Annotated in this window: 54 protein-coding genes, 1 riboswitch and 1 other annotated feature (2 of these 56 only partly in view); of the genes, 11 read left to right on the plus strand and 43 right to left on the minus strand. The window is 46.7% G+C overall.

From position 1 onward, the window contains the following. The 3 genes from J2Z65_RS07525 to J2Z65_RS07535 form a co-directional block, all read right to left on the minus strand. Nucleotides 1-74, minus strand: the beginning of a protein-coding gene (locus tag J2Z65_RS07525; protein ID WP_167061765.1) for an ABC transporter substrate-binding protein. The gene continues 1,246 nt to the left of window position 1, outside the view; only the first 74 of its 1,320 coding nucleotides appear in the window; it begins with the start codon at nucleotides 72-74; its stop codon lies beyond the left edge, outside the window. A 172-nt stretch (nucleotides 75-246) separates the two neighbouring features. Then, entirely contained in the window at nucleotides 247-1,083 is an 837-nt protein-coding gene (locus tag J2Z65_RS07530; protein ID WP_167061768.1) for a carbohydrate ABC transporter permease, read from the minus strand. Then, on the minus strand, nucleotides 1,083-1,967 hold the full coding sequence (locus J2Z65_RS07535; protein ID WP_167061771.1) for a carbohydrate ABC transporter permease: 885 nt from the start codon (nucleotides 1,965-1,967) through the stop codon (nucleotides 1,083-1,085). Before J2Z65_RS07535 ends, J2Z65_RS07530 begins: the two co-directional genes overlap by 1 nt. Nucleotides 1,968-2,125: 158 nt before the next feature. Between J2Z65_RS07535 and J2Z65_RS07540 the strand changes: the two genes are divergently transcribed. From J2Z65_RS07540 to J2Z65_RS07555, 4 genes are read left to right on the plus strand one after another with little or no spacing between them, the layout of a single operon-like run. Further along, nucleotides 2,126-3,949, plus strand: coding sequence for a cache domain-containing sensor histidine kinase (locus J2Z65_RS07540; RefSeq protein WP_167061774.1), 1,824 nt, complete (start codon nucleotides 2,126-2,128; stop codon nucleotides 3,947-3,949). Continuing rightward, the gene (locus J2Z65_RS07545) at nucleotides 3,949-5,577 is read left to right on the plus strand and encodes a response regulator (protein WP_167061777.1); all 1,629 of its coding nucleotides are present in this window, start codon (nucleotides 3,949-3,951) and stop codon (nucleotides 5,575-5,577) included. Before J2Z65_RS07540 ends, J2Z65_RS07545 begins: the two co-directional genes overlap by 1 nt. A gap of 58 nt (nucleotides 5,578-5,635) precedes the next feature. Beyond that, complete coding sequence (locus J2Z65_RS07550) at nucleotides 5,636-6,061, plus strand: hypothetical protein (protein ID WP_167062729.1); 426 nt, start codon at nucleotides 5,636-5,638, stop codon at nucleotides 6,059-6,061. Further along, on the plus strand, nucleotides 6,061-7,128 hold the full coding sequence (locus tag J2Z65_RS07555; protein WP_167061780.1) for a phosphodiester glycosidase family protein: 1,068 nt from the start codon (nucleotides 6,061-6,063) through the stop codon (nucleotides 7,126-7,128). The genes J2Z65_RS07550 and J2Z65_RS07555 overlap by 1 nt, the downstream gene beginning before the upstream one ends. A 403-nt stretch (nucleotides 7,129-7,531) precedes the next feature. Here the strand turns inward: J2Z65_RS07555 and J2Z65_RS07560 are convergent, their stop codons facing one another. From J2Z65_RS07560 to trmL, 3 genes are all read right to left on the minus strand, one after another. Then, nucleotides 7,532-7,762 (minus strand): hypothetical protein, encoded by a 231-nt coding sequence (locus J2Z65_RS07560; protein ID WP_209855813.1) that lies wholly within the window; start codon nucleotides 7,760-7,762, stop codon nucleotides 7,532-7,534. A gap of 361 nt (nucleotides 7,763-8,123) precedes the next feature. Next, nucleotides 8,124-8,378: an AbrB/MazE/SpoVT family DNA-binding domain-containing protein gene (locus J2Z65_RS07565; protein ID WP_167062744.1), complete on the minus strand. Its 255-nt coding sequence runs from the start codon at nucleotides 8,376-8,378 to the stop codon at nucleotides 8,124-8,126. A gap of 181 nt (nucleotides 8,379-8,559) precedes the next feature. Beyond that, complete coding sequence (trmL, locus tag J2Z65_RS07570; RefSeq protein WP_167061783.1) at nucleotides 8,560-9,024, minus strand: tRNA (uridine(34)/cytosine(34)/5-carboxymethylaminomethyluridine(34)-2'-O)-methyltransferase TrmL; 465 nt, start codon at nucleotides 9,022-9,024, stop codon at nucleotides 8,560-8,562. A gap of 143 nt (nucleotides 9,025-9,167) precedes the next feature. Here trmL and J2Z65_RS07575 point away from each other — a divergent pair, with 143 nt between their 5' ends. Beyond that, entirely contained in the window at nucleotides 9,168-9,884 is a 717-nt protein-coding gene (locus J2Z65_RS07575) for a response regulator transcription factor (RefSeq protein ID WP_275691047.1), read from the plus strand. A gap of 210 nt (nucleotides 9,885-10,094) precedes the next feature. On the opposite strand, the gene nrdF is transcribed toward J2Z65_RS07575, so the two are convergent. From nrdF to serC, 4 genes are all read right to left on the minus strand, one after another. Next, nucleotides 10,095-11,081, minus strand: coding sequence for a class 1b ribonucleoside-diphosphate reductase subunit beta (nrdF, locus tag J2Z65_RS07580; RefSeq protein ID WP_167061786.1), 987 nt, complete (start codon nucleotides 11,079-11,081; stop codon nucleotides 10,095-10,097). A gap of 22 nt (nucleotides 11,082-11,103) precedes the next feature. Further along, complete coding sequence (gene nrdE / locus J2Z65_RS07585; RefSeq protein WP_167061789.1) at nucleotides 11,104-13,188, minus strand: class 1b ribonucleoside-diphosphate reductase subunit alpha; 2,085 nt, start codon at nucleotides 13,186-13,188, stop codon at nucleotides 11,104-11,106. Then, nucleotides 13,175-13,534 carry a class Ib ribonucleoside-diphosphate reductase assembly flavoprotein NrdI gene (gene nrdI / locus J2Z65_RS07590; RefSeq protein WP_167061792.1) on the minus strand — a complete coding sequence of 120 codons (360 nt, stop codon included), beginning with the start codon at nucleotides 13,532-13,534 and terminating at the stop codon, nucleotides 13,175-13,177. Before nrdI ends, nrdE begins: the two co-directional genes overlap by 14 nt. A gap of 628 nt (nucleotides 13,535-14,162) precedes the next feature. Beyond that, nucleotides 14,163-15,251 (minus strand): 3-phosphoserine/phosphohydroxythreonine transaminase, encoded by a 1,089-nt coding sequence (serC, locus tag J2Z65_RS07595; protein ID WP_167061795.1) that lies wholly within the window; start codon nucleotides 15,249-15,251, stop codon nucleotides 14,163-14,165. 150 nt (nucleotides 15,252-15,401) lie between these two features. On the opposite strand from serC, the gene thpR reads away from it, so the two are divergent. Then, nucleotides 15,402-16,019 carry an RNA 2',3'-cyclic phosphodiesterase gene (gene thpR, locus J2Z65_RS07600; protein WP_167061798.1) on the plus strand — a complete coding sequence of 206 codons (618 nt, stop codon included), beginning with the start codon at nucleotides 15,402-15,404 and terminating at the stop codon, nucleotides 16,017-16,019. Nucleotides 16,020-16,617: 598 nt separating this feature from the next. Next, on the plus strand, nucleotides 16,618-17,478 hold the full coding sequence (locus tag J2Z65_RS07605) for a YetF domain-containing protein (RefSeq protein ID WP_167061800.1): 861 nt from the start codon (nucleotides 16,618-16,620) through the stop codon (nucleotides 17,476-17,478). A 52-nt stretch (nucleotides 17,479-17,530) separates the two neighbouring features. Here the strand turns inward: J2Z65_RS07605 and J2Z65_RS07610 are convergent, their stop codons facing one another. From J2Z65_RS07610 to liaF, 22 genes are all read right to left on the minus strand, one after another. Continuing rightward, the gene (locus J2Z65_RS07610) at nucleotides 17,531-18,154 is read right to left on the minus strand and encodes an NUDIX hydrolase (protein WP_167061803.1); all 624 of its coding nucleotides are present in this window, start codon (nucleotides 18,152-18,154) and stop codon (nucleotides 17,531-17,533) included. Continuing rightward, nucleotides 18,151-18,672, minus strand: a complete 522-nt coding sequence (gene mug, locus J2Z65_RS07615) for a G/U mismatch-specific DNA glycosylase (RefSeq protein ID WP_167062750.1) — start codon at nucleotides 18,670-18,672, stop codon at nucleotides 18,151-18,153. The genes J2Z65_RS07610 and mug overlap by 4 nt, the downstream gene beginning before the upstream one ends. A gap of 169 nt (nucleotides 18,673-18,841) precedes the next feature. Then, nucleotides 18,842-20,077 (minus strand): DUF1501 domain-containing protein, encoded by a 1,236-nt coding sequence (locus J2Z65_RS07620; protein ID WP_167061806.1) that lies wholly within the window; start codon nucleotides 20,075-20,077, stop codon nucleotides 18,842-18,844. Between the two features lie 15 nt (nucleotides 20,078-20,092). Continuing rightward, nucleotides 20,093-21,409, minus strand: coding sequence for a DUF1800 domain-containing protein (locus J2Z65_RS07625; protein WP_167061809.1), 1,317 nt, complete (start codon nucleotides 21,407-21,409; stop codon nucleotides 20,093-20,095). A gap of 82 nt (nucleotides 21,410-21,491) precedes the next feature. After that, nucleotides 21,492-22,355 (minus strand): malonyl-ACP O-methyltransferase BioC, encoded by an 864-nt coding sequence (gene bioC, locus J2Z65_RS07630; protein ID WP_167061811.1) that lies wholly within the window; start codon nucleotides 22,353-22,355, stop codon nucleotides 21,492-21,494. After that, the gene (locus J2Z65_RS07635) at nucleotides 22,333-23,082 is read right to left on the minus strand and encodes an alpha/beta hydrolase (RefSeq protein ID WP_167061814.1); all 750 of its coding nucleotides are present in this window, start codon (nucleotides 23,080-23,082) and stop codon (nucleotides 22,333-22,335) included. The genes bioC and J2Z65_RS07635 overlap by 23 nt, the downstream gene beginning before the upstream one ends. After that, a complete protein-coding gene (gene bioF, locus J2Z65_RS07640) occupies nucleotides 23,079-24,272 on the minus strand; it encodes an 8-amino-7-oxononanoate synthase (RefSeq protein ID WP_420850846.1) in 1,194 nt (397 codons plus the stop codon). The genes J2Z65_RS07635 and bioF overlap by 4 nt, the downstream gene beginning before the upstream one ends. A 21-nt stretch (nucleotides 24,273-24,293) precedes the next feature. Then, nucleotides 24,294-25,292, minus strand: a complete 999-nt coding sequence (gene bioB / locus J2Z65_RS07645) for a biotin synthase BioB (RefSeq protein ID WP_167061817.1) — start codon at nucleotides 25,290-25,292, stop codon at nucleotides 24,294-24,296. Further along, the gene (gene bioD, locus J2Z65_RS07650; protein WP_275691048.1) at nucleotides 25,270-26,016 is read right to left on the minus strand and encodes a dethiobiotin synthase; all 747 of its coding nucleotides are present in this window, start codon (nucleotides 26,014-26,016) and stop codon (nucleotides 25,270-25,272) included. Before bioD ends, bioB begins: the two co-directional genes overlap by 23 nt. A 29-nt stretch (nucleotides 26,017-26,045) precedes the next feature. Beyond that, nucleotides 26,046-27,413: an adenosylmethionine--8-amino-7-oxononanoate transaminase gene (bioA, locus tag J2Z65_RS07655; RefSeq protein ID WP_420850847.1), complete on the minus strand. Its 1,368-nt coding sequence runs from the start codon at nucleotides 27,411-27,413 to the stop codon at nucleotides 26,046-26,048. A 195-nt stretch (nucleotides 27,414-27,608) separates the two neighbouring features. Further along, entirely contained in the window at nucleotides 27,609-28,175 is a 567-nt protein-coding gene (locus tag J2Z65_RS07660; RefSeq protein ID WP_167061823.1) for an NADPH-dependent FMN reductase, read from the minus strand. A gap of 206 nt (nucleotides 28,176-28,381) precedes the next feature. Continuing rightward, entirely contained in the window at nucleotides 28,382-29,806 is a 1,425-nt protein-coding gene (glnA, locus tag J2Z65_RS07665) for a type I glutamate--ammonia ligase (RefSeq protein ID WP_167061826.1), read from the minus strand. A 234-nt stretch (nucleotides 29,807-30,040) separates the two neighbouring features. Beyond that, nucleotides 30,041-31,084: a 3-deoxy-7-phosphoheptulonate synthase gene (gene aroF / locus J2Z65_RS07670; protein WP_167061863.1), complete on the minus strand. Its 1,044-nt coding sequence runs from the start codon at nucleotides 31,082-31,084 to the stop codon at nucleotides 30,041-30,043. Between the two features lie 130 nt (nucleotides 31,085-31,214). Beyond that, a complete protein-coding gene (locus tag J2Z65_RS07675; RefSeq protein WP_240159829.1) occupies nucleotides 31,215-31,730 on the minus strand; it encodes a DUF2062 domain-containing protein in 516 nt (171 codons plus the stop codon). A 60-nt stretch (nucleotides 31,731-31,790) separates the two neighbouring features. Continuing rightward, complete coding sequence (locus tag J2Z65_RS07680) at nucleotides 31,791-32,747, minus strand: 4-hydroxy-3-methylbut-2-enyl diphosphate reductase (RefSeq protein WP_167061865.1); 957 nt, start codon at nucleotides 32,745-32,747, stop codon at nucleotides 31,791-31,793. A gap of 46 nt (nucleotides 32,748-32,793) precedes the next feature. Further along, nucleotides 32,794-34,263 carry an ATP-binding protein gene (locus tag J2Z65_RS07685; RefSeq protein ID WP_167061868.1) on the minus strand — a complete coding sequence of 490 codons (1,470 nt, stop codon included), beginning with the start codon at nucleotides 34,261-34,263 and terminating at the stop codon, nucleotides 32,794-32,796. 1 nt (nucleotide 34,264) lies between these two features. Further along, nucleotides 34,265-34,954, minus strand: coding sequence for a response regulator transcription factor (locus J2Z65_RS07690; protein WP_167061870.1), 690 nt, complete (start codon nucleotides 34,952-34,954; stop codon nucleotides 34,265-34,267). Between the two features lie 136 nt (nucleotides 34,955-35,090). Continuing rightward, nucleotides 35,091-36,683 (minus strand): S1C family serine protease, encoded by a 1,593-nt coding sequence (locus J2Z65_RS07695; RefSeq protein ID WP_167061872.1) that lies wholly within the window; start codon nucleotides 36,681-36,683, stop codon nucleotides 35,091-35,093. Between the two features lie 144 nt (nucleotides 36,684-36,827). After that, nucleotides 36,828-37,241: a YugN family protein gene (locus J2Z65_RS07700; RefSeq protein ID WP_167061874.1), complete on the minus strand. Its 414-nt coding sequence runs from the start codon at nucleotides 37,239-37,241 to the stop codon at nucleotides 36,828-36,830. Nucleotides 37,242-37,336: 95 nt separating this feature from the next. Next, entirely contained in the window at nucleotides 37,337-37,984 is a 648-nt protein-coding gene (locus tag J2Z65_RS07705) for a response regulator (RefSeq protein ID WP_167061876.1), read from the minus strand. Beyond that, nucleotides 37,977-39,041, minus strand: coding sequence for a sensor histidine kinase (locus J2Z65_RS07710; RefSeq protein ID WP_167061879.1), 1,065 nt, complete (start codon nucleotides 39,039-39,041; stop codon nucleotides 37,977-37,979). Before J2Z65_RS07710 ends, J2Z65_RS07705 begins: the two co-directional genes overlap by 8 nt. Before the next feature lie 9 nt (nucleotides 39,042-39,050). Continuing rightward, complete coding sequence (gene liaF, locus J2Z65_RS07715) at nucleotides 39,051-40,178, minus strand: cell wall-active antibiotics response protein LiaF (RefSeq protein WP_240159830.1); 1,128 nt, start codon at nucleotides 40,176-40,178, stop codon at nucleotides 39,051-39,053. A 270-nt stretch (nucleotides 40,179-40,448) separates the two neighbouring features. On the opposite strand from liaF, the gene J2Z65_RS07720 reads away from it, so the two are divergent. Next, entirely contained in the window at nucleotides 40,449-41,735 is a 1,287-nt protein-coding gene (locus tag J2Z65_RS07720; RefSeq protein ID WP_167061881.1) for an ammonium transporter, read from the plus strand. Nucleotides 41,736-41,783: 48 nt separating this feature from the next. Here J2Z65_RS07720 and J2Z65_RS07725 read toward each other — a convergent pair whose 3' ends face one another. The 6 genes from J2Z65_RS07725 to J2Z65_RS07745 form a co-directional block, all read right to left on the minus strand. Beyond that, complete coding sequence (locus J2Z65_RS07725) at nucleotides 41,784-42,164, minus strand: hypothetical protein (protein ID WP_240159869.1); 381 nt, start codon at nucleotides 42,162-42,164, stop codon at nucleotides 41,784-41,786. 78 nt (nucleotides 42,165-42,242) lie between these two features. Continuing rightward, nucleotides 42,243-43,766, minus strand: coding sequence for a methyl-accepting chemotaxis protein (locus J2Z65_RS07730; RefSeq protein WP_167061884.1), 1,524 nt, complete (start codon nucleotides 43,764-43,766; stop codon nucleotides 42,243-42,245). Nucleotides 43,767-43,906: 140 nt separating this feature from the next. Next, entirely contained in the window at nucleotides 43,907-44,035 is a 129-nt protein-coding gene (locus J2Z65_RS35670; RefSeq protein ID WP_275691049.1) for a hypothetical protein, read from the minus strand. A 76-nt stretch (nucleotides 44,036-44,111) separates the two neighbouring features. Further along, nucleotides 44,112-44,747 carry a 3D domain-containing protein gene (locus tag J2Z65_RS07735; protein ID WP_275691050.1) on the minus strand — a complete coding sequence of 212 codons (636 nt, stop codon included), beginning with the start codon at nucleotides 44,745-44,747 and terminating at the stop codon, nucleotides 44,112-44,114. Between the two features lie 179 nt (nucleotides 44,748-44,926). Continuing rightward, nucleotides 44,927-46,861 carry a threonine--tRNA ligase gene (gene thrS / locus J2Z65_RS07740; RefSeq protein ID WP_167061886.1) on the minus strand — a complete coding sequence of 645 codons (1,935 nt, stop codon included), beginning with the start codon at nucleotides 46,859-46,861 and terminating at the stop codon, nucleotides 44,927-44,929. Nucleotides 46,862-47,207: 346 nt separating this feature from the next. Continuing rightward, a complete protein-coding gene (locus tag J2Z65_RS07745) occupies nucleotides 47,208-48,149 on the minus strand; it encodes a putative sporulation protein YtxC (protein WP_167061888.1) in 942 nt (313 codons plus the stop codon). A gap of 195 nt (nucleotides 48,150-48,344) precedes the next feature. Here J2Z65_RS07745 and J2Z65_RS07750 point away from each other — a divergent pair, with 195 nt between their 5' ends. After that, nucleotides 48,345-49,433: a GGDEF domain-containing protein gene (locus tag J2Z65_RS07750; RefSeq protein ID WP_167061890.1), complete on the plus strand. Its 1,089-nt coding sequence runs from the start codon at nucleotides 48,345-48,347 to the stop codon at nucleotides 49,431-49,433. Nucleotides 49,434-49,502: 69 nt separating this feature from the next. Here the strand turns inward: J2Z65_RS07750 and mqnC are convergent, their stop codons facing one another. The 4 genes from mqnC to metA all read right to left on the minus strand — a co-directional run bounded on the left by mqnC (nucleotide 49,503) and on the right by metA (nucleotide 54,098). Next, nucleotides 49,503-50,639, minus strand: a complete 1,137-nt coding sequence (gene mqnC / locus J2Z65_RS07755) for a cyclic dehypoxanthinyl futalosine synthase (protein ID WP_167061892.1) — start codon at nucleotides 50,637-50,639, stop codon at nucleotides 49,503-49,505. Between the two features lie 136 nt (nucleotides 50,640-50,775). After that, nucleotides 50,776-51,948 carry a trans-sulfuration enzyme family protein gene (locus J2Z65_RS07760; protein WP_167061894.1) on the minus strand — a complete coding sequence of 391 codons (1,173 nt, stop codon included), beginning with the start codon at nucleotides 51,946-51,948 and terminating at the stop codon, nucleotides 50,776-50,778. Next, nucleotides 51,948-53,114, minus strand: a complete 1,167-nt coding sequence (locus J2Z65_RS07765) for an aminotransferase class I/II-fold pyridoxal phosphate-dependent enzyme (protein ID WP_167062771.1) — start codon at nucleotides 53,112-53,114, stop codon at nucleotides 51,948-51,950. The genes J2Z65_RS07760 and J2Z65_RS07765 overlap by 1 nt, the downstream gene beginning before the upstream one ends. Before the next feature lie 39 nt (nucleotides 53,115-53,153). Continuing rightward, a complete protein-coding gene (gene metA, locus J2Z65_RS07770; protein ID WP_167061896.1) occupies nucleotides 53,154-54,098 on the minus strand; it encodes a homoserine O-acetyltransferase MetA in 945 nt (314 codons plus the stop codon). Nucleotides 54,099-54,209: 111 nt separating this feature from the next. Beyond that, a riboswitch (SAM riboswitch) is annotated at nucleotides 54,210-54,338 on the minus strand. A 220-nt stretch (nucleotides 54,339-54,558) separates the two neighbouring features. Between metA and J2Z65_RS07775 the strand changes: the two genes are divergently transcribed. Then, nucleotides 54,559-54,786: a hypothetical protein gene (locus tag J2Z65_RS07775; RefSeq protein ID WP_167061899.1), complete on the plus strand. Its 228-nt coding sequence runs from the start codon at nucleotides 54,559-54,561 to the stop codon at nucleotides 54,784-54,786. A gap of 301 nt (nucleotides 54,787-55,087) precedes the next feature. Next, nucleotides 55,088-56,023 carry a magnesium/cobalt transporter CorA gene (corA, locus tag J2Z65_RS07780; RefSeq protein WP_167061902.1) on the plus strand — a complete coding sequence of 312 codons (936 nt, stop codon included), beginning with the start codon at nucleotides 55,088-55,090 and terminating at the stop codon, nucleotides 56,021-56,023. 82 nt (nucleotides 56,024-56,105) lie between these two features. On the opposite strand, the gene tyrS is transcribed toward corA, so the two are convergent. Beyond that, nucleotides 56,106-57,362, minus strand: coding sequence for a tyrosine--tRNA ligase (gene tyrS, locus J2Z65_RS07785; RefSeq protein ID WP_167061904.1), 1,257 nt, complete (start codon nucleotides 57,360-57,362; stop codon nucleotides 56,106-56,108). A gap of 51 nt (nucleotides 57,363-57,413) precedes the next feature. After that, nucleotides 57,414-57,671: a binding site (T-box leader), on the minus strand; it runs 16 nt beyond the window's last position.

Consider the following 57,671-nt stretch of genomic DNA (forward strand, 5'->3'; position numbering starts at 1 on the left):
TTCTTACCGCAGCCGGCTGCGACCACAGATAGTGTGAGCAAAGCCGCCATACTGATCATCGTTAATTTTTTCATAAAGGTAAAGCCTCCCTTTTTTTGTTTACTCAGCTTACCCTGATAACCATCAGAGGATTCATTCGCTCGTTGTCATCAGTTCACATGGTTTATTGTAAACACTTTCTTAAACCCTTAACACAGAGAATATTGAACATAAAGGTGGAAGATTTTGAACATCTTAACAAATCTGTTACCCTTTAACCGAACCTGCTGTAATTCCTTCAACAATATGTTTCTGCATGGCGAGGAAGAAAATAACGATCGGTAAAACGCCAAGTGTCAGACCGGCCAACGCCAAATCCCATTGCTTCGTATATTGTCCAAAGAAAGAGAACGTCGCTAAAGGTATTGTTCGCAGATCAGGACTGTTTAACACTAGCGAAGGCAGCAAGTAATCGTTCCATATCCATAAGCTGTTCAAAATAATGACCGTTGTGGACATCGGCTTAAGCAGGGGGAAAACAATGCGCCAGAACACACCGTATGGTGAACAGCCATCCACTGTAGCGGACTCTTCAATTTCCAAAGGAATCGATTTAATAAAGCCGTGGAACAAGAAAACGTTTAGAGAAACACCGAATCCAAAATAACAAACAATCAAGCCCCATTTGCTGTCCATCAGTCCAACTTGACTTGCAACGCGAACCAGCGGAATCATGATGGATTGAAATGGAATAACCATCGCCGCTACGAAAGCCAGGAAGACAAGATTGTTGAATTTGCTTGGCTTGCGCACCATCCGATACGCCGCCATGGAACTGATGACGACAAGCCCTACATTACTGAAAACCGTAATGATCAAAGAGTTCATGAAGGCGCTTGGGAATTTCATGATCGTCCATACTTTTTTGTAGTTATCTAAATATAAGCTTTGCGGAAGCTTCGCTGTACTTGCGGCAAGCTCCGGGAATGTTTTGAGTGAGTTGACAATGACGAAATAGAACGGAACTAGAAACAAGAGAGCGATCAAGATGCCCAGCACTTCCAGTGTGAACAACCGTCCTGAATATTTTTTGACTGTTTCCATTACACTTCAACCTCCTTGCGTTTCGTATACATGACTTGGATGGTCGAAATAATGGCCACTACAATGAAGAACACTAATGCTTTCGCTGTTCCTAAGCCATAGTTGTTATTTCGGAACGCTTCTTGATAAATATTGATGGAAACGGATTCTGTCGAGTTGAACGGTCCGCCTTTGGTCAAGGAGAAGTTCAGGTCAAACATTTTGAAATTCCACGAGATCGTCAGGAACAAACATACCGTAACCGCCGGCATAATGAGCGGAACTATGATACTTTTGAGCACCTGAAAACGAGTAGCACCGTCAATATATGCAGCTTCAATCATATCTTTGGGCACATTCGAAAGCGCCGCAATATAAATGATCATTAAATACCCGGATCCCTGCCAAATACTAACGATCGCAATCGCCCAGAAAGCGGTAGGCGCATCGCCCAGCCAAGGCAGTTGGAAGAAACTAATATTTGTCAAATCGCCAAGCGTTGCGAAGCCTTTTACGAAAATAAATTGCCAGATGAATCCGAGCAAAAGCCCGCCGATGACGTTCGGCATGAAGAAGATGGTACGCAGCATGTTTCTTGTTTTAAGCGCCTGCGTAAGCAGTAATGCGAGAAGGAAACCAACGAGATTTGTCAGAATGACATCCGTTACGGTAATCCGAGTTGTAAACCAGAAGGCATTGCGATAATCCTTGTCATTAAATAGAAGGTGTTTAAAATTGTCCAGCCCGTTGAATTTCACGTTGGTCGTTACACCGTTCCATTCTGTAAATGAGTAATAAATACTCATGAGAAAAGGAACTAAAACGATGAGTGCGAAAAAAAGTAACGCAGGTCCGATAAACACCCATTGCTGTAATAGTCCTGATAACCCCTTGCTTTGTTTCATGGGAATTTCCCCCTTACGATTAGGTAACTATAACCTATAGTATAAATACCTTTATCCTGGTGAAACACAGATTATCGTGATGCATTAGGTGGAATTTGTTGACCTCTACTGCTACAATATAGGGTGAAAAGTCTACGAAGAAACCGAGCTGATTCGACATGTTCCGTCATAGTATACGCAATAAGCTGATCCTTTTTTTGCTGATCGCGACACTCGTTCCGTTTATTACCTCCATCGTTGTCTCCTATATATTCACCAAGGAAAAAGTCACCGAAGACACCATCACCAACAATTCGGCCCTCATCTCCCAAGCAAAATTGAATATATTAAACTACTTAAACGGGGTTGTCCAAACGTCTACAACGATTTATACAGGACAGCATTTGTCTGAACTCGGGCAATTATACGATATCCTGGAACGAGAGCATGATATCGATTATATGAGTGATAAAGTGATCAAGAGCGGATTGCAGGTCATGTCTCATGCGGTTAAAGAGTTCAAACAAGTCTATTTGTACGCTTCTGTCAGCGACCGTTCTTTCTTGTCGAGCAACGATTTTCAAGGAAGCACAACCGGTAAATATAAATCCCTTCGTCCTTTTCCTGAAGACAAAACCGTTTATTTCGAGACTACCCATCTGAGCCACAATTACAATATTGCACTCAACGTGTATTCTGCTCCAACACCTGTCCTGTCTATGCATCGCAAGCTGATGTATTCACCGAATAACACATCCATTGGGGAGCTGATTATTGATCTTCATTTGGACCTTATTTCTGAAATTTCACAAAGCCTGTACACACATGACGAGGAAGAACTGTACATTCTTGATGATGAAGGCAACATTGTTTTCGGTCCCGATCCTTCGAAATGGGGTCAGATGCTGGAGGGAAGCTGGGGAAATGAAGCCATTCACAGCACGCTTGATAAAGGGTCGTATGAATGGAGTAAAGGTGCATACGCGGGCATAAATGTTTACGAAAAAATGAAAACTGACTATGTCAGCTGGACGATCGTCAAACGTCTTCCTTACGAACAATTAACGAAAAATGCCAAGCAATTAACGTTAATTAACTCTCTTGTACTGACCTTTTTCATGTTAATTGTCATTGGAGGGACCATTTACATCTCCATTCGATTTACAGAGCCTATTAAGCAATTGATTCGTTATATTACACGCATTCAGGCAGGTCAGGTGCAGCTTGGACAGATGAATAAAGACATTGAATTGACGCGCACGGACGAAATGGGAATTCTCGCCAATCGTTTCCATGGCCTTATGCAGGATTTGAATCAAATGGTCATGCGCGAATATCGCTTGGAGCTTGCGAACAAGTCCAATCAACTCATGGCGCTGCAAGCCCAAATCAATCCGCATTTTTTGAATAATGCCCTGCAATCCATCGGTACGTTAGCTTTGCAGCACAACGCGCCAAAGGTTTATGCACTTATCTCCTCCCTTGCCAAAATGATGCATTACAGCATGAATACGAACGAATCCGTCGTACCCTTAGGCAAAGAACTGGAGCATGTTAAAGCTTATCTAGAGCTGCAAAAGCAGCGCTTCGAGCATCAATTCCATATTGTTTATGATATCGAAGAAGACACGAAAGCCCTCTCCGTGCCGAAGATGATTCTGCAGCCGCTTGTCGAAAACTACTTCAAGCATGGCTTTAAGCCAAGTGCTGCAGATGTGGGACTATTGCGCATTCAAGCAACGAAGCTTACCGAAGACGGGTATGAGTTTCTACAATTGGTTGTGGAGGATAACGGCATTGGCGTTACCGAGGCACGGCTGCGCGAAGTAAGAAACAGACTGAATGCCCCCTCGACGGGGGATGAAGCTTGTATTGGGCTAAGCAATGTGTTAACCAGAGTGAAATTATATTTCACCGATGATGCTGCTCTTGACATTGAACATGCACAGCCCCGAGGTCTAAGGATCGTCATCCATATACCGATGAAAAAGGGAGCTATCTAATGAAAGTATTACTTGTCGATGATGAGAAACATGTACGTGACGCCATCCGATTGCTAGTCAATTGGCAGCAGCACGGAATCGATACCATCCTTGAAGCACCGGATGGCGAATCTGCCACCGAGCTCATAGCCCGGCATCGCCCGGAAATTATTATGACCGATATGATGATGCCCATCATGAACGGCGTGAAGCTGCTCGAATGGCTGCAGGCGAATGCGCCGGATTCCAAAACGATCGTCATCAGCGGTCATGACGACTTCTCTTTACTGCGACATACTTTGAAGTATGGAGGAACGGACTATATTCTTAAGCCAATTGATCCCGATCAGTTGAATGAAGCGCTGGATAAAGCGATTCAGGCTTGGAACAAGGAAGAAGAGCTTCGTCAAACGAACCGCGAGCTGAATATCGAAATGAATACTATTAAGCCAATGTATTGGGACAAGCTCCTCTCCGGCATGATTGCTGAGCCGTCCACTTACGATAGCGTTGCTGAACAGCTCGACAAAGCGCTGCATTTGAATCGGAACATTAGTGAATGCCGGGTTGCCATTTTATCATTGGACACGATGGAACGCAGCGTGAAAAATAAGTTCAGCCAAAACATGGATCTGTTGTTTTTCTCGCTGATCAATATTTGCAATGAATTTCTTACGACAGATGGACGCGGCTACGCTTTCCGCCATTGGCACAGCGAAACAGAAATTGTATTGCTTTTATGGAAGGATTTACTTAGCGCCGAGGCTTATTTGGAGAAAATTAATGAAGGCATGCGCACGACGCTGCACTCCCGTGTTGATTTTGGGATTGGGCGCGTTCATGCTTTCCCGGCTGATTTGACCTTGTCCTATCAGGAGGCGCGTGATGCGCTCAGAAAGCGAAATCTCAAAGCCAAAGAGACATGGATTCACAGTATGTTGAACCCGGCCAAATCGCCTCAGCCTGCTCTGACGTTCAGCCACTATGAGGAGAAAATTAACCTTGCCATTCGCAGCGGCAGCATCGAACAGATTGAGGAAGTCATTCAGCTGTGGATGGATTCCGTCAAGCAAAGCGAAGTCATTACACTGGAGCAGCTTGACCATTGGTGGCGGGAATACAGCGTCATGAAACGCCGCTTCGTGCAGCGATTCTTCTCCGGCGGCAGCGAAGACAAAGTAAAGCAAATGCTGTCTGATGAGCCCACAAGCGTCATTGTTCCGCTGGATGAGCATGGAATTTTGTCGCTTTCCCAGTGGCAGCAAGAGCTTACCCGAAGCATTGTGCACATGTCCAAGCTGCTGCTCGAAAATCAACAGAAGGACAAAAATGTTATTTTTGAAATTGCCGAATATCTCGAAAAGCATTATCACGAAGACGTGACGCTGCAGGACATAGCTGGACGGTTTTATCTGAGCCGCGAATATATTTCCCGTAAATTCAAACAGGAATTCGAGGTCAACCTTTCCGATTATTTAGGTCAAATCCGTATGAGCAAAGCGAAAGTGCTGCTGCGCAACCCGCATCTTCGGATTTCTCAAGTCGCTGAGATGGTCGGTTACCAAGACGAGAAGTATTTCAGCAAAGTTTTCAAAAAATTAGAGGGCATCACCCCCAATGAGTATCGAAAAACAGCGAATTCTATCTAATATTCTGTATAAAATTTGGAATATGTTATACTAGAAAACAGAGGTGATTATCGTGAGCATGCAAATCGAGTCAACGACTGCGAATTCCTTCCCAAGGGCTGGCAAAGCCACAAAAACAGGAAGAAAAACGTATGTTTACTTGTTTCTTGGTTGGGTCATGCTGATCGCAATCGGAGTGGCAGCAGCAATGCTGTATACAGAGCATTTAAGACAAAAAATAACAACCGATATCGCACAGCAAACCCAGCAACAACTGCAAGTCGTGCAGCAAGATTATCAGAAGCAGGTTTCCCAACTGAAAGACAGCGTATCAACGGACATGAAAGCTTTGCAAACCAAAGTAGACGCTCTGAATGAATTGCTTGCCTTTACGAAGGACAGCGCCAACAGCAAAACAGATAACAGCAACCAACTCTACACCCAGCTGGCCGAAGTGAAAAAGAAGCTGGAAGAGCTGCAGAAGAATTTGGATGTGTTGAAGTAATGAGTGCTATCCAAGGAATCAATCGCATCTTTCTCCTTGCTTGCGCCCCATTCGTAGGTATGTTGATTTGGCTGCTTTTCGTTTCCGTGAGTATTCCCATAAGTCCTTGGTCAATTTCAGCGCCTGCTCCCGTCTCTGTTCACCAAGAAGCGCTCACCCTGGACAGCTTGCTGACGAAAGCAACGAATGATGCTGCGCAGACCAAGGCTATCATTCAGCAATATTTTGAGTTGTATGAGAAAAGCACGACGGAAGTCACAGCCGCTCTCCAGAGCGCCACAGCCCAAGTAGCCCTGCCCGGCATCATCTATGATGCAAGAATTACGGCGAAGCTCGGGAGTCCTATCAGACAAGCCTCCTCTGAAAATATCGACTTGAAGCTGTTTACATTGAATGAAAATAACTACAAAGGTTATGCACTTAAAGTAAACCTCAAGAGTGATAAAGCGATCAAGCTTGTTCTGGGCAAAGATAAAATGGGCTCCAGTGAAACGACCTTGGAGGCCGTCTCACGCTACGGCGCCATTGCCGGCGTGAATGCCGGAGGCTTTGCGGATGACAGCAAAGGCAGACGTTATCCGCTCGACACGACGGTGATGAACGGCAAATATGTGAATGGCTTCTTCCCGACGAAGAACGACACGACTTTTATCGGTTTGAACAAAGACCGCAAACTTATAGGCGGCAAGTTCAGCTCGCAAGCCGAGCTCGACAAGCTCAATCCGCTGATGGGGTCGACCTTCGTTCCCACGCTCCTCAAAAACGGAGCTAAAACGACCATCCCGTATCAATGGCAAAGCTCGCCTGCACGTGCAGCTAGAACCGTCATGGCTAATTACAAAAATGATCAACTGTTGTTTATCGTTACTGACGGCTATGATGAGAACGGCAATTCAGGAGCGACGCTCGCTGAACTGCAGGATAAGATGCAGCAGTTAGGCATCGTTGACGCTTATAACCTTGATGGAGGCGGCTCTACTACCTTGGTCATGGGTGGCAGCGTCATTAATCGTCCGTCCGATGGAAAGCTTAGACCGCTTGCGACGAACTTTTTATTTTTCAAATGACCGCATTTATTCACATTTTATTCAATATTTTTTTTAGAATGTTTGGGGTATAATAAGCTTTAACTATATGCTTTTTACGTTCTTTAACCCTATAGGAGGTGCAGCAATGTTTGGCTTATCCGCAACATTTTGGCTCGTTAACACCGTTTTTGTACTATTTCTCGTCGCTATGATGACGGCTTCCTATAACGAGGACAAAACAAAAGGCCTGTAAGTTAGTTTCCCAAAGACCGTCAGAATGTATCATTCTGGCGGTCTTTTCACGTTTGGCCGGTGAGTCTGTACTGAAAAACATCGTTGCAGTGTTCTGCTGTACCTGAGTCGCGGGAATTCCCGCGTACAGCAATGAAAAACATCGTTGCAGAGCGCAACGATGAGCCTGCCTCTACCGCAGCGATGTAAATCATCGTTGCGGTGTTCTGCTGTACGCTGAGTCGCGGGTACTCCCGCATACAGCGATAAAAAGCATCGTTGCAGAGCGCAACGATGAGCCTGCCTCTACCGCAGCGATGTAAATCATCGTTGCGGTGTTCTGCTGTACGCTGGGTCGCGGGAATTCCCCGCGTACAGCGATGAAAAACATCGTTGCAGAGCGCAACGATGAGCCTGCCTCTACCGCAGCGATGTAAATCATCGTTGCGGTGTTCTGCTGTACGCTGAGTCGCGGGTACTCCCGCATACAGCGATAAAAAAGGACCCCTCTCGGAGTCCTCTCTGACGATGAATATGGAATTTGTCTTGATCCTTACTTCAGCTTGGTTTTTACCTCATCACATTTATTGCAGTATAGGATACTACATTTAATGGCCTCCGGCACATCTCCTCGCTTCTATACGGATTCAACAACAACCTCTCTGGTGTGCATGATCTTTGACACAACACCTCTCTGCTTTCATCGTCGAGAAATAGTATGTCCAGATAACGTTGTTGTATGTGCGAAGTGAACAAAAAAAAAACACCGCTTTCCTCAAGGAAAGACGGTGCTTCTTCGCATATTACGCTCTTACTTTAAGCAAATTCATTTCCGTTACGCAAGTACTGCATATGTAACGTTCTTTAAACTCACTCACGCTTTCCATACTGCCGCAAAAAACACATTTCGGGCGGTATCTTTCCAAAATGATATGATCACCCTGTACTAAAATTTCGACAGGATCTCCTTCATTCATTTGATATCGTTTGCGTAGCGATTTAGGCAGTACAATACGTCCCAATTGATCGACTTTACGAACGACTCCGGCTGGCTTCATCATAGGACTTCACCTCTCTTCCGCTCACATTTTCTATGCTTAGCGTTATGGCTTCGCATATCTATACGGACTGATAGGGAATACTATTCGCCGTTATTTAAGAAACTCCTTCTAATTAAAAGCTGAAATTTCTTTTATTGTCAAATTTGTCGACCCAGACCTAATCAAACCCAATCAAAATTTAGTCAAGCCCTGTGAAGCCCGTCTGCCGAAGGCCCTCATACAGCATAATCGCTGCAGAATTGGATAAATTAAGCGATCGAACATTATCCGACATCGGAAGTCGCAGCAGCGTCTCCGGATGCTGGCTCAGAAGCTCTTCGGGAAGCCCCTTCGTCTCTTTACCGAATACAAAAAAGTCGCCGTCTTGAAATGTAAAGTCCGTGTAACGCTTCTTTGCCTTCGTTGTTGCAAAGAAGAAACGATGTCCCTTATACATCTCCAGTACCTCGTCAAACGAATCGTGATATTCGAGTTTAACCGAGTGCCAGTAATCCAAGCCCGCGCGTTTCAGCGTCTTGTCGTCTGTCTGGAAGCCAAGAGGTCTTACCAAATGAAGATGCGTACCTGTAGCCGCACAAGTCCGTGAAATATTCCCTGTATTTGCAGGAATTTCAGGTTCAACTAATACAATATGAAAAGCCATCTCTGTCAAATTCACCTCATCTTCTATCCTATTATATGCGCATGCGGAATGCAATTTTACACAGGGTTAACTTTATCTTAATATGTCGATGATAGAGCACTGTCATAATAGAGTTATCCTTCTCGATAAAAGGAGTCAACCTAATGATGAAAAAAAAGATCCTCGTTGTCGATGACGAACCTTCCATCTCCATGCTTATAGAGTTCAACCTGAAGCTCGTGGGCTTCGAAGTACATTGCGTATTCGATGGAGAAGCCGTCTTCGATGCTATCCAGACGTTTCGCCCTGATCTCATCGTTCTGGACCTGATGCTGCCCAAAATGGACGGCTTTCAAGTATGCCGCAAGCTTAGAAACCAGAACAACCTAGTACCGATTATTATGCTAACCGCCATGCAGGATCTTACGGATAAAATTGCCGGATTGGATAACGGAGCCGACGACTATATGACCAAACCATTCTCGCCGCAGGAGCTCATCTCTCGTATCCATGCCATTCATCGACGCATTCAAACCTTACCGTCTGCGACGGAAAACGCACCGATCACAATCGGCCAAATTTCGATTAAAGCCGACCAACGGGAAGTGACCATGAACGGCGCTCCGATCGAGCTCACACCCAAAGAATTCGAGCTGCTGCTGTTCTTATGCAAGCACCGCGGCAAAGTCCTGAGCAGACAACAGCTGCTTCACGGTGTCTGGGATTATCATTTCCTCGGCGATACCCGGATTGTCGATGTGCATATCTCCCATCTGCGGGACAAGATCGAGCAAAATGCCCGCAATCCGGAATATATCATGACCATCCGCAACGTCGGTTACAAGCTGACGGAGCCTGTGGTCAAGGAATCGTTAGCATAACCACGGGCAAGATTCTGTTCTGTTTGAACCTTCATATGAATCGTAAAAACTACCTTGAAACCACGAATGAGATGGCTTCGAGGTAGTTTTTTGCCCGCTGCGGGCGACTAATACCTGTCTGATAAACGACTTCGTTTTCCTTTTTTGGACGAGCATGTTTGTCAATCTACTAAAAAAGGCACCCAGAGGGCACCTTTCCTCAAAGACATATTAAAAAACAAAATCATCATCCGTCAACGCTTCAACGTGAATCGTACGCACATAACCATTCCCTTTCTTAGAGAAAAAGTCATGCTGCTTCGTCTTCGTGCTGAGTCCGTTCAGAACAATCGGATTAATCTCTTCTTCTTCGAAAATCGGTTCTACGCCAAGGTTCATGAATGCTTTGTTCGCATTATAACGAAGGAAAGCTTTGACGTCTTCGGCCAATCCCAGAGGCCCATAAAGACTCTCCGTATAACCTTCCTCATTGGCATGAAGCTCCTTAAGCAAAGTACACAATGTCTCATATGCTTCATCCTGCTCGGCAGGACTTAGCTCGGCATAAACTTCTTGAGCCAGTACACCTATGTACAAACCATGAATACTCTCATCACGCAAAATCAAATCAATGATTTCGCCGCTACTCGTCATTTTACCCTGTCCGGCCAAATAAAGCGGATAATAAAAGCCGCTGTAGAACAAATAACTCTCCAGCAGAACCGACGCTGCCATTGCTAAATACAGCTCTTTGGTTGTCGTAATATTTTCATAATAATGGGAAATCTTAGTCGCTTTGAACTGCAAATAAGGATTCCGCTCTACCCATGCAAAGAGCTCATTGATCTCTTCCGTCGTGGACAGCGTCGTGAAAATAGAGCTGTACGATTTCGCATGAATTTGCTCCATCATGCCCATAAAGCTGAGCACCGCTTTGCGCTGAAGCCCATCGACGTGCTCGAGAATCTTAGGCATACCTACGCCGCCTTGCATCGTATCCAGAAGCGTAAGTCCGCCAAGCACCTTCATATAGAGCTCGCGCTCAGCCCCGCTGAGCGTGATCCAGGACATTTTATCGTCAGACAACGGGATTTCCTCGTCCGTCCAGAACTGCATAATGTTCTGATTCCAGAACGTTATCGTGAAATCATCATCGGGCCGGTTCCAGTTCACGGCCTTTTTGACGATTGGATTATTAACGGTAGTTGCCGTACTCATCTATGTTCAATCCCCTTCCCAATTACACCGAGCAGCTTACGCATTCCTCAACAGATAGCTGATTTGTTCGCGTGTAGTAGAGCGATTTAAGTCCTTTGTGTGCCGCATACAGGTACAATCTAGCCAACTGTCTGGTGGACACATCACTATTTACGTGCAAAATGGTCGAAATGCCTTGATCCACATGCGCTTGAATTTCTGCAATGAGATCGAGAATTTTGAATTGATCCATTTGATACGCGGATTTATAGTAAAAATAATTGTCTCGTGCCATGAAAGGCATCGGGTAGTACGTCGTTGAGTTCGCGTAAGTGCGCGTCTCGATAGGCTCTACAATCGGCATAACGCTCGATGTTGAGTTTTGGATATACGAAATACTTTGTGTCGGAGCTACCGCCAAACGGTAAGCATGATACAAGCCGTGCTTCTGCACCTCGGCCTTCAGCTTGCTCCAATCGCTCGGAGACGGGATCTCCATCCCCTCAAACAAGTCCTTCACTTTATCGGTAAGCGGACGGTAATCCGTTTCTGTGTAACGGTTGAAATAAGCGCCATTCGCGTACTCGGACAGTTCAAATCCTTCAAAAACCTGCCCTTTCGCTTTGGCAATTGCCATACTTTGCTCAATTGAATAATAGTTCATCGCCATGAAGAACGTACGGACGAAATCCTTCGCTTCTTCGCTCTCATAGCTAATTTTATTTTTGGATAAATAGCCGTGAAGATTCATGACTCCAAGTCCCACGGAGTGCAGCTCACGATTCGCTTTAGCCACACCAGGCGCATTGCTGATCGTCGTCATATCACTGACCGCAGTCAGGGCTATCATGCCTTCGTGAACAGTCTCGCGCAGCTTCTTGCGATCCATCACATTCGCAATGTTCATGGAAGCCAGGTTGCAGCTGATATCGCGAAGTATCACATCATCTTGGCCGTAATCATTAATTTCCGAAGTTTCTTGCAGTTGGAAAATCTCCGTACAGAGATTGGACATTTTAATGGTGCCGATCCCTTTCAGGGCATGATCCTTGTTCGCATTCGTGCGATTCATGATATATGGATAACCGGATTCCAGTTGGGTTGTCGCAATTTTGACCAGCATGTCACGGGCACTCATCACTACTTTTTTCTTTACTTTCGGGTTTGCCAACAGTTCATCATACATTTCATCAAGATCCAGATCATCCAGATGCTTGCCGTAAGCTTGTAAAACCGTGAATGGTGCAAAAACGTGAAGCGGCTTGTTCTCCTCCGCCAATTTGTAAAACTTATTCGGTACAATCAGACCGATCGAAAGTGTCTTCAGACGGGACTTCTCATCCGCGTTAATTTTCTTACTATCCAGGAACTCCATCAGATCCCAGCCGAAAATGTTGTAGTATGCCGCGCCGGAACCTTTGCGCTGACCCATTTGATCCGCGTAGGAGAAAGCATCCTCCATGAGCTTAAGCACCGGCATAATGCCTTTGGCCGCGCGTTCCACGCCTTTGATGGATTCTCCGCGCCCGCGAAGCTTCGACAAGTTTACGGCTACGCCGCCGCCAATTTTGGACAACTGCATGCAGGTCGCCAGCACATAGTTAATGGAGTTGAGGGAATCGTCCATTTCCAGAAGGAAGCACGATACCATCTCGCCCCGGCGGCTTTTTCCTGCATTGAGGAAAGTCGGTGTTGCCGGCTGCAGACGCTGCTCCATCATCGATACAGCGAGCGTACGGGCAGTTTCTACATTACCGCGCCCCAAGTAAAGAGCTACAATCGCAACGCGATCCGGGAAATGCTCCAGATATAAAGACTTATCGTCACTGCGTAAAGCATAGTCTGTATAAAATTTAGAGGCTGCCATGTAAGAGGCGAACTCGAATTGATTATCGTGAGCCACTTGATAAACTTCGTTTACTTCATCTATCGTATAGTGCTCATAAACGTTCTCGTAATAGTTGTTATCAATCATATAACGAACTTTCGAAGAGGTATCGGGGAAAGTAAGGCTTTTGCTCTGTACATCCGTCATAAATACTTCAACGGCTTCTTTATCCTTCTCTAGTTGAAAAAAACCATCCGCTCCGCGTTGCATTAATAAATTATTCAGCTCAATGTGCCGCAATTGCATGTACCCCCTGAACAAATCGTTCTACATCATTTTTGGTGCCTGATAACTCAAACTTCGTTAACACAGGCACATCATACAGCTGTGAGATGGTGTCTGCGCTTTTGGCAAACCCGTCTCCCCAGTTACGGTTCCCGCTTGCTGCTACTCCGATAAGCTTTGAGGAGTTACCTTCCAGGAAAGAAGCAACCTTCTCAGGAACTTGACCAAAACCGGTAGTATAGGTAACGAGCACGAAAGGCTCGTCCACTTTCATCGCTTCCTCGATTTGAATGGCAGGCATTTTGAGCTTGGCAATAAATCGGCGAACATTTCCCGTTTTTGAATCGTAAGCAATCAGCATGGTCTCCGTCTCCTAACATTTCTATCATTCATTCAAGCATTCACGATCTTGCGTTTCTCGTATGTAATAAACCTATATCTAGTAAGTAATATAAATCTTACCGTCCATCCATATCTAGCAAAACCACCGTTTCCTCGACAAAATAAACGGATTTTCGCGAGCGTGAAAACGGCTGAAAACAGAGGTAAATCGGGACTTCACGCCGTATTACGCGGTATTTTCACTACGAATCTTGCTTATGTACAATTCGCTTTTTCCCACGACATCTAGTTGATAGATTCAAATTTATATCAATATATTGTGTTTGTCAACGTGTCATATGACACATTTCTGCGCCCAGAATAGGCAAACCCAGGCAGGGCGTGGCTCGGGAGGATTTGAAAAATAATTTTCATTTTAGACTTGAAATTTTCACATTTGTCGAAAGGAATAGGGCTTGGAATCTCCACACTCCCCCTACTAGATTTAGTTCCTCAGCCCATGAAAAAAAAGCCCGCCAAACCGTCTCAGAGGGCATCTTAAGACATTGTAAACGAAGAACTGACCATTCTATTCCGAGACAAAAAAAAGCTACTCACACGCACACGAGGGTGCCGTGAATAGCTCATGAACAGCATTCGATTCGATGTTAACCGTTACGTTTGTGGAAATCAATCATGAAATCTGCGAGCGCCTTGCAAGAAGCGTAAGGAACCGCATTGTACGTAGAGGCTCTCAAACCGCCTACACTGCGATGGCCTTTTAACCCGACAAACCCGTTCTGCTCGGTTTCCTTGATGAACTTCTTCTCCAGCTCTTCATCCTGCAAACGGAAAGTAATATTCATCGCGGAACGGCTTCCTTTATCGACAGGACCACGGTAGAAACCGCCGCTTTGATCAATTGCACTGTAGATCAAGCCTGATTTCTCCAGATTGTTTTTCTCGATAACAGCTAGTCCGCCTTGTTCCTGAATCCATTTCAGCACGAGGTTCACCATATAGATGGAGTACACCGGCGGCGTATTATACAAGGAATTGTTTTTGCTGTGAATTTCATAACGAAGCATTGTCGGAATTGTTTTCGGCAGATCCTGCAGAAGATCTTCTTTAACGATAACAACGGTCACGCCGGAAGGACCTAGATTTTTTTGAGCGCCGGCATAAATCATGCCGAACTTCGAAACGTCAACAGGACGGCTCAAAATATCGCTGGACATATCCCCAATGAGCGGCACATTGCCAGTATCCGGGTAGCTTTGGAACTGAGCGCCTTCGATCGTCTCGTTGGACGTCAAGTGCAGGTAAGCGGAATCCGGGTGAATGTTGATCTCGCTCAGATCCGGAATTTTCATGAATTTATTTTCTTTGGAGGAGGCAGCAATCGCAACTTCCCCGAAGAGGCTTGCTTCCTGTACCGCTTTCTCTGCCCAAGCGCCAGTCAGCACATAGCTGCCTACTTTGCCCGGCTTTAAGAAATTCAGAGGAATCATAGCGAATTGGGAGCTTGCTCCGCCTTGCAGGAACTGAATTTGATACCCATCCGGAATAGCGAAAATTTGTTTTAATAATTGCTGTGTTTCATTATGTACTTGCTCATATTCCGCGCTGCGATGCGAAATTTCCATGATCGACATGCCGATGCCTTTAAATTCGACAAGTTCCTCTTGCGCTTTCTGCAAAACTTCGAGCGGTAATGCCGCAGGCCCTGCGTTAAAGTTATAGGCCCGATTTCCCATGAATGACCACACCTTTGCTTTTGTATTATCGCTATGATAGCAATATTCTCCTCATGCATCAAGTAAAACCTTAGTTGGCAATGCTAGTTGAAGCAGGAAACCACAACCACGATACGGGTCAAAAAAAACGTAAAGGAGCCATTCGTTTTCATGCATCCTTCCGAACATTCGACAAAAACGCTTTCAACACCATCCGACAAGCAACGGCTTTTTGTCGGCATCCAGCTCCCGCCTGAAGCCCAGCGGGAGCTCGCCCTATGGATGGGCAGCCTCCAGGAGGCACTGCCCTTCCAGAAGTGGACGCATCCGCAGGACGTCCACGTTACATTAAGCTTCCTCGGCGACACGTCCGCCGAGACAGCAGACGCGCTGGCGGGCGAGCTTCGCCAGCTTGCCGCAGCTGCGCTGCCGCTGACCCTACACGCCGACGGGCTCGGCGTGTTCGGACCTCCGGCAGCGCCGTCGGTGCTGTGGGCGGGCGTCGCCGGCGACCTGGACGCGCTGGCTGCGCTGCAGCGCGCGGTCGCGGGCGCCTGCGCCCGCCACGGCTTTCCGGCCGAGGCTCGCGCCTACCGGCCGCATCTCACGCTGGCCCGCCGCTACCGGCTAGCTGCGGGACCGTTCTCGCGCGCCGCCTTGGCGGCAGGCGCGCCTCCGGGCGGCCAGCCCGCGTGGCGGGTAGAGGACATTGTCCTCTACCGCAGCCACTTGGGCCGGTCGCCGGCGTATGAGCCGATCGGTGTTTTCACTTTCGGCTCCGGCGTATAATTTCCATTATTTTCACAAATAATGTGTAAACTTTCATTTTTAAGTTTGTCTTTAACGGTACAAAACTGGTCAGCATAGACCCTACATCCTCTTCATTGGCGTAGCCATTGGTGACGGTATGGCTCGCATTAGATGAGTCCGAAATGAAACTGTCGAGATTCCGGCGATATGAAAGACCTGACGGATGACTGGATTGCGATTTGGCGGACTTTTTTACTGGGATGGGATGGGATGGGATGGGATGGGATGGGATGCGATGCGCCTAAACAGGGGAACTATGATCCTCTATTTACAGTGATATTCAAGCGTCTGGCAGCCAAAGGGAACTACGGTCCACTATTGCGCCAAAATTGGCTTAATTCTAGCTTATCAAGGCATATAAGACCCTACAGTTCCCACTGACATCAAAAATCGCCAATTTTCGCTCAAATAGCGCCTTGAAGTTCCCCTAAGATCAAGCGTTAATATAAGGCGCTGTCAAGATCACATAGGCCGTCTAAAAGCAGACAGAACATTCTTCTTTCGGGACAGCCCCTTTATTTAGAGCAGTTGCTTTCAACTGCCCCCTATACATTCAAGATAGCAAGGAGGAAGCCACGTGCCAAATGCGTATGAAGTCATTGTACGTACCTTATTAGCGGTTGTCGTGTTGTTCATCATGACCAAAATACTTGGAAAAAGACAAGTTTCTCAGCTTTCCCTGTTCGAATACATCACAGGCATTACTATCGGAAACCTGGCTGGATCCATTTCATTGGACATCGAATCGAAGTGGTATCTTGGCATGATTTCGTTAACGGTTTGGATCGCCTGTTCGTTAGGCATCGAATTTTTACAGCTTAAAAGTAAAACAATGCGCGATTTTATTGACAGTAAAGCGACCGTACTCATTAGAGACGGAAAGGTTTTGGAAGATAATTTGAAAAAAGAACGACTCACCACGGATGAACTCATGGAGCAGCTGCGCAAGCGGTCGGTTTTCAAAGTGGCGGATGTTGAATTTGCGATTATGGAGCCTAGTGGAGAGATTAACGTTTTGCTCCATCGTGAATATTTGCCGCTTACTGCGAAACATCTGGGCCTCAAGGTTGCACCCGAGAAAGAGCCTCAGGCCGTCATCATGGATGGCGAAATTATGGATGAAGCTCTAGCTGCCTTAGGGTTTAACCGGGGATGGCTAAAAACGGAGTTGGACAAGGTCGGAGTAACCGTTGAGAATGTATTTTTCGGTCAGGTGGACTCATACGGCCAATTGTATGTGGATTTATATGACGATAAAATCAATGTCCCTGTACCACAGGAAAAAGCTACCCTGTTCGCAAACCTAAAACAGTGCGAAGCGGATCTGATGCTGTACGGGCTTACGACGAATAATAAGGATGCTAAAGCGATGTATGAGCAGTGCTCCAAGAAAATGGAGGACATCCTTGAGCAGCTGAAGCCGATCCTGATGCGTTAAATAAAGGGGCAATCATCCACGCAGCTTCTACGCGATAATTGCCCCTTGGCTTTTAATCCAGCAGCACCTGATCTGCTCCCTGGCCGCGTGCAAGCTCAAACATCCGCAGCACCTGCTCGGCGGTGTTCCGTTCGATCGAAAGCGGCGGCAGCTCGCTTTCGCCGAAAAACCCGACCTCGGTCGTTTCCAGACCGGCTTCGAGCGCCACCCCGCCCACCAACTCGCACAAGATGAATATCTTGTATACGTAGTTGGGCGAGGGCGGATGCGCATGGCGCTTCTTATCCAGAACCGCCAGCAAACGTACGGGCTTGACGTCGTAGCCTGCCTCCTCGCGAGTCTCCTTAACGGCAACCTCGGATGGCGTGTAGCCGATATCCGCCCAGCCCCCCGGCAATGCCCAAGCACCGTCGGTTCTTTCCTTCACAAGCAGCAGCTTATTCTCCTTCAGGACAACAGTCCGAATATCGACCTTCGGCGTCTGGTACCCCGTATCGCTGGCGAATAATTCCGTCACTTTGTCAATCGGGGTGTCTGTGAAGTAACTCATCATCTTCACGCTGATCTTGCGAAGCGCCTCATAGCGTTCCAAATCGTAGCCATTCTCGCCATAGGCAAGCCCAGCCTGACTAATTGCTTGAATTTCTTTAGCCCAATGCAGCCACGGTATATTCATCCTTTTTCCATCTCCATCCCGATAAATGTCTTGATTCCGCGATAGATAGCGACCATTTCCTCCAGTTTCATCCGAACGAGCCCGCTGGAAGACGGGCAAACATATTCGACAACGCCCTCTACGATAGGGTCCAACTGGCTGCCCCATTGCATGCCTCTGCGACCGCTGTACTGCTCGTAAACCCCCTTGCCCACAAAACATACAACGCGCGGCCGGTATTTCTGAATTTTTTCTCTTAAAATCAAACGGCCTTCCCGATATTCCTCAGGTGTGATTTCAGCAGCCGTCAGAGAGGGTCTTGCTACGATATTCGTAAACCCATAGCCAAGTTCAAGCAAATCTTGATCTTCTTGAGGCTTGTAAAGCCGGGGCGTTAATCCTGACTGGTACAAAATGCGATAAAACCGGTTGTTCGGATTCGCATAGTGATGGCCGGTTTCACCGGATCGTATACTTGGGTTATATCCAACGAAAAGGATGTGCAAATGCTCCTGCAAGTGATCCGAAATCGGCGCAATCTCCATCCTTCCAGCCCTCCTTTCCTTTCGATTAACGAAGACTTCGCCTTTTCTATTAGGTTACCATGAATTGTAAATAAAGAAAAACGCGAATGACTGCCTAGGTACAGCTGAGAGCCCTGTCCTCTTCGGGAACAACAAAGCCGAAGCATCGCGCTCCGGCTCTTTTTTATATAAACTTCAATGATTCATATGGTTTTCCAATCACGGCCGTGACATCGCCTTTTAACCAGTGATCGACTATGGTGCTGTACACGGAACGGAAATCCACCTCGTATTTCAAATCCCCATTATCCAAGCTGCTTAGACTCGGGTATGCCCCATAGAGACCGCCCTTCACTTTCCCGCCTATGACAAACATCGGAGCCGCCGTTCCGTGGTCAGTGCCCCCGCTCCCATTTTCCTTCACACGACGCCCAAATTCGGAAAACATCATAATCGCAACCCGGTTGTGCAAACCCTGCGCCTCCAAGTCCTTGTAAAAAGCTGCAAGACCCTCATCTACCTGCGTCAAAACCCTTGCATGCTGCGCCTTTTCGTCAGCATGATCATCAAAACCGCCGATTTGAACATTGAATACTCTTGTACCTGATTTCCCCGCTAGCAGTTTGGCTACTAATTGAAGATCACTGGCAAAATTCGTTTTGGGATACTCAATCTTATTCGCGTAAGAAGCTGTTAACGATTGAATGGCTTCAACGCTTTTGTAAGCTTCATACCCCCGTCCCGAAACGACACGCAGCTGTTCTACTTGATTCTGAGCGCCTCCGTACATGTCCATAAATGCTTTGGATATCCGGTTTTTGTCCATCATCGCAGTCTTCGGATCGATCACATGATACGAGTCCAGCGATTGAATCACAGGAAAATTCATCTTTTCCGAGGCAAAAGCTTTGCTGCCTGCTGCGCCAACCTGAACCGCTTTGAGCGGGTTATTGCTATCGCGTAAAGAAGACTCCACATAGCGGGCCAGCCAACCGCTCCTGCTTATTTTCGCCGGCTCGGCCGTCTGCCAAATTTCCATGGACCGGAAATGAGAGTGATCGGGCTCCGGGTAGCCTACGCCTTGAATGACCGCCATGTTCCCGTTCTTGTATAGTGCAGCGAGCCCTTTAAGACTGGGGTGCAGGCCCACCTGATTATCTAGGGCGAGTATTTCCTTCTGCTGGTAGGACAATGTTGGCCTTGAATCATAATAGATGCCTTGCCCATACGGAATGAGTGTGTTCATGCCATCGTTGCCTCCGCTCAGCTGTACAACAACCAAGACAGGCTCATCAACATCGTCCTCGACTGCCCCGGCAAAAATCGACTTGCCGGTTTCCGTAAATAAAATCCCTCCTAGGCTTAGAGTCGCAAACATCGCCGTACCTTTCAGCAGAAATTCCCTTCTCGATAACTTCAATACATTCACCTCCTGTTATTTCATTTGAGCTTCCGGACTGATCAAGATGAGTTGAAGCAAACCCCGCAAGCCAGCGTTCTTCATCTTTGCATGTACGACGGTGTCTTCCACATAGCCGCTTATCCCCTGAAGCGTCTTATCGGACAAATTCGTGATTCCCAGACGCTCGCTCCACAACTTCACCCACTCCTCTGAAAGCTGGGGCCGCTGAGGCGTTAGCTCCGGCGACACCAGCTTCTTGCCGGTTATTTGCATGGTAATGGACTCTGCGAACTGATACCTCGCGAGCAGCAAGTTTGTATTCAGCCATGAGGTTCCGCCTCTCCAACCCGCCACATCAGGCGGGGAAAAGAGCTCCTGCCCCATTCTCCTCATCGCTTGCGCATGTCCCTTGGCAACAGTTACTTTCAACATTTTGAGAATGCCTGCCACGTAATCAGCCGGTGTCTTAATGAGAGATAATCGTAGCGCTGGATTGTAGAAATCGTCTGACAGAAACAGCTCCGACAGAACTTCTCCGATTGTAGCCTTCTCTGCAATGTGCCCTGCCACTTGCTGTACCCAGCTTTCGGAGGGATTGTCCGCAGCAAAGTATGTCAGCAGCTTCGCGGCCAAAAACGTTGTCAGCGACTTCTGATGAAAAATAACATCAATGGCCTCATCGCTACCCAAATTCCCTGTCTCTCCAAGCAGTGTTTTCGTATCATTGTCATGTTGTTTGGAATTGAATGCTACTTTATTTTCCTTCTCGCTATAAGTCCACCCCGTGAAAGCGCGAGCTGCTTCCTTCACATCCGTTTCCGAATAGTGGCCAATTCCAAGTGTAAAAAGCTCCATAACTTCGCGGGCGTAGTTCTCATTCGGCTTATTTTTCTTATTGCGGTTCACATCCAGCCAAATCATCATAGCCGGATCTTTGCCTACAGCGAGTACAAGCTCCTTAAAGCTGCCTAGCGCATGGTTGCGGAACAACGTATTTTGCTGAACCATCAGCGTGACATCTTTCACTTTATAATTTGCCGTTGCAAAATGCCCGTGCCAAAACAACGTCATTTTCTCAACAAGCGGCGCGCTGGAATTCACCATCCGGTATAACCAGTACATTTGCTGATCAGCCAGCTGTAATGGATCTAGAGACTTCTTGCCTTCTGCATGTAGTTGCTCAAATGGTGTCAGCGGTGCCGTTTCGATCAACGCTTCGCCAGCAATAAGCCGTCGCACCGTTTCCTCGCGCCCGAGCGCTACACAGGCGTTAACTTCTTCCGTTGTCGAGCCAAATCCGGCACGAAGCAATAAATGAACAACTTCCTTGTTCGTCCAAGTTATTCCCATGATCTCCCTCCAGGCCTAATTTTCCATACTTTAGCACATAGATGTGTCAAAAGTGTGTAGAAAAAAACAAAAGATAGAGACATCAGACTCTGTCCGATTCTCTATCCTCATTAGGCGTGTGCCCTTGCATCAACAAGAGCTCATATGTAGCAATAATGCCTCCGTGTGTGCTAAACTTCGCCTCGTACACGTTGTACATGCTGGCGAACAACTGCCGACTACTTAAGCCAGGCACGGCCCGAGCCTGCGAGGTGCTGGCTCCCATTGCCTTGACTGCAAGTAGAAAATCCCTTGCGGAGGGGTACGTTTCAACGTGAAAGGAGCATTCATCTTTAATGTTTGAAAAGCCCGTGTCTGCGAGCATTTTACTCCACTGCGTCCTGGACTGAAAAGACAGCCCGTGCCGCTGCGGCTGCTGCCCCCGGCTTTGATACACTTCCCTGAAAGATTCGTGCAGCTCAGCAAATGTTTCCGGCCCGAAAGTCGTGAACACCAACAGGCCGCCTGGTCGAAGCAACCGTCGAAGTTGCTGAATCGTTTGTTCCGGCTGTTTCAACCATTGAAAGCAGGCGCCAGAGACAATTAGATCAAACGTTGCAGCCTGTGCAGTTGTTGACCATTCTTCTACATCACTCTGGATGAAACGTATATCTAAACGAGCTTGCTGCCGGACACGCCGCTCCGCGGCTCGCAGCATCCCAGGCGCAATGTCCAAAGCGGTCAACGCCGCTTCAGGCCATTTGTTAACGAGTCTGCTCGTCAGAATGCCTGTTCCGCAGCCAATCTCAAGAATGTCGCATACGCGCTGGCCTTCTCCTTCGCGCTTCCACTCGTCCAGCACTGTAATCAACTGCTCCGCCATCATTCGCTGAACATTAGCGTTCCGATCATAGGACCCCGCCGAGCTCCGTTGAAATTGTCGCTCAACCTCCATGCTGCTGTTCATTCCACCACCGCCTCACTTCTTCCGCGATCTCCTTCTCTCTACCCAGAAACGGTACATGCCCGCAGCCGGGGATGGAAAGTAACTGGGCTTGAGGCAGCCCGTCCGCAAGCTCTTTCGCCGCCTGGTAAGGGCATATCTCATCCTCCACACCGTGAATCAGTAGTACCGGGCAAGCGATCTTGGAAAGGACTGACTTAACTTCCTCATTCCTCAGAATATGAAGGCCTGCAAGCAGCGCCGGTACCGCCCAGCCGCCGATGGGTGGCAGCTTATCGCATTTGCCAGCCCTTTGCTCATCATTTGTCCACAGACGCTGTCGAAATTTGGTTTCGACCACTGCCGCATCTGTTGTCAGTGCTCTCATCATCTGCCTGACGTAGGCATCAGGCTGACCCAGCTCCGCTTCGTCCTTCGGACGAATAAACCGAGCCGTGGCTGCAAACAAAATGAGGCCATCCGTCAAGCCTTTAGCTGCTAATCGGAGCGCCAGCAACCCGCCAAGCGACCAACCTCCGATGATTAGAGGACTGTTCTCAGTCGAATTGGCACGCCATTTTGCTGCCGCAGCTTCCGTGAGCGCCAGCATATCATCCGGTGCTTTGGCATTGCTGTAATCGAGGAGCGCATGATGATAGTCAGGCAGCTCACTGCGCAGCTGATCGAAAACCGCAGGCGCCATGCTCCACCCAGGCAGCCATAAAATCGTGCCTCTCCTTGCTGTTCTCATCGTCCGAGCACCCCAAACTGCAACCCTACTTGGCGAATGCGCGCTGCAGCATCCCGCAGTTCCTTGTCCGTATGGGCAGCGGACAAGGAAAAACGTATTCGCGCTGTCCCCTCAGGAACCGACGGCGGTCGGATAGCAACCGCCGCGATTCCATTCTCCTCCAGCGCAGCGCTGAAACGTAAGGCGGTTTCATTATCGCCGATAATGATCGGTACGATAGCGGAATCGCCTGTCGGGATCAGAAAGCCTGACTTTTTCAGCGAGGATCGGAAAAAGCGGACAGCCGACCCCAGCCGTTCACGCCGCCAGTGGTCCTGCTGCACCAGCGCTAAGGCTTGAGCAATACCTGCCAATAGGGCAGGCGGCATCGCCGTTGAATAGATAAGTGGCCGCGCCTTATTCACGAGGTAGTCAATGAGCGTGCGGCTGCCGCATACGTAAGCTCCATAGGCGCCGAAGGCTTTACTGAACGTTCCGATATGAATGTCCACCTCGTCCTTGACCCCGAGTTCGTGGCATAATCCCTCGCCATGCCTGCCATAAATCCCCCCGCTATGAGCTTCGTCCACCATTAACATCGCTCCATACTCATGCTTGAGCAGCTTGAGCTCATGCAGCCGAGCCTGGTCTCCGTCCATAGAGAAGACCGCATCGGTAACGATCAGCTTTCGCCTTTTGTCCCGGTGCTTATGCAGCATCGCTTCCAAATGCTCCATATCCAGATGGCGATACCGGACCAGCTCCGCACGGCTCATCAAGATGCCATCTACGATGCTTGCATGGTTAAGCTGATCGCTAAACACAACATCGCCTCTGCCGACTACGGAACGAATAACACCGGCATTTGCCATATAGCCACTCCCAAAAACAAGCGCCGCTTCGCAGTTCTGCCATTCGGCGATGGCTTCTTCCAGCTTGGCATATGCCTTCCGATTGCCTGTCACAAGCCGGGACGCCCCAGCGCCTAGCCCTTCCTCGAGCAGGGCCTCCCGCATTGCTTCAATGATGGCGGGATGCTGGGAGAGTCCAAGATAGTCGTTGGCGGACAAATTGAGCAGGCTGCGCGATCCGGTTCCGCGAAACATGCGACCCGGAGACCCTGGAACCGTGTAACTTTCGCGAAGGGATCGCTTCAGCGAGGCTTCTTCCAAGGAAGCAAGCTCCTCTTCCATCCATGTCAAAGCTGACATCGCGTTCATTGTCGCACCACCTTACAAAGCGTTTAGTTCAATCTCAAAGCCCAAATCTTCAATGATTTGGTGATCTACGCCAATCGCTTGGCCGGCTGTTGTCAGGTAATCACCGACAAAAAGCGAATTCGCCGCATACAGCGACAAGGGCTGCAGGGTACGGAGATTCACCTCACGGCCTCCCGCAACACGAATTTCTTTGGAAGGACAGATGAAGCGGAATAGGGCTAGCACTTTCAATGCTTTCATCGCGGGCGTGCGCCCTGCATGCTCCAAAGGCGTACCCGGAATGGCATTCAAGAAATTAATCGGAATGGAGTCGCTGTCCAGCTCGCGCAGTGCATAGGCCATTTCCACAATCTCTTGGTCGGTTTCACCCATCCCGATAATGACGCCGGAGCAGGGTGACATTCCGTATGTTTTTACTTTCTCCACCGTCTCAACACGCTGGTCATAGGTGTGAGTCGTCGTAATTGACGGGTAATTCGCTTTGCTCGTATTGAGATTATGGTTATATCGATGTACGCCTGCCTCTGCAAGCTTTTGAGCCTGCTCGTCCTTCAGAATACCCAGACAAGCGCATATTTTGAGCGGCATCGTTTCACGGATTTCTTTTACCGCGTCCACCACCTGCTCCAATTCCTTATCTGTCGGACCTTTCCCTGCCGCTACGATGCAGTACGTTCCGGCTTTACGCGCCAAAGCTTCACGAGCTCCAGCAAGCAGCGTATCTTTATCGAGCAGGGTGTATTTCTGAACCGGCGCGGTTGAAACAATGGATTGCGAGCAGTAGCCGCAGTCCTCCGGGCAGAGCCCGCTTTTCGCATTAATAATCATGTTCAGTTTGACTCTCTTGCCATAGTAATGCTTTCTTACTTGGAACGCGGCCTGCAGCAGCGGGAGTACCTCATCATGATCGGCTTCGAGTACAGCCAGCCCTTCCTCTGCGGTCAAACACTCCCCGTTTAATGCTTTTCGGGCCAACAAGGGCCAATCCCTATAGGCAGAAATTGTGTTCATGTTTTCCTCCTTGGCGTTCAGTGCCGTTTAGCTCCAACGCTTGTTTTATTGGCGTAAGTTGTATGGATTGCCGAACCGTATGTATCAGAAGATCTGTATGGACATCAGTAGGCAAGCGGGGGAAATGACCGAGAACGTTAAGCCCGCTGTACTGCTCGATAAGTTCTGCATTCGTGGCAACGCTTGGATCGCCCGGTGAATCCGGACCATCGCCGTCATTCAGGATGACGCCTATTATGGGGATTCCGTAGTGCCGAAGGAAGGCTGCCGTGAGAAGTGTATGGTTAATCGTGCCGAGACTGGAACGAGCCACGATAAGTGCAGGAATTTGGAGCTCTGCGATCAAATCCGCCATCAGCGTATCATCGCTCAGCGGAACGGCCACACCGCCCGCGCCTTCAATGAGCAAAGCTTCATATCGCTCGGCAAGCGGTTTGCCGGCAGCGATCAACTCCTGCAGTGTTAAGGTCACACCGGCATGCTTAGCTGCAAGCATAGGAGCCAGTGGGGCTTCAAACGTGAATGGTGCCACCCTCTCTGGCAGCTCATTTATACCTGTTAGCTCCACCAGTCGTTCCGCATCCGTTGCTCCGCTGCCTAAGCTTGCGCCTGACTGTACAGGCTTCCAAACGCCTGCATCACAGCCCTCAGCTCTAAGCGCCGCTGTCAACGCTGCAGTCACCATCGTCTTGCCGACTCCTGTATCCGTTCCCGTAATGAACAAACCACGAATCGGTTCTTCGAAGACTTTGTTTATGACCTGACGCCTCCTTCCGTGACATGAACAATCGATTTTGCCAAAATCTCTGTCATCTCTTCAAGCTCAGCCTCAGTCGCGGCTAACGGCGGAATGAAAACAATCACATTGCCTAGCGGTCTCGTTAGCATGCCAAGCTCTCTTGCCCGCTGACTCGCCCGCACGCCTATTCGTTCTCCCCACTCGTACGGTTCCCGTGAATCTTTATCACGGACGAGCTCGATCCCGATCATCAGTCCTTTTTGACGGATTTCACCGACGTGTGGTCTGTCACTCAGCGGCGCTAGTCTTTTTTGGACAAATAATGCCTTCGTTCGGACTCCCTCCAACATGCTTCGCTCCTCAAAAAGTCCCAAACTGGCCAAAGCAACCGCACAACCAAGCGGATTCCCCGTGTAAGAGTGTCCATGGAAAAAGGTCTTCTGCTCCTGATAATCCGCATAAAAAGCACTATAAATCTCATCCGTAGCCAGTGTGGCTGCCACAGGCAAATAGCCGCCGGTCAGTCCCTTCCCGACTACCATCAGATCTGGCGTTACACGCTCCAAATCACAAGCAAACATCTCTCCCGTCCGTCCGAAGCCTGTCGCCACCTCATCGGCGATAAACAGCACGTCATGTTTACGGCAAAGCTCAGCCATCTCGTGCAAGCATCCCTCCGGCATCACAACAATTCCACTGGCCCCCTGAACTATGGGCTCCACGATAAGGGCCGCTATCTCGTCAGCCCGCGCTTCCAGCAATTTGCGCAAAGCATTCAAGGTTGCTTCCTTGGCTCCCTCCGCCCCCCCATCATGGCGATACGGATAAGGGTAAGGGATCGTGTGCGACTGGAACAGCAATGGACGAAACACCTCATGATACAGCGGAATCGCCCCTACGCTAACGGCACCAACCGTATCTCCGTGGTATGCCTGATTCATCGTAATAAACGACTTTTTGCCCCGTACCCCTTGGTTATGCCAGTATTGAAAGGCCATCTTAATTGCAATCTCAACCCCCGTAGCTCCGGAATCCGAATAAAACACTTTGTTTAATCCATCCGGCGCGATTTGCACCAGCCGCTCGGCTAGCTCAATTGCCGGGATATTTGCCATGCCTAGCAGTGTTGAGTGTGCCACAAGCTCCAGCTGATTCGTTAATGCCTGATTAAGCTCCGGGACATTATGTCCGTGAACATTTAGCCAAACAGAGGAAAAACCATCGAAGTAGGCTCTTCCTTGGACATCATAAAGCTTGACGCCTTCACCGCGTTCAATGATGAGAGGGTCCTCGTTGTTGTAGTCCTTCATTTGTGTAAAAGGATGCCATACATGTGACTTGTTTAGGGCAGCAAGGTGTTCATAGGACTTTGACACGAAAATCCCCCTAGATAAAAATTTATTGTCAACTTAAAAACTTATATTTTGGTTGACAATAGAATGTCGTAATTCTAGCAGATCATATCGTCTCTGTAAACACATTTTCATTTATCCCACGGTTAACATAAAAAAAGAGCAACACAAAGCGTCATGAACACTTTGCATTACTCATCTTTAAAAATTGTAAATTAAAAAGGTTTATTGTCGAACAACCTCTTGTCGAACAGACAATAATGCTGTCAAATCCAGGAATGAATTTACGACACGTCGAACGCGTTTATCGACATCAGGATGAATATCGCTGTAAGCTATTCCGGTCTGAAAGCTCTTCCGCTGATCGCCGCCAATCGAAATCCACTCCGGACAGTTTATGCCATGAAGATTTCGAACAATTGTTTGCAGCTGTGTTAGTGAGCTTACGGCTACGGCGCCGCCAGATGAACTTACAGACAGTACGGCTTTGTTGTTAAAATGGTCTTGTCCGAGATGATCAAGCGCATTTTTCAGAACACCCGAGATTCCGCTATGATATTCGGGAGTTGCCAACACAATGCCATCTGCATCAAGCATCGCACGCTTCAATTTCTCCAGTGCCTCATGTCCTCCATGCGCATTATCTGGCGAATAGAACGGAACAGGCGTTTGGTGCAGATCAATCAGAGTAGCTTGATGTCCATTCGAAGTTACCAAGTGCTGGATATATTCGGCAAGTCTCGTACTTGTAGCTGCCTGGTGGTTACTTCCTGCAATAAGGGTGACTTTCATAAATATCTTCCTTCCTGTTTTTGGAGTTATGAGTAGGTAATGATTGAACGATGCTTCTATTATACCTCATTTTCATTAAATTTCCAGCATTAATTAGAATTATTATCAAAAAGGTTTTATTATCATAAAAGTAAAAAAGCTGCCCCGCCATGGATGACCACGGCAGAAGCAGCTCTATTGTTTATGAATTTATAAGTGCTAAGGAATTAGCAATCGAAGTACAGGTTGTACTCGTGCGGGTGAATGCGGATTGCAACAGCTTTTGCTTCGCCGCGTTTCAATTCGATGTAGTTATCGATGAAATCTTGTGTGAATACGCCGCCTTCAATCAAGAAGTCGGAATCAGCTGCAAGTGCATCCAATGCCTCATCTAATGTGCCAGGAACGCTGCGGATTTCAGCTTTCTCTGCATCGGACATTTCATAGATGTTTGTATCGAAAGGACCGTATCCAAGTGCACGTGGATCGATTTTCTTTTTGATACCGTCAAGACCAGCCATCAACATTGCTGCGAAAGCAAGGTATGGGTTAGCTGTGCTATCTGGTGTACGGAACTCGATACGACAACCTTTAGGTGTCACAGCTGCGATTGGAATACGAACTGCTGCAGAACGGTTACCTTTGGAGAATACAAGGTTTACCGGTGCTTCGTAACCAGGAACTAGACGTTTGAAGGAGTTTGTACTTGGGTTTGTCAATGCAATCAAAGCTGGAGCGTGGTAAAGAATACCACCGATATAGTTGATTGCCATTTCGCTTAAGTTCGCATATGCTCCTTTTTCATAGAACAAAGGCTCGCTTCCGTCGAAGATGGACATGTGAACGTGCATACCGCTACCATTGTCACCGAACAGTGGTTTAGGCATGAAAGTTGCTACTTTACCATATTCTCTAGCTGTGTTAGCAACGATATATTTGTATTTGAGCAGGTTATCTGCTGTTTTTGTCAAAGTGTCAAAACGGAAGTTGATTTCAGCTTGACCAGCTGTAGCCACTTCATGGTGGTGACGTTCGATACGAAGACCTGCGTCAGCAAGCTTGTTACACATTTCGGAACGAATGTCTTGTTGGGAATCGATTGGAGCTACTGGAACATAACCGCCTTTAACTGGAACTTTATAGGCAAGGTTTCCGCCTTCTTCTTTGCGGCCTGTGTTCCAACCTGCTTCTTCGGAGTCAACTTCGAAGTAAGACTTGTTCATACCATTTTCATAACGAACATCATCAAAGATGAAGAATTCGGATTCTGGTGCGAAGAATGCTGTAGTACCAACGCCTGTTGTTTGAAGATATTCTTCAGCTTTTTGAGCGATGCTGCGCGGATCGCGGTCATAGCGTTCGCCTTCAGGTGTATGGATGTTGCTCATAATGATCAATGTTGGGTGAGCTGTGAAAGGATCTACATATGCAGTTTCCGTATCTGGCATCATTACCATGTCAGATTGTTCAATACCACGGAATCCTGGGATGGAGGAACCGTCAAAAGCTACGCCGTTTACGAATGTATCTTCGTCTACTTCAGAAGCAGGCAAAGAAATATGCTGCGCTTTACCGGAAAGACCTACGAAACGAAAATCTACCCACTCAATATTTTTTTCCTTGATAAGGTTCAACACGTTTTGAACTGACATTTAAAAAACCCTCCCATTTCCGTACATTCAACGTACTTTACATGATTAATGTTCAACTTTTTGTTGTTATCTTGCACATATTATATAGCGATTAAGCTTTCACAGTCAATACTTATGTCAGGTATTTTTTATCGATGTGTAAGCTATGCTCACACTATTTCACATTCTTTTCTTATATACAAAAAAAGGAAACGAGTTCTTCTATAGAAGAAACTCGTTTCCTTGAGCATGAATTTATGTCAAAATAGCTTCTTTATGCGTATCGAACTTTTTGCCTAGCAATGGGGCAAGCTTCTCTAAATCAACCAGCAAATTCGCGAATTGCTCAGGGAACAGCGATTGTACGCCGTCGCCAGTCATGGAGTTGTCCGGATCCGTGTGCATTTCGATGATCAGACCATCCGCTCCTGCGGCAACGGAAGCTTTCGTCATCGGCACGACAAGTTCTCTGCGCCCTGTGCCATGACTTGGATCCGAGATGACCGGAAGATGGCTTAATTGTTTAAGGACTGGAATGGCAGATAAATCCAACGTATTTCGCGTGTAAGTTTCGAATGTTCGGATTCCGCGCTCACAGAGCATAACATTCGGGTTGCCGCCGGCAAGAATGTATTCCGCTGCATTCAAGAATTCATCATAAGTGGAGCTGAACCCGCGCTTAAGCAAAACAGGCGTTTGAATCGTACCTAGCTTGCGAAGCAGGTCAAAGTTTTGCATGTTGCGCGTGCCTACTTGCAAAATATCAGCGTATTGCGCACACACATCGACATATTCAGGTGTCATAACTTCCGTGATCGTCAGAAGGCCATGCTTTTTACCGGCTTCCGCCATCATGATCAAACCTTCAACGCCGACGCCTTGGAAGCTGTATGGTCCTGTTCTTGGTTTGAATGCGCCGCCGCGCAATACTTGACCTCCCGCAGCTTTAACCAAACGAGCGATCTCATCGATTTGCTCCGGGGTTTCTACGGCACAAGGTCCGCCCATGACAACAAGCTGCTCGCCGCCAATTTCAACGCCTTTAATATTGATAACGGTATCTGCCGGATGGAAGTCACGGCTTGCTAATTTGTATGATTTTGAAATTTTCACGACTTGTTCGACTCCTGACATTTGGCGCAGTTGCTCTGCTAATTTAGGATCTGCTTTACCGATAATACCGATGACTGTGCGATCTTCACCTTTGGAGACGTGAGCTTGCACACCTTGCTTCTCGATAAATTGGACAATTTCTTGAATACGCTCGTCGGACGTTTTGTTAGAAGTAATGGCGATCATGATATACACGCTCCTTATTTATATGGGTTGTTCCACTTAAACACTTCAACGCTTGTTCGCTTCTACGCTTTTAATCACTAAAGTAAATATACAACGCTTGACGAAGATTCGTCAAGCGTTAATTTATTTGCTATTCTTCTGATTTTGATGAGACGAGTTGATCCTTACGGATTCTGCGTTTTTCTTTGCGACGATTCGTATGATACTTGAGGAAGAGAACGACAGGGAAATAAGCGATAATACCAAGGATGGTTCCAACCACCATGCCACCAACAATCAAATCCAAACCACTTCGAATGATATTGGACAGTATATGCGGCAAATGATGAATCAGATAAATCTTAACGTGTTTGGGTACCAACCAATCCCCTACCTGTTTGTTAAGAATTGAGAACGGAATATAGATCACTTTCCCAAAAACAAACCCAATTAATGCCGCGGGAAAGTTAGCTCTTAACAAATAAACCAAGGGGAAAATAAGAACGAAAGCAAACCCAGCTGTAGGCAAAGTAAACATCTCTATAGCCAGACCAATTGAAAAGCCGCGCGCTACCTTAGAAGGGCCGCCTTTGGCACGTAAAAGAAGTAAATATTTGTACCTGAACCAGCGTTTGCTGCTTTTCCAATCGTAGCGAGTTTTCATCATTTTCACCTTCTGAGTGCTCTGCATGCTGGTCACAATCCCGCCCTGTGGAATAAATAGAAATCACTCACTGCTTGCCGATTTGGATTTAACAGCCGGAATGAGCTTCTTCATATTAATAGTACGTGTAACAGCCCAAGTGGTTTCATCTTTCGGATCGTAACTTTCTAGGTAAGAAATGACTTCTTTGGTAATTGGCGTCGGCGTTGATGCCCCCGATGTCACCCCAACCTTTCGAACATAGGTTAACCATTCACGATTCAGTTCGGTAATATCAGCTACTCGATACGCCCTTACTCCAGCAATTTCCTCTGAAACTTGCGCTAAGCGGTTAGAGTTATTACTTTTGGGATCTCCGACAACGATAACGAGGTCAGCTTCCTTAGCTTGCTCAGCAACTGCTTCTTGCCGTACCTGTGTTGCGAGGCAGATTTCATTATGAATTTCCGCCTTAGGGAACAGCTCTAATAAACGATTCATGATATGCCTGATATCCCACTGGCTCATCGTTGTTTGATTCGTAATAATGATACGCTCAGCCTTAATGTTCAGACGATCGGCTTCTTCCAACTTTTCAATCAAATGCACTAAGCCAGGGGCAACACCTACTGCGCCTTCCGGCTCAGGATGCCCCTTCTTACCAATATAGATAACTTCATAACCGTCTGCTACTTTTTCGCGAATTAAATCATGTGTTTTTGTAACATCCGGGCATGTCGCGTCGACAACCGTCAACCCTTTGTCCCTGGCAAGACGTCTAACCTCTGGGGAAACGCCATGTGCGGTAAATATGACAGTTCCTGTCTGAACTTGTTGCAATATTTCAAGACGGTTCTCGCCGTCAAGGGTGATGACTCCTTCTTCTTTGAAGAAATCAGTGACGTGTGCATTATGCACAATCATACCTAATATATAAATAGGTCTCGGAAGATTTAAATTTTTAGCCGTTTGCATAGCTAATGCCATCGCGTCTACGACGCCATAACAATAGCCCCTTGGAGATATTCGAATGACTTCCATGCCTTCCACCTGCCTACATCATCTGTTTTCCTTTCATTATAACGGATTACACAGGTATAGGAAAGTTAGCTGGCAGCCATATCATAAATGTACTGCCCTCGTCCTTACGTGTCGTCACTTCAACGGATCCGCCGTGCTCATCAATAATCCATTTGGCGATCGACAAGCCTAGTCCAGTGCCCGTAGTGAGCCCTCTGGATAAGTCCGCACGATAAAATCTGTCGAAAATATGCGGGATATCTTCCTTGTCCATGCCGATCCCCGTATCCGTGATTTGAATGCCGATAAAGTTATTCGTCCGCGACACCTGGAACGATACGATTCCATCTGGCGTATATTTGAATGCATTCTCAATGAAAATAAACAACAGCTGCTGCAAATAATCTCGATTCCCTTGCACAATGGCATGATCCAGAACGTCGAGGTCACCAACCTGCCACTCCGCAGTATGCTCCAGCAATTGAGCCCTTCTCACAACCTCCTGCACGAGCGGCAGTATTTCGACAGGACTCTTTTCCATGATAACACCTGCGTCTGCTCTAGCCAGTGCAAGAAGATCATTTACGAGCCGGCTCATCCGCTGAGCTTCTCCCGCAATATCATGCATGGCTTCCAGAGACATTTGCATCTGTTCAGGGGTAGCGAGTTCTGTCCCTGCTGTTTTCTTCCACATTTTTTCCAAAAGGTCTACATTCCCTCGAATGGTCGTAAGCGGTGTTCTCAGCTCGTGAGAAGCGTCCGATACGAATCTACGCTGTGCGCGATACGCTTCGTCCAGCTCCAGATAAGTAATCTGGATGCGTGAGAGCATGCCGTTAATCGTTTGCGTGAGTCGGCCGATTTCATCCAGCGGCCCTTGGTACTCGATGCGTTTCTCCAAATCATCCCCGCTGCCAATTTGATTCGCAGCATCAATCACACGTTCAATCGGTTGAAGCGCTTTGCGTGACAAAAACCATCCGAGCGAAGCGGCAACGATAATCGTAAGCAGCGCCCAGATCATAAGCGTATAGCGAAGGGTAACGGCCGTTTTCTCATAACTGCCAATGGGCACAGCAGCTTGCAATATTCCGATCAGCTGGCTGGCTTGATCATAAATCCCTTGATAGTAGATGAGAAAATCCTGCCCCAGAACTTTTGTTTTCTGAAAAAAGCCATTATCATCTACCATTAATTTATCGATGCTGGATTGATCTACTGGCAAAGAAACATTGTAAAATTGCAAGTTCGCCGAGCGATTAAAGCTTTTGAGTTTCACATTGTATAATTGCAGGAACGTATTCGTAGAATAAAAGTCTCTGTTCTCCAGCTCCAATTCCACGACTAGTCCCTTTTGTGAAAGGGCAATACTTTTCTGAATACGCAAGGAGGTATTCCCTGCTTCTCTCCTCAAGTCTTGACGGATCTGATCGTACAAAAAGTAATTCAGGAAAAAATACAGCACGAACCCGAAAAGCAGCATGGTCAGTGCCAAAACACCCGAATACCAAAGCGTCAGCCGCAAACGAAGCGACATATCAAGATTCTCCTCTCAACACGTAACCCGCTCCCCGGACGGTTTGAATCAATCGTTTATGGCCGAACTCTTCGGTCTTTTGACGCAGCAGCGCTATGTACACCTCGAGCACATTGGATTCGCCGCTGTAATCGTAGCCCCATATTTTTTCCATAATAATATCGCGGGAAAGTACTCTTTTGGGATTCTGCATAAACAGGTGAAGTAAATCAAACTCTTTGGTTGTCAACTCAATTAATTTATCGTCACGGAAAACCTCTCGGGTATCCAAATCGAGTATCGTATCTTCGTAGGTCAAACGGTTCGTCGGCTGTTCAGCCCGCTCCGTTCTTCGGCGCAGAAGGACACGCACCCTTGCGAGCAGTTCCTCAAGCGCAAAGGGCTTGACCAAATAATCGTCAGCACCAAGATCTAAACCTTTCACACGGTCGCTGATTTCATCTTTGGCCGTAAGCATCAGAATCGGTACCTCGCTCCCGCTTTCACGGACACGGCGTACAACCTCCCAGCCATCAATATGCGGCATCATGACATCCAAGATCACCAAGTTCGGCTCCGATCTTAGCATTTGCTTCAGACCCTCCGAGCCATTGCTGGCCGTTTCGACGGAATAACCTTCAAATGCCAAGCCTCGTCTCAACATAGACGTAATTTTCTCATCATCATCGATAACCATAATATTTTCCCTCATTGGTTGGCCCCCTTCTTTCTCTTCATTGTATCAAAAACATTTATCCAAGCAAAAAGAAGCGGAGCCAGCAAGCTTGCAGCCCGCGGGTCTCCACTTCCTTTTAACCGTACGTAGTCATTCTTCAGGTGCTGTTCTATTATTGAGCGGGTGTTTCAGCCAGCGTATTTTTGTCTCCAACCGTAAGTGGTACTTCCATACGCTTGCCGTCTCGAATAACACCAAGCGTTACTTTGTCGCCAACTTTTGTCGCTTGAACTTTCGTAATCAACTCTTGTGAGTTTTTGATCTTTGTGCCATTCAGATCTACGATCACATCATATTGGCGCAGACCGGCTTGGAAAGCAGGACTTTTGCGTTGAACGCTGCCAACTAATGCTCCGTCTGTATTCGAAAGCTTCAATTCACTGACCCAGTCTTTACCGATATCCTGCAAGCCAACGCCTAAGTAAGGAACAGGCTCTTTTGGAATTTGAACGTTATTCTTCAGGTTTTCCAATACAGATGAAATCGTGCTAGTCGGAATCGCGAAACCGATACCTTGCGCTTGAGAACTTACCGCTGTGTTAATTCCGATAACTTCACCGTTTAGGTTAAGCAGCGGACCACCGGAGTTACCAGGGTTAATGGAAGCGTCCGTTTGCAGTAAATGTTTGTATTCGCGTGTTCCTTTCGTATCCGGAATGCTGATTGGACGTTCCTTCGCACTTAGCACTCCTACCGTTACTGTGTGGTCAAAGCCATACGGGTTACCGATTGCAACAACCCAATCTCCGACATTAACATCTTCAGCCTTACCGAGAGGCAGAATCGGGAAATCTTTGTCACCTTCGATTTTGAGTACAGCCAAGTCTAAATCATAACTGTTACCAAGCAGCTTTGCTTTGAACGGTTTATCGTAGCCTTCTACTGTAATTTGAACTTCGTCTGCACCGTCTACAACATGCTCATTCGTTAAAATATAACCGGTTTTCTCGAAAATAAAGCCTGTTCCCATCCCCGCAGGCTGAAGTTCGCCGCTGCCCGAATCTTGTGTGCCGCTCTTCGGTGTTGTACTGCCACCACCGCCATTGTCTCCGAAAAATTGACGGAAGAACGGATCATCGAAAAGCGAATTACCGCCGCGAGTTGACTGCTTCGGTTTCACCAAAGATTCAACCTTAACGATAGCCGGTCCGGCATTTTGAGCAATTGCAGAAATATTGCCTGGGCGGACAACGTCAAGCCCTACATTTTTCACTTCACCGTTATCGCTTGAACTCTTCGTCGAAGCCGTTGTCGTACTCCCGGAGGCTAGCGGCTGGTTGCCTGTGAACATGTTCAATTTATCAGCACTGAACATGAGTGCGCCTACGACCAGAGCACCTGCCATGAAAGCTGCGAAAACGCTTTTTACGGATGAACGTTTTTTCGCGTGCGCATCCCATGGGCCAGGTCCTTGTGCAGAACCAATTTCAGGACCGAAACTGAAAGGGCGAAGGTTCTTCGGCGGTGTGACCTCCACGCTGGAAGTTCCATCTGTGCCTGAAGCAGAAGTTGTAAGTGCTTCCTGTTCGTTGTTTTCGTTAAAAGCTGATTTGTAAGGTCCGTAAGAATAATAATAAGAAGGTCTTTCTTTATTAGGTTCTTGCGGGTCGTGATGATTAGATTCTTTGTTCATGGAATCATTCGAATCGCTATTGTTATTCTGCGACTTGAAGAAGTCGCTGTAGTCTTTTTTGTTATCGTCCATGGTTCTTACCTCCACTTGTTTAATAAGTTATAATGTGCATGTTCGTTTGTAGGATTATGTCTTGCTGTTTATGGTTCTATCATGCACTCACAACCTTAAACGAATATTAAAAAACAATAAAATGGAGGTAAAAAAAGGACACTTTTACTGAATCCAAGCTTGCTCAACCTTTTTTAGCAGACCGGCGGCTTCTTTCATCCACTTGTCATCCACTTCGGCATCTGGATCCAACGGTGCTTGAAACTGATCAATCATCGCTCCGTAGGTTTCCGCTTCTGCCCCTTGATCAAGACCTTCATTGTAAACATGCTTCAATACAAAAGGCGTCCCCACTTCCACGATTGCATCCGTCGCTTCCGTGTCGCCATCAATTCTTCCAGTAACAACTTGAAATGGAATGCGCAGCCACACTTTATGTGCTTCATCTAAATAACGGTCGAAATAGCCATGATCGTAATCCCAGTTTCCACCTAAAGCAAAATCAAACTCATGCAGGTGGTCTCGTACACTGTCGAAAGACTCTTTGACCTGTTCTAATGATGATGATAATGTTTTCATTCAGACACTCCTTAAGCGCTCATATTAATTACCTTACGCATAGAGTGTGCCAAAATGTAGTTTTTATGTGTCCGGGATTCCTACGTCCTACTTCATCAAACCCAGCCTTTACGGTGTGCGAAAATAGCCAACTGTGTACGATCATCTAATTCACACTTCATTAATAAATTGCTTACGTGCGTTTTCACTGTTTTTATACTAATAAAAAGTTCCTCAGATATATCCTTATTGCTTTTGCCTTCCGCAATCAATAGCAGCACTTCCTTCTCGCGCGAAGTCAACCCTTCTTCCTCCGGTTTCGCATTGCGTTGTCGAACACCTCTCGTAAGGGCCAAAGACACTTCCGAATTCATTACGGGCATGCCGCGGTAAGCACTTTGAATGGCATGAATTAATTGGTCGGAAGAGACCGTTTTCAACATATAGCTGATCGCTCCCGACTCTACTGCCTCCAGCACTTTGGTTTCCTCCAAAAAGCTTGTCAGCATAATGACTCTGATCTCCGGAAACTTGCCGCATATTAGTTTCGTGGCGCCTATCCCATCGAGTACAGGCATCGTAAGATCCATCAAAATTACATCAGGAAGCTGTTGGGACAACTCTCCGTTTAACTTGTCGAAAGCCTCCTGGCCATTCCCGGCCTCCCCTACTACCTCCAGCCCCGGTTCCATGGAAATATAAGTCCTTAATCCAACCCGAACCATATCGTGGTCATCAACAATCATTACTTTAATGTTACTCATCGCTTTCTCCCTCTCTTTCCTTTGTGACGAATCCTGATTGTCCCGTAAAACGCGGAATGCGCACCCGCACTCGGGTACCTGATCCTAATTTACTATCGATTTCCACATCGCCGCCGAGCTTTTGTGCCCGTTCTCTCATCGTGGATAATCCATGGGAGGCTGACGGGATATCCCTGCGCTCGAAGCCTTGGCCGTCGTCCTGCAGTTGAAGCACATATTGGTGCTCCCTTTCATAGATCGCAAGCCGAACCCCTTTGGCAGAAGCATGCTTGACGACATTCGCGAGGCCTTCTTGAATAATTAAGAAAAACTGATGCTCAATCGCTTCCGATATCGTTTCATGCAAAGAAACATCAAGCTGGCCCTGCAGTTCATGGGTCCGGCAATATTCCGGAAACCATTTCTCCAGGGCTTCTTGTAAGCTCATGTCGTTTAATTCAATGGGTCTAAGTTGCGAGATCAAACCGCGCATCTGCTTCTGGGCATGGTGCGACATTTGAATAAGTTGATTCATCACAGTAGGAGCCGCGTCAGGGTTTCGCTCCAAAATTTTCGGTAAAGAGGAGGCGGACATATGAATAGCGAACAACTCTTGACTGACAGTATCATGCAAGTCACGGGCAAGCCGGCGCCTTTCCTCCATCACTGCATTCTCCGTAAGCTCCTGATCGCGAATGGCTTCAGCCTCGCCTAATTTCTGCAGCAGCTGAACGCGCTCTTCAACAGAGGCGGCCATTTTATTGAAAGCATCATATAAATACATAAAAGGTTCTACAGGCTCAAGCTCAATCCGGCTGGAGAAATTCCCCTTGGACAATTCAAGCATAGCCACATGAAGCTCATCGACCTTGCGCTGCCATCTCTTGGTTGCTACATAACCTACTGTTAAACAGACCGCTAAAATGGCAATGAGAAACCACATTCGGAACTCCCATGAAGCAAGCTCCCGATTGTAGTATTCAAGCACAATAATAATACTTGAGACGGTCAGTAAACTCGAAATCAGAAAGTAATTCAGCAGCTGCCACTTCATATTGAACATTCGCAATTTGTACATGCTCCATCCTTAACCTATCTTTTTGATTGTGATGTCACCAATAAACATGCTAGTCGTGACAATAAGTTTCCGCTCGGCCTCCTCATAATGCGAGGTTTGAGTTCTCACGCTGCGCAGAAAACCGCTCTCACGCCGATCAAGCACCTTCATATCTCCTATAAAAGAACTGGCCATAACGCGAACTTCTACATCAAGATCATTCGGAATAAAAATTTTCACATCACCGATAAATGCCGTAACATGTATCGTTGTTTCACCAAGGGGAATTGCTGCCCGGGTTAAGTCAATAACTGAATCTCCAATAAAGTGTGAAATTTGTATCGGCTTTAACTCCCAAGCTTCTTGGCCGAGATGAACATCCCCGATAAAGCCATGCCGATGAAGAACGTCACCGGAATCAAAATTGCGCACGAAATCATCGTATCGATGGCCGTTTTGATGAAGATTCTGCGTTTTCGGCTGTGCATGCCGCTCCGATTGAACTGGCTGCACCTTAGATGCCGGCTCTTCAGAATCGAGCCACTCCTCCACATGCTTCGTATGAAACTCGCCGTGGATATCCTTGAGAACCTCTTTTTCCTCATCGCTAAGTTTATGTTTGGTTTCATTTCCCGAGAAATGACCTTTCTCTACCTTGTCCTTATGAGCTGACGCTTTCGATGTAGGCTGATGCCAATTCGAGGAATCCCACGGATTACTATGTTTCTCGTGTTCCTTCCGTCTTGCCTCCCGCCTTTCTCTTCTTGCTCGTTCTCTCTCTTCTTTCATCGCGAGCCAATCAGGCGACTCTTTACGCCCCGGTCGGAAGATCACATTCAGTCCGAAGAAAATTAAGGCAATGGGCGCTAGAATCTTAAACATTTCTCCAAGAGAACGATCGGTCAAATTCAAATTCTTTAGGAGAAAAATCATTCCGATCCCGCAAACGAGCAAACTCCAAATCGATCCTCCCCAATGATACTTACGCTGCCATAGAAATCCAACAAGGCCATAAAATATTAGAATGACAGGCCAATACGTGGAAAACATATAGGCAAGATCAATATGAATGAACCCCAGTTGATTAAGTAAAAATAGGCTGCCTGCCGTCACAAGGACAAGCCCCCAAATCATGCGTTGAAACATATGTGGATTCATACATTCTTCCTCCATTTGTGTACATCGTTGTTAAGATACTTCTAGTCTATAAGATACAAGCAAGATTGAAAAGAGACGAAGGATTGAAGGCCGCCTCGGTCTAGAGACTGAGTTTTTTCAAATAAATAGAGAATAACTGACATGGTTTTTGGGAGATACGAACATTAACCTTTACATGTTATGTATTCTTACGCATTTCGTTGACATGTTTATCATCAGACCCGTATAATTGTTCCATTAGAACGCTTCGAATATAAGGAGAGATTACAAATGGATCAAATCCAACAGCTTTCCAGCGGTCTAGATACCATATGGGTGGTTCTAACTGCTGCCATGATCTTATTGATGGAAGGGGGCTTCGCGTTACTGGAAGCAGGCTTTGTCAGGCAGAAAAATGCTGTGAGTATTATTATGAAAGTGTTTGTTGATATCGCTTTCGGAGCACTTATTTTTTATTTCATGGGGTTTGCCCTTATGTACGGCAAAGACGCGGGTGGAATCATTGGAACGAGCGGCTTTTTCATGGGAGGAGATTTAACACATATTCATTTAAATATCTCACATGAGACCTACTGGCTTTTCCAATGCGCTTTCGTTATCGCGGTTATCTCCATAGTATCGGGGGCTGTTGCAGAACGTATCAACTTCCGAGCTTACATCCTTTACACCATTGCCATGACAGGCCTCATTTATCCGATTGCCGGTCACTGGGTATGGGCTGTAGGTGGCTGGCTGGGGAAATTAGGGATGGTTGACTTCGCCGGATCGGCTGTCATCCACGCCCTTGGCGGCTTTTCAGCGCTCGCAGCTGCCGTAATTATCGGTCCGCGAATCGGAAAATTTTCTGCAAACGGCTCAGCCAACATCGTTCCTCCCTCCAATTTACCTCTAGCTTCCGTAGGTGCCTTCATCCTTTGGTTCGGCTGGTTCGGCTTTAATTCCGGCAGTACACTGAGCGCCACCAATACATCGATTGGCCATATTGCCGTAACGACTATGCTGGCTGCGGCAGCAGGCAGCGCCACCTGCATCTTGTTTACCATGATGCGCTATCGCAAAGCCGATCCACCGATGGTTATCAATGGCGCACTCGCAGGCCTGGTCGGTATTACGGCAGGTTGCGCTTTTGTCAGCGATGCTGCCGCTATTTTCATCGGAGCCCTTTGCGGTATCGCGATGGTCTACACTACAGAAATACTGGAAGCCAAACAAATTGACGACCCCGTCGGCGCGTTCCCTGTTCATGGCATCAGCGGAAGCATTGGAACACTGGCTGTAGGCTTATTCGCACAACCTGACGCCATCCGCGAAGGGACTGCCGGTTTATTTTATGGCGGCGGATTCGGACTGCTGGGTGTTCAAGCATTAGGTCTTGTTACAGTTTGTATTTGGGGCTTCGCCCTCACTTGGGGCGTCATGAAGCTTATTAATCTTATCGTTCCTTTACGTGTGAGCAGAGATGAAGAACTTGTGGGCTTGGATGTAGGGAGTCACGGGGTTCCGGCTTACAGTCAGGAAGATGGTTTTCTGGATTTGGAGCAATTGAAAAAAGGATAAATAGACAACAAAAAACCCTTCCATCAGGAAGGGTTTTATATATTCCACTCAGTCAGAAAGCAGTTCTTCAAATCCTTCTGGAATGGTGATATCATCGCCTGGCTTGGATTCATTCATAATCTGTCTGGCACGCGCAATCTCTGCACGCAGCTTATTCACTTGTTCCATCGGTTTCTTCACATAATGGATATACTCAACAGCAAGATGGTGGTCAGGTTTCTTGCCAGTGAACATGCGACGAAGTGAAGACATCGCCTGATAAGCTCGCTCTTCCTTCATTCTCTTCATTTCGTAGCGCTCCACTACCTGCTCAATCTCTAAAGCCTGCTGTTCCTTGCGGGCAATGTAAGCTTCCAAGAAAGGAAATACCTCCGCGGCTTTCCTAGATGTCCTTTGAGAATTACCGTTCAATCGCATAGCACTCAGCATAGTCACTCACCTATCTCCCCATGTCAACATTCATCACAGTAATCTTATTTTACACTATTAAAAGGGATTTGAGAACCATTATTTCAAGATTAAATCGATTCCTACGACACCGATAGGGGTTCCCGTGTCATCTTTTATCGCTTTTGATAAAGTAATACACGGTTTTTTCGTAATAGCTGACACGTATTCCTGCGAAATAAACAGTTCACCGGCCATCGCCTGCTTCCACCACTCTCTCCCCTTCGCATTGACCAGCCCGGCTTCAGGCATTGAAAAGATGAAGGTACCGTCGGCCCGGTTCGACCATATGGCTTCAACCCCCTCTGTTTTCCTCAGAACTGCGCTTAACTGATCAGCATGCTTCATATCAACTAAAGATGTGATGTCAGGTATTAGCACAAGTGAACTAAGCAGCTGTTTCATCTCTTGGATATTGACGTTAGTTGTTCCTTTCTTAATCTGTAAACCAACGGCTTGAATGGCTTGGATCAACTCTGCCGAGGACCGATCGAGGTTTTGGTTGATATGCTGCAGCATCGAAACTTCTTCACGCTGCTTCTTCATTTGCGTTAGCGTGTTCTCTACACTATCCATGGTCTCATTCATCAATTCTACCACTTGTCCCAAAGAGAACCGCGTGCCAGTCACCAAGGTGGATTGCGTTTTAGTGGAACTTGTCGTACTCGCTACCAGATTATTGACATGAAGAATTAACGAGAAAATCGTATCGATTTTTTCTTTCATAACTTTCATTTCAGTAATTCCCAGAGCGACAGATTTCTTTTCTTCTGCAACTGCTGTCACCACTTGTGCAACGCCGCTCTCGATAGCCGTCAATATTTCTGATGATTTCGTCACTGCTTCATGACTTTGCGCAGCAAGCTTCTTAATTTCCTGAGCAACAACAGAAAAGCCCCGTCCTTGTTCGCCGGCTCTTGCGGCTTCAATGGAAGCATTAAGAGCAAGCAACGACGTTTGCGAGACGACTTCGGCAATGAATGTATTGATTTCTTCAATTTTTGACGTATGCCCAGTAAGATCCTGAATCTTCCGCTGCATCGTATCATTATTGATGTGCAGATCATTCATGACTTCATCCGTAGCGTTCAGGGAGCGGCACACATCAACCACCGTTTCTTTGGTTTGTTCGCTCTCCTGATGCATATGCAAAGAGGAATCTAAGATTTGGTCAGCCGCCGCTGCGACCTGCTGAATCGCGGCAAAAGCCTCCTGGAGCTGCCCTACTGCTTGATTGCTGCGCTGTTTCAAATCCTCTTCTCCTTGAATGGAAGCGTCGGCAATATAAAGCAGTTGGCCAATGGAACGGTTCACTTCCTCCACCGCCGCAGCCAATCGATCTGCAACAACCTGAGACTCCTGTATAAATGTTCTGAACTGTTCCTGTTGATCTTGGATTGCATTGCGCTCAGAAGACTTTCCAGCTTTACCGGCGGCAATTGCCACAATTCCTAAAAACAAAAAAACAGCCAAACCTGCAGCTGTAAACCAACGAGATGTAGAAAATAAATTGATTACACTTAATGCAATACCAATGAGAATAAGTCCAAACAACCAAGCTTTCTGTTTCATCTCTGCCTGCATAAGCAATTGCTCTCCTCCCAGAAGGACAAATGTTAGATTTTGCTACATTATATCGAAAATAGGCGACGATGAAAAGGAATAAAAAAAAGCAGAGACCTCACGGTCTCCGCTCTTTTTATTCTCATATTATTCGTAGTTCGTTATTTGTTTTGATTTTGAATGTTGTTTTGTTGCTGCTTATTAGCTACCGAAGTTTCCGCAGCGAATTCTACGTCTTGAGCTACTTTCGAGTTCATGTTGTTGTTCTTGTTGTTTTTGTTCTTAGCCATGTTCAATCACCTCCTGTATGTATATGGTTTCCCAAACAGGATTTTTTATGATGGAAATGTTTAAACAAAACTAACTTTACAACGACTTGGTCGGGGATAGGATCTCGTCCTTCAGCTGATTCCAAATAAGCTCAGTCACCTTGCCATTCCCTTGCTTGACGATAAATACTTTGACGGTTTTCTTACCCCATTCTTTGTATACCTGATCTTTCGTGTCAAAATACAAGTCAATTTTCTTCCCTTTAATCGCGCTTCCTGTATCAGCAACTACGCCATAGCCATAACCCGGGATAAACAAGACTGTTCCCAACGGGAAAACTCTCGTATCGGCAGCGATGGTCGATAAGGCTTTATCGTCCCGCTTTACTTTAATCCCTGAATAGGTAATCCCGTACTCAGGATGATCCGGATTCTTGCCGGTGGATTCTTTGCCCGCATAATATCCGGTAGCCGTCACTTCAACAGATTTAAGCTTGGACAAATCAGAATCCAGCTTCGGAACATAGCGATAATTGATTTGTTGTCCTCGTTCTTGTGCTACCGGCACTGAAACAGGTTCCGTTTCCCCCGGAATATCCATTTGATGCGGCGCTTGTATATGGCTTACGGTGTTGGCCGTGTCCCTTGTTTCTTGTCCGAAAAGCGCAATCAAAACATTCATGATCATCCATGTACCAAGCCATCTGGGCTTAGTAAATAAATCAGTAAACATCGTTTTGATACCTCCCCTACTATTGCAGGTTGTCCAGTTCATTCCAGAATTAAACCTCCATATGCATACTCACTGATTAAAATGCCCCCTTTTCGTTCCCTTATACATACCCAAATGCCTTATTTTGAAAACAAAAAAAGCAGAGAAGACGTCGTCTTCTCTGCTTCGCTTTTATGAATTTAAAGTTTTTTGCTAATCTCTTCATTGATCATGCCAATGACCTGTTCAATTGGGTGAGTGCCCAAGTCGCCTTGACCGCGTTTGCGGACTGAAAGGCTTTCATTCGTCACTTCATTTTCACCGACAACTAGCATGAATGGAATTTTCTCCAGCTGTGCCTCGCGAATCTTGTAACCCAGCTTCTCATTGCGGTTATCCGCTTCAACACGAATGCCTGCAGCCAATAAACGCTCAGTAACCTTATTCGAGAACTCCTCAAATGCAGGCGATACCGGAATAACTTTGGCTTGCACCGGCATTAACCAAGTCGGCAATGCACCTGCAAAATTTTCGAGCAGGAAAGCTGTCATCCGTTCCATAGTCGAGATGATTCCTCTATGAATGACAACCGGACGATGCTTCTGGCCATCTTCCCCTGTATATTCAAGTTGGAAACGCTCTGGCAACAAGAAATCGATTTGCGCAGTAGAGAGAGTTTCCTCTTTCTTAAGCGCGGTTTTGATTTGAACGTCAAGCTTAGGTCCGTAGAATGCCGCTTCACCTTCAGCTTCGTAGAACGGTAATCCTAACTCTTCAACCACTTCACGCAGCATGCGTTGGGAAGTTTCCCACATTTGATCGTCTTGGAAATATTTCTCGGTATCCTTAGGATCACGGTAGGATAAACGGAAACGGTAGTCAGTAATCCCGAAATCCGCATATACTTGACGAATCAGAGTGACAACGCGAGAGAATTCTTCCTTGATCTGATCCAGACGGCAGAAGATGTGCGCATCGTTCAATGTCATCGCACGAACACGGTGCAGTCCAGTTAAAGCACCGGACATTTCGTAGCGATGCATAGTGCCAAGCTCAGCAATTCGAACTGGCAGATCGCGGTAGCTGCGCATATCGCTCTTATAGACCATCATGTGATGCGGGCAGTTCATTGGACGAAGAACAAGCTCTTCATTGTCCATCACCATTTTCGGGAACATATCTTCGTGATAGTGATCCCAGTGACCGGAAGTTTTGTACAGCTCCACGTTAGCAAGCACTGGAGTGTAAACGTGTTGGTAACCTAAACGTTCTTCCAAATCTACAATGTAGCGTTCCATTGTGCGTCGCAATTTAGCGCCGTTTGGCAGCCAAAGCGGCAAGCCTTGACCAACTTCGCGGGAGAAAGCAAACATTTTAAGTTCTCTGCCCAGCTTGCGGTGGTCACGTTTCTTGGCTTCTTCAAGCAAATGCAAATGCTCATCCAGCTGCGCTTTTTTAGGGAATGCTGTTCCGTAAATACGCTGCAGCATTTTGTTCTTAGCGTCACCGCGCCAGTATGCACCCGCTACGCTTAGCAATTTGAAAGCCTTAATCTTGCCAGTGGAAGGCAGATGCGGCCCGCGGCATAAATCAAAGAATTCACCTTGGTCGTAAATAGTAAGCACGGCATCCTCAGGCAGATCGCGAATGAGCTCAAGCTTATAAGGATCTTCCATTTCAGTGAAAATGCGAATCGCTTCCTCACGGGAAACCACGCGGCGAGTAATCGCCAGGTTCTCATTGGAGATGCGTTCCATTTCCTTCTCAATTTTCACCAAATCTTCAGGATTCAGCGGTGTTTCCAAATCGATGTCATAGTAGAATCCATCTTCAATGACAGGTCCTATTCCTAGCTTTACAGCTTTGTCGCCATAAATTCGTTTAATAGCTTGAGCCATCAAATGTGCAGTACTGTGACGATACATTTCTAAACCCGCTTCATTATCGAGCGTCAAAATTTCAACATCTGCATCATTTTCCAAAGAGAATGACAAATCGACTGATTTTCCGTTCACTTTGCCGCCTACCGCATTTTTCTTCAGCCCGGAAGAAATGGATTCCGCCACTTGTTCAATGGTCGTTCCAACTGCGTACTCTCTCACTGCGCCATCTGGTAATTTCACTTGTACAACCATTTTCGTTCCTCCTGTATATGTGATTGAACGCAAAAAAGCACACTGCATCCCAAAAGGGACGAGTGCGCTCAGCTCGTGGTTCCACCCTAGTTCGATTCGCTGCATGACCTACAGGCACATGGCGAATCCTCATCAGCATTCGATAACGGGAATGACTCCGGTGTTGTATACTAGCGAACCTGCAAGTCAGGCCGAATTCCACAACACGGCTACAAAGGGGTAAACAATCTGATTCGCTGAAGGAGATTGCAGCCTAGTCTCCTCTCTCTGTGCAGTTCTTGCAGAAAGTTCCTGTCTTTGATTTTAACGCCTTCGAACATTATTATAATTGGCTCTTCGTTCAAGGTCAAGGGGATAGTTGATCCTGCTTCTTAGCTTCCCCTAAATAGATGTCACATGTGCGGCAATATGAACACACTGTAGTTCGATCCTCAAAGATTTGCCTGATCGTTTTGATCACCGTCATCTCGGGATCTCTTGTGTGAATATAGATATTTGCAGGAGATACCGTTATCAATGTACTAACAATCATATCTTCGAAGTTAATATCCTTCTCCAGTACTTCCAATTTAAACGTAGCATCAAATTCATTCGCATCAATAAGCTCTAGCCGATCATTCAAAATAACAAACTCGTGCCCGCCTTTGTGAATGAGATGAACAACCGGAATTTTGGCCTCCTGGATATACACAAAATATTGCAAAAGAGAAATAAATTCCTGGTACTGACGATCCATCAAATATTCATCAATCGCATATTCCGCAACTTCCCGCAGCTCGTCCGTATAATCCTGCAACCGGAAGAGGAGAAAGCCATCCAAGCTAAGCCGCGACGATTCCTCTAAGGCCAACATCAGCTGCTCGACTAATACTTGCTTGCGGCGCTTCATGCCAAAGCTGCTGTTTAGAACGGGTAAGTCCTCCAGCCCAGTTTCCGTATGCAGCGATTGCTTACAATACCCTTCAATTGCTTCTAAGTCCTCTATGGCATCATATTTAAATTCCTTCATAAGCAGATTCCGCAAAATGCCTGATTCCTTATCCGTGATGATATGATCAGCCAAAACACCGGCTAGACTCGGCATCATTTGATTACGAATTGTTGGAGCCTCCTGCTCCGACAGCATCGCCTCCAGGCGAATAAATGCATGTGATTCTGTCCATTCGTAGTCGATTGTCCATTCACTTTCAACGATATGTAAAAGCTGCAGCTCACGTTCTATTTGAGCGCTTAGCGAACGCACATATAGCTCATCAACTTTCATGATCACGATAGCAAACAGTTCCATGTCCTCACTCCTTCCATCTATACATCCTCCTCTTAAGAGTATATGGTCGATAGGTAGGAGATATACAACGAACAAATTGCCATTTCCTTTCAGCTTTCTTTATCAAATCTTTATGTAAAGTGACTCCATTCCCGTAAGTTTTCATGCTATGATATTCATTATAGTGCTTTAGACGCATATTTGGAGTGAGTATCCATGCATATTGACGCATACCAATTGCACAGACACGGTTGGAACCGTAAGTTACTGAACACGTATTGGTTCCTTGTGATGCTTCAACTGCCCTTCGAATTTCTCTATTCTCTTACAGCGCAACGGGATGTATCCAGTATACTGGGTCATTTATGTAATTCTGTTCTCATCCTAATTCTGCTAGAGATCACAAATAAATGTTATACAAAGCTGCTGGATTATCAAATCATTAGCGGCGGTGCGATCTTGTCATTCACCATTATTTACTTCAATTATGAAGTTAAAATGGCTGTCCTCTATCTACTGCTCCCGATATTTGTCTCTATCTTTTACCATCAACTTTCCAAAATCGTTTATTCTGTAGCCTTGACCCTGCTATCATTATCCATACTTTTTGCTGTAAGATTGAGTATACTCTCAGGTTATACATTTGCGGATCTTCTGACCATTCTGCCGGTGCTTAGTATTTTTTCGATTATCATATCCGGGATTATGAAACGCGGCGTCGAGATCCTGGACAATTTACAGGCAACGACTGAGCTGAAACAGGAGCTATTGATCAAAAATATTATCATGGACAAGCTTTCCAAGACGGATGCGTTAACCGATCTATACAATCATATTACCTTTCATGAGTACTTAGATGAGCTGATCACGCAAAACGCATCAGGTCATTTCTGCTTCCATATCGCCTTGCTCGACATCGACAATTTCAAAAAAGTCAACGATACCTACGGTCACAGAGCAGGTGACGCCGTCTTAAAAAACGTAAGCAGCACCTTGAAAAATCGTGTAGGTCCCAATGATTTTGTGGCTAGATACGGCGGTGAAGAGTTTGCCATCATTTTCACAGAGAAGAACACCGATGAAGTGTTTGACTTGCTGGAACGAATCCGTTGGCATATTTCTCAAGTGAAACATGAGGAACTGAACGAAAACTCGGTCACGATCTCGATCGGACTCTGTGAGTACATGCCAGGGACCTCCAAAGAATTGCTTTTTGCAGGCGCCGATCAATCCTTGTACATCGCAAAGAAAACAGGTAAAAATAAAACGGTCATCCACACAGCCCCCTTAAAAGAAGCAAACTAAACTTAAAAACAAAGAAAAGCCTCCATCCACGAAAAAGTGGTATGGAAGCTTTTTTATTCGCAAATAAAATTAGTTCTGCATCACGAAATCTTTATCGACTTTGACATTCTCGTCATCGAAAACACGCAGGATCTGGTATTTCGTATTCCGCTGCGCCGGGATTTTGCCCGCTTGGCGGATGATGTCCAGCGTTGAGGAGACGTTGACCTTATGCGTCGTACCCGCCGCGGAAACCACGTTCTCTTCAATCATTGTAGAGCCGAAATCATTGCAGCCATAGCTCAAAGTCTGCTTACCGACCTCAGGTCCCATCGTTACCCAAGAAGATTGGAAGTTAGGTACATTATCAAGCATAATTCGGCTGATCGCCAAAGTTTTCAAATATTCTTCAGGCGTTACTTTCTCCGCCTTCATGTTCGTGTTATCCGGTTGGAACGTCCATGGAATGAAAGCCAAGAAACCAGGCGTGTTCAGCTTCTGCATCAGCACATCGTCCTGAGCGTCACGGATACGCAGCATGTGAAGCGCCCGCTCTTCCATCGATTCACCGAAGCCAATAACCATGGTACCCGTGGTATGCATACCGATTTTGTGAGCTGTTTGCATGACGTTCATCCAATCGCGCCATGAACCTTTGAGCTTGCTGATTTTGCGTCTCGTCCGGTCATCCAGTATTTCGGCGCCGCCGCCAGGCAGAGAATCCAGTCCGGCTTCATGCAATTGACGAATGACTTCTTCCAGCGACAAGCCGTCAGAGACGTCTTTCATTTTCATAATTTCAGCTGGCGAGAAGGAGTGCATCGTAATATCAAAACGTTTCTTAATCTCACGAAGGATATTCGTGTAATAGCTAAATGGCAGGTTCGGATTCGTTCCGCCCTGCATCAGAATTTCAGTACCGTTCACATCCAAAGTCTCTTGAATCTTCTGGAAAATAGTTTCGTCCGGCAATACATAGCCTTCCGCCGAGCCCGGTGCACGATAAAACGCACAGAATCTGCAGTAGACGTCACAAATATTCGTATAGTTGATATTCCGGCCAATAACAAACGTTGTAATTGGATCCGGATGCCACTTTTTCATAATCTGATTCGCAGTGTCGCCAATTTTCTCTATTTGATCGGATTCGAACAGTGTAATGCATTCTTCTACATCAATTCGCCCGCCTGATTGTGCTTTATTTAAAATACGATCGATCGGTTTCACAGCTCTTCACTCCTTTAATTTCTGATAGCTCGTATCCATTTATCGTACCATACTCATGTCAAAAAAGCAGCAAAATGCTGCTTTTCATCAGGAGGAACCTTTTGCAAATATGACTATTCTGGGAATTCCGTCACGTTTATCCGCGAAGCGCTTGTTCCAAATCTTCAATGATATCTTCAATATCTTCAAGCCCTACCGAATAGCGGACAAGGCCGTCTGTAATTCCTCTCTGCAAACGAACTTCCCTTGGCATAGCTGCATGAGACATCATGGCCGGATAGGATAAGATGCTTTCAACGGCGCCTAGGGAAACGGCAACGAGCGGAATGCGAACTTTGCTCAACAGTTTCTTCGCTTTCTCGCCGGAGCCTACATCGAATGAAACAACCGCTCCATAGCCAAGGGACTGCTTCTCGTGAATCTCTTTGCGAGGATGGTTCGGCAGGCCTGGATAATAAACAACCTCAATGTCCGGCTGCTCAGACAGCCATTGCGCCAATCGTCTGGCGCTTGTCTCGGAAGCTTCCATACGGGCCTTCAAGGTTTTCATCCCGCGGATGAGCAGCCAAGAATCTTGAATGCCTAAGACGTTCCCTAAACCGTTCTGAATCTGCTTCATTCTGCGGCCCAGACTTTCATTGGCTACTACAGCCAGTCCAGCCAGAACGTCACTGTGCCCGCCCAGGAATTTGGTAGCACTGTGAAGCACGATATCAATACCAAGCTCGATTGGACGTTGATGATAAGGTGTCATGAATGTATTGTCCAACATCGTCAGCAAATCGTGCTCTTTGGCAAAAGCAGCGACCTCCGCGATGTCTGTAATTTTTAGCGTTGGATTCGAAGGAGTTTCAAGGAACACCGCTTTTGTGTTAGAACGCAGCGCTGCACGAACTTGCGCGATATCGGTCATATCCACGAAAGTGGACTCGACCCCCATCCGATTCATAATCGTTGTAAGCAAGCGGTATGTACCGCCATACACGTCTTCCGTTACAATGACATGATCTCCTTGTGAAAGGAGCATGAAAGCCGAGGAAATCGCGGCCATGCCGGAAGCAAAGGCGAAGCCGCGCGTTCCCCCTTCGAGTACTGTAATATAGTCCTCCAGAGCTTGACGGGTAGGATTGCCAGAACGCGTATAGTCATACTCTGGAGAAACCTCCAAATCGGCTTGATGGAAGGTTGACGCCTGATATAAGGGCACGCTGGAAGCGCCTGTTGCTTCATCAATCTCAGCGCCAAAGTGTATGAGCCTTGTAGCGAATTTGCCGTGAGGCTTGCGTTTATCGTTAGATGAATGGCTCATTACAGGGATTCTCCTTCTAGTTCTGCTTGTGCTTGACTGAGCGCATTCGCTAAATCAGCGATAAGGTCATCCTGATGCTCGATACCGACAGAGAAGCGCAGAAGGCGGTCATCCACGCCAATTTGTTGGCGAATTTCAAGCGGAATATCAGCATGAGTCTGAACAGCCGGGTAAGTCATCAAAGACTCAACCCCGCCTAAACTCTCAGCAAAGGCGATAAGCTGAATGTGACGCAGAATCGGCTCAACCAGTCTGGCGTCTTTTACTTTAAAGGAGAAAATCCCTGTGTTTCCGCTCGATTGTTTGTTTTGAATGGCATGACCTGGATGAGATTCCAGTGCCGGATAGTAAACATCGCTGATGAGCGGGTGCTCCAGCAGGAAGTTTGCAATTGCTGTTGCATTCTGCTCATGACGCTCCATACGAAGCGCCAGCGTCTTCATGCCTCTCATGAGAAGCCAGCTGTCTTGCGGCCCAAGAACAGCTCCGATGGAGTTGTGAAGGAACGCCATTTGTTCCGAAAGCTCCTTGCCCTTGGTCACGATCAGACCGGCTAGGACGTCGTTGTGTCCACCCAAATACTTGGTCGCGCTATGGACGACGATATCTGCACCCAGTTCAATCGGACGCTGTAAATAAGGCGTCAAGAGCGTATTATCAACGATGGAGACAATGCCCTTTTTACGGGCCCATGTACATACAAGCTCGAGATCCGTAATCATCATGAGCGGATTCGTTGGCGTCTCAATGATCAGCCCTTTGGTGTTCGGTTGGTAAGAAGACTCTAAGCCGTCCAAATCATTCGTATCGACATACGTAGCGGTTACACCGAAACGTGACATGATTTTCTCAAGCAGACGGTACGTACCTCCATATAGATCCAAAGAAACAATCAAATGATCCCCTTGGCTGAAGTAAGCAAAAACCGTTTGCAGGGCGGCCATTCCGGATGAGCAAGCGAAACCGGCATCTCCAGATTCCAACTGAGCAATCGCATCTTCAAGCACTTTGCGAGTCGGGCTTTTGGTACGCGCATAATCAAAGCCAGTACTTTGACCGAGCTTCGGATGACGGAAAGCTGTTGCTTGGTACACAGGGAAGGAGACAGCTCCGGTAACAGGTTCTTGAATAGAGCCAATTTGGGCGAGACGACTTTCGATTTTCAACAAAGGGGGTTCCTCCTCAAGAGTTAGGTTCGAATGATATTACAATTGCGCACTTGCCAGGCTTTCGTTGATGTTAGCGTTTAGCTCAAAAGGCGTTTCTTGATACACATAGTAGTTCAACCAATTGGAGAACAGCAAATTCGCGTGAGCTCTCCAAGTGTTATATGGCTGTCTGCTTGGATCATTGTTCGGATAATAATTTTTGGGAATTTCAATGGAAAGTCCCTTGCTTACATCCCGATCATACTCCCATTTCAATGAGTTCGCATCATACTCCGAATGGCCTGTCACGAAAATATGTTTCCCATCCCGGGTTGCCACGATATACACACCGGAATCTTCCGACTGAGATAGAATCTCCAGTTCCGAACATTGCTCAATGTCTTCACGGCGAACGTCGGTATGACGCGATTGCGGCACATGGAAAACTTCATCAAAGCCGCGAAGAAGTTTCGTATTGGGCACCTCGACCGTGTGCGGGAATACGCCGAACATTTTGTTATCCAGAGCAAATTTACGGACGCCGAAGTGATGATACAAACCTGCTTGGGCCGCCCAACATATATGCAAGGTGGAAGTGACGTTTTCTTTGCTCCAATTAAGGATTTGCGTCAACTCTTCCCAGTAATTCACATCTTCAAACTCCATTTGTTCAACCGGTGCGCCGGTAATAATCATGCCATCCAGCTTTTCTTCTTTGATATCGTCAAATGTTTTATAAAACAATTCCAGATGTTCAGCGGACGTATTCTTGGAAGTGTGAGTTTTTGGATGCAGAAGAACGAATTCCACCTGCAGCGGCGTATTCCCTATCAAGCGCAGCAGCTGCGTCTCCGTCGTTTCTTTCGTAGGCATTAAATTCAACAATGCAATGCGAAGTGGACGTATATCCTGGTGATACGCGACAGATTCGTCCATGGTGAAGATGTTCTCTTGGTTTAAAATTTCTTTGGCTGGCAGGTTGTCAGGAATCTTGATCGGCACCCTGTTCACTCCTCTTCATTAGTTTTTTAGTTTAGTTGGGTGTAACTAAATGCAAAAATGACCTTCTCCGGAATCAGAGAAAGGCCATGGAAAGTCAAAGTCAATGTCCTTCTCTTATCTCCCAGATTCGCTTAGCACAGCGTTTCCGCAAGAATTAGCACCGTGCATCCCTTTGCTTGCAAAGGTTTGTCGGTTGCCGGGTGTCATAGGGCTAGTCCCTCCACCTACTCTTGATAAGAAAATGTAACGTATGCAATTAAAATCATCATACTATAAAATTGGGTAAAGTCAAGACATTAACCATACCTTAACTTATGCCAAAACGAAGAAATTGCATCTCGTTGTCTGTCTATGATAAAGTCGATACGAAATGTATCCTGATTTGGTGTTTCAAACATCCGGTAAACGGGTTAAAAAGATATCAGACGATACATACTTGACTAATAAAAGGAGGTTTATTATGTCCGCTCCGTCCTCGGATAGTTTCTCTGCTTTCGCTTCATTAAATCGGTATTTCGCCTTAATCGAGTCCTCAAAACCGACTTTGCAACAAGCGGAGGATGCTGCTGCCTTGTTATGCCGAGTTTACGGTGCTGAAAGTGAAGAGGACCTGCTGCTTCGCGGCGATCCTGAATTGATTGACTTGTATAAAGAAATGAAAGGAAAGATCCTAAAAGCCGCCATGTAACTTCATGGCGGTTTTTTTGACACCTATCAGGTCCTTATTCCATACAGTATCTAAAGCGCATTTCCGCTTGTTTCGCCAAACTTTTTGGCTTGAAACGGGGTATATGAAGGGTTATACTAGACAAGTATTATTCGACACGGACGCAAAAGGGGGGCATACGTTTGGACGGGGAACCGAGGAGTAGCACCTGCAAGTTTTGTAAATTTTATAGTGTAGGAATGCAGTCGGTTATTTCGTCATCCGTAGCCTCGCGCAATTGATGAACTGTAGCCGGCTGATTCCATGCAAAGGGGTGGATCAGATGAAAACACGGTGGGTTCAGAATGGCATATTTACACTGGTCGATGACGTGTCTGTCGCACTTACACCTCCAGACAAAGGCTTTTATTGGATTGATGCAGGGATCGAGGATTTAGAACTTCTTCAACCTATGTTCCATCTACATGATTTGGCCGTGGAGGACTGCTTGAGCGAAGAAGAACAGCGTCCTAAAATTGAGTTTTATGATTCGCATTATTTTATCGTTATTAATAGCATTCGTTTCGATGATGAAGAAATTTTTCTACGTGCACTTAATCTATTTCTTAGCAAGCATGTCATTATTACCGTTACTAGACAAAAGATTAATGAATTGCGCGCCTTAAAGCCTTTCCTCTGGGAAGAGGAGGTTAACAGTGCCGACCGTTTCCTATACCATCTAGTCGATCTTGTCGTCGATAATTATGTTGCGGTAGGTGACCGTATCGAGGCCAAGATTGAAAAGCTGGAAGAAGATATATTGGTAGCGACCAAGAAATCGCATCTGAATGAGATTATTGGACTTCGCTCGGAAATTCTGTGGCTCAAAAAAGTACTCGTTCCGCAACGCGATGTCATCGGCACGCTTGGCAAGAAGGAGCTTAGGCTGATCGATCATCAGCTGCAAAAGTATTTTGGTGACATTTATGAGAATGCCGTGAAAATTGTCGATACGTTCGATACGCTTCGCGATCTCATGGGGAACTTACGAGAAGCCTATCAGTCCAGCCTCGCTAACCGGGCGAATGATATCATGCGCGTCTTTACCGCGCTGACCACGATTTTCATGCCACTGACGTTTATTACCGGAGTTTTCGGAATGAACTTTGATAACATTCTCGGGCTTCATGTCGCTCACGGCGATGAAATCGTTTTGGCATTTATGGGCGTGTTAGGCGTTGCCATGTATATTTTATTCCGTAAAAAAGAATGGCTTTAATGAAATGAGAGGAAGGGCTTCTTGAAGCAGCAGACCGCTGATCAAGAAGTCCTTTTTCTTTTTCTTTTTCTTTTCTCCATTCTTAACCCAGCTTGATTCTCACAAATTTGCGTTTCCCCACCTGAATAATATCGCCATCCTGCGGGCTCAGCGACTCATGGATATTCGTAATCTTCGCTTCATTGATTTTTACCGCGCCTTGCTCAATACTGCGTCTTGCCTGTGCGTTGGATGTTTGCAGTCCCAGAGATACAAGCAGCTTAATGATGGAGATTTGGCCTGCTTCCAGCAGATTGACGCTTATCGGCATTTCTTCGATATCTTCAGGCAGAGCCCGCTTTTGAAAGACGGTTATAAAATGCTGCTCAGCTTCTTGAGCCGCTTCCGCACCATGATACATACGGACGTATTCCTTAGCCAACCCCAGCTTCGCATCTCTTGGATGGACGGAACCTGCCGCCAGTCCCTCTCTTAGCTCTTGAAGAGCCTCGCTAGAGACCGCAGTCGTCAGCTCATAGTATTTCAGCATAAGGGCATCCGGGATGGACATCGTTTTGCCAAATATTTCGTTCGGAGCTTCGTCGATCCCAATGTAATTTTTCAAACTTTTGCTCATCTTCTGCACGCCGTCCAGCCCTTCGAGCAGCGGCATAAGAATGGCCACTTGCCCCTCTTTCATCTCATAAGCGCCCTGCAGCGTGCGTCCCATCAAAATGTTAAAGGTCTGGTCTGTCCCCCCGAGCTCAATGTCGCTTTCAAGTGAGACCGAATCGTAGCCCTGCATCAGCGGGTAGAAAAATTCATGCACGTGAATCGGCTGATTCGCTGCGTATCTTTTGGCGAAATCGTCCCGCTCCAGCATCCGCGCAACCGTCACCTTGCCAGCTAGTTTCAACACATCATCGAATTTCAAAGCGCTTAGCCAACTGGAGTTGTAGTAAAAGGTTGTTTTGGTAAAATCCAAAATTTTGGACAGCTGTGTCTGGTACGTTTGCGCGTTATGTTGAACATTTTCTTCTGTCAGCTGCTTGCGCGTTTCCGACTTCCCCGTCGGATCGCCAATACGTCCCGTGAAATCACCGATAATAAGCTGAACTTCGTGGCCCAGATCTTGGAATTGGCGTAGTTTTTGCAAAACAACCGTATGCCCGATATGAATATCCGGCGCGGACGGATCTAGCCCCAGCTTCACTTTTAACGGTTTTCCCGTTACGACTGCTTGAACGATTTTCTGCTTGAGCGCATCTTCCGGGATAATTTCAGCCGTTCCGCGCTTAATGATTTGAAGCTGGCGCTGGACTTCCTGCTGCTGAACTTCCGTTAACTCATTCCACATCATCTACAATCCCTCCCCATTGTGAGAAAACAAAAAAGACAACCTTATCGTCCACAAAGGGACGAGACGGTTGTCTCGCGGTACCACCCTAATTAAAGAGAGGGAGCCTGCGAGTCTCATTCGCGGCCATCTCTTTCACTTAGATTATATAACGGCACAGGAATGCCGGGTATAAGCTACTGATACTCTTACCTGAGCATGTTCCCTTATCCAACTCGGAACGGTAATTCGGAGCCATACTTGCATCGGTTTGCACCTTCCACCGACTCTCTGCAGCAGCGGCATTACTCCTACTAAGGGCTTAGCCCCTGT

The sequence above is a fragment of the Paenibacillus aceris genome (assembly GCF_017874035.1).
Lineage (GTDB): Bacteria > Bacillota > Bacilli > Paenibacillales > NBRC-103111 > Paenibacillus_E > Paenibacillus_E aceris.

Coding starts and splice junctions, on each gene's coding strand:
- J2Z65_RS35670 (WP_275691049.1), bottom strand. CDS start 44,035: ATGGCTAAGAACAAAAACAACAAGAACAACAACATGAACTCGAAAGTA.
- corA (WP_167061902.1), top strand. CDS start 55,088: ATGAAAACACGGTGGGTTCAGAATGGCATATTTACACTGGTCGATGAC.
- J2Z65_RS07540 (WP_167061774.1), top strand. CDS start 2,126: ATGTTCCGTCATAGTATACGCAATAAGCTGATCCTTTTTTTGCTGATC.
- thpR (WP_167061798.1), top strand. CDS start 15,402: ATGCATCCTTCCGAACATTCGACAAAAACGCTTTCAACACCATCCGAC.
- J2Z65_RS07735 (WP_275691050.1), bottom strand. CDS start 44,747: ATGTTTACTGATTTATTTACTAAGCCCAGATGGCTTGGTACATGGATG.
- J2Z65_RS07685 (WP_167061868.1), bottom strand. CDS start 34,263: ATGTCGCTTCGTTTGCGGCTGACGCTTTGGTATTCGGGTGTTTTGGCA.
- J2Z65_RS07680 (WP_167061865.1), bottom strand. CDS start 32,747: ATGGAAGTCATTCGAATATCTCCAAGGGGCTATTGTTATGGCGTCGTA.
- bioC (WP_167061811.1), bottom strand. CDS start 22,355: ATGAACAGCAGCATGGAGGTTGAGCGACAATTTCAACGGAGCTCGGCG.
- J2Z65_RS07535 (WP_167061771.1), bottom strand. CDS start 1,967: ATGAAACAAAGCAAGGGGTTATCAGGACTATTACAGCAATGGGTGTTT.
- J2Z65_RS07710 (WP_167061879.1), bottom strand. CDS start 39,041: ATGTACAAATTGCGAATGTTCAATATGAAGTGGCAGCTGCTGAATTAC.
- J2Z65_RS07565 (WP_167062744.1), bottom strand. CDS start 8,378: ATGAAGCCAGCCGGAGTCGTTCGTAAAGTCGATCAATTGGGACGTATT.
- thrS (WP_167061886.1), bottom strand. CDS start 46,861: ATGGTTGTACAAGTGAAATTACCAGATGGCGCAGTGAGAGAGTACGCA.
- J2Z65_RS07555 (WP_167061780.1), top strand. CDS start 6,061: ATGAGTGCTATCCAAGGAATCAATCGCATCTTTCTCCTTGCTTGCGCC.
- J2Z65_RS07725 (WP_240159869.1), bottom strand. CDS start 42,164: ATGCTGAGTGCTATGCGATTGAACGGTAATTCTCAAAGGACATCTAGG.
- J2Z65_RS07700 (WP_167061874.1), bottom strand. CDS start 37,241: ATGAAAACATTATCATCATCATTAGAACAGGTCAAAGAGTCTTTCGAC.
- tyrS (WP_167061904.1), bottom strand. CDS start 57,362: ATGATGTGGAATGAGTTAACGGAAGTTCAGCAGCAGGAAGTCCAGCGC.
- J2Z65_RS07530 (WP_167061768.1), bottom strand. CDS start 1,083: ATGGAAACAGTCAAAAAATATTCAGGACGGTTGTTCACACTGGAAGTG.
- J2Z65_RS07610 (WP_167061803.1), bottom strand. CDS start 18,154: ATGAATATACCGTGGCTGCATTGGGCTAAAGAAATTCAAGCAATTAGT.
- J2Z65_RS07775 (WP_167061899.1), top strand. CDS start 54,559: ATGTCCGCTCCGTCCTCGGATAGTTTCTCTGCTTTCGCTTCATTAAAT.
- J2Z65_RS07720 (WP_167061881.1), top strand. CDS start 40,449: ATGGATCAAATCCAACAGCTTTCCAGCGGTCTAGATACCATATGGGTG.
- J2Z65_RS07695 (WP_167061872.1), bottom strand. CDS start 36,683: ATGGACGATAACAAAAAAGACTACAGCGACTTCTTCAAGTCGCAGAAT.
- J2Z65_RS07545 (WP_167061777.1), top strand. CDS start 3,949: ATGAAAGTATTACTTGTCGATGATGAGAAACATGTACGTGACGCCATC.
- J2Z65_RS07550 (WP_167062729.1), top strand. CDS start 5,636: ATGCAAATCGAGTCAACGACTGCGAATTCCTTCCCAAGGGCTGGCAAA.
- bioF (WP_420850846.1), bottom strand. CDS start 24,272: ATGTCAGCTTTGACATGGATGGAAGAGGAGCTTGCTTCCTTGGAAGAA.
- J2Z65_RS07750 (WP_167061890.1), top strand. CDS start 48,345: ATGCATATTGACGCATACCAATTGCACAGACACGGTTGGAACCGTAAG.
- J2Z65_RS07625 (WP_167061809.1), bottom strand. CDS start 21,409: ATGGGAATAACTTGGACGAACAAGGAAGTTGTTCATTTATTGCTTCGT.
- glnA (WP_167061826.1), bottom strand. CDS start 29,806: ATGTCAGTTCAAAACGTGTTGAACCTTATCAAGGAAAAAAATATTGAG.
- J2Z65_RS07675 (WP_240159829.1), bottom strand. CDS start 31,730: ATGATGAAAACTCGCTACGATTGGAAAAGCAGCAAACGCTGGTTCAGG.
- trmL (WP_167061783.1), bottom strand. CDS start 9,024: ATGGCTTTTCATATTGTATTAGTTGAACCTGAAATTCCTGCAAATACA.
- J2Z65_RS07660 (WP_167061823.1), bottom strand. CDS start 28,175: ATGAAAGTCACCCTTATTGCAGGAAGTAACCACCAGGCAGCTACAAGT.
- aroF (WP_167061863.1), bottom strand. CDS start 31,084: ATGATCGCCATTACTTCTAACAAAACGTCCGACGAGCGTATTCAAGAA.
- nrdI (WP_167061792.1), bottom strand. CDS start 13,534: ATGCTGATTGCTTACGATTCAAAAACGGGAAATGTTCGCCGATTTATT.
- J2Z65_RS07690 (WP_167061870.1), bottom strand. CDS start 34,954: ATGAGGGAAAATATTATGGTTATCGATGATGATGAGAAAATTACGTCT.
- J2Z65_RS07730 (WP_167061884.1), bottom strand. CDS start 43,766: ATGCAGGCAGAGATGAAACAGAAAGCTTGGTTGTTTGGACTTATTCTC.
- J2Z65_RS07760 (WP_167061894.1), bottom strand. CDS start 51,948: ATGAGCCATTCATCTAACGATAAACGCAAGCCTCACGGCAAATTCGCT.
- nrdF (WP_167061786.1), bottom strand. CDS start 11,081: ATGAGTACGGCAACTACCGTTAATAATCCAATCGTCAAAAAGGCCGTG.
- liaF (WP_240159830.1), bottom strand. CDS start 40,178: ATGAATCCACATATGTTTCAACGCATGATTTGGGGGCTTGTCCTTGTG.
- serC (WP_167061795.1), bottom strand. CDS start 15,251: ATGGGAAATCGGGCCTATAACTTTAACGCAGGGCCTGCGGCATTACCG.
- J2Z65_RS07705 (WP_167061876.1), bottom strand. CDS start 37,984: ATGAGTAACATTAAAGTAATGATTGTTGATGACCACGATATGGTTCGG.
- J2Z65_RS07560 (WP_209855813.1), bottom strand. CDS start 7,762: ATGATTTACATCGCTGCGGTAGAGGCAGGCTCATCGTTGCGCTCTGCA.
- J2Z65_RS07575 (WP_275691047.1), top strand. CDS start 9,168: ATGATGAAAAAAAAGATCCTCGTTGTCGATGACGAACCTTCCATCTCC.
- J2Z65_RS07745 (WP_167061888.1), bottom strand. CDS start 48,149: ATGGAACTGTTTGCTATCGTGATCATGAAAGTTGATGAGCTATATGTG.
- bioB (WP_167061817.1), bottom strand. CDS start 25,292: ATGAACACAATTTCTGCCTATAGGGATTGGCCCTTGTTGGCCCGAAAA.
- J2Z65_RS07635 (WP_167061814.1), bottom strand. CDS start 23,082: ATGAGAACAGCAAGGAGAGGCACGATTTTATGGCTGCCTGGGTGGAGC.